Here is a 57,671-nt window from a genome sequence, read left to right as displayed (position 1 = left end):
CACCGCGATCATCAGGCAAAGCGCGAGGATACCGACGCGCATGCCGACGTCCAGCGTGCCGGCCAGGCCCAGCCATTCCAGATGTACAAGGAGGTTGCCGCCCCACACCAGGGCGAGAAAGCCGAGAAACGCCACGTTCTGCGGCTTGGGGCGCTTGGCCAGCATGAGCATGATCCTGACCCCGAGCATCGGCAGAAACGCCAGGTCCACCAGCGCGACCAGGAACGGTGGCAAAATCCCCGAAACCCACACGGCCACACGTCCGGCCAGCCAGACCAGCGCCGCCGCCACCACGAAAGCCCGCGCCGCCGCCCGGCTGCTCGTCCAGTTGGGGACCGCCGTCAGGAAGAACCCGCCCAGCGCGGCGCTGGCATAGCCGAAGATCATCTCGTGGGCATGCCAAAGATGCGGCGGCGCCGCGAACGGCATGCCGCCCATCATGCCGCCGGCGAACAGGCCGCCGAGCCAGAGTTCCCAGACCAGCATGGCGAAGGCGGCATAAAGCCCCGCGGCCAGGAAGAAGACGCGGTAGGGTTCGGAGAATACACGCATCAGCACGGTCCTCATGGGTTGGCCCCTTTTTGGCGCTGGCGGCGCTTGGGCACGGGGCAGATGGAAGGCCCGGTTCCTTCGGGCTGATCCGCCCGTGCGGGCCCGTCGCGCCGGATCATGACGGGACTGTCGCGCGGCCGCCCGGCAGGATCATTGACTTTTATCAAGCCGTCGGGAATGACCCGTCGCAGGCCCGGGACGATCCTCCGACCGGTTGCGGGGGCGCTGCCCCCGTCGCGCAAAGCGCGACTCCCCCGGAGTACTTGACGCAAGATGAAGCCGGGGTACCAGGCCCCTTCATCTTGCCGGAAATACTCCCGCCGGAGGCATCCGGAGGCGCCTGTCGGCACCTGCGGTCGCGGTCAGCGGGCTTGCGGTTGACCTGGCGCGCCCGGGCAACGGGCGGGCATCGATTCCTGCTTAGACGTCAGAAGCGTTCGCGCTAAACTCCCCATGGATCGTCCATGGCGCGACAGCGGGGCATGTGGAACTCACGCGCTCGGGGCGGGACGCACGCGGCTGCGTTCGGGAACGGGACAGCGCCGTTAGATTCAACGGGGCCGCCGCGCCGGAGGACGTCAGCCGCCTGCCAATCTGAAACGCTTGGGGAAAACACGATGTCATCAACAAGATCACTTTCTCCGCAGGCACCGGGAACCGGCGCCGCGGCCGTCATCGTCAGCCACGGCCAGCCCGGCGCGCCCGATCCCGCCGAGGCCACGCTGCAGAGGTTCGCCGCACGGGTGCGGGCTGTCCTGCCCGGCTGGCATGTCGGGGCGGCCACGCTGGCCAAGGATGGGGCACTCGATGCCGCGCTCGCCGCCGCCGGGCCTGCGCCGCTCGTCTACCCGATGTTCATGACCGAGGGGTGGTTCACCGGCGAAAACCTGCGTGGGCGGCTGCACGAGGCCCCCGGGGCGCAGCTGATGCGTCCGCTTGGCGTTTCACCCGACTTGCCCCCGCTGGCTGCAGACCTGCTGCGCGCGACGCTGGCACGGCGCGGATGGGCCGGCCCGGAGACGCGGCTGTTCATAGCCGGTCACGGCTCCGGGCGCAGCCCCAACTCGGCGAGGGACACCCGCGCCTTCGCCGAGGCGCTCGCCGGGCGCATGACGTTCGCGGAAATACGCACCGGGTTCGTCGAGGAGCGGCCCTACCTCGCGGAGGTGGCCGCCGGCCTTGGTCCGCGCGCGGTCTGCCTGCCCTTCTTTGCCGCCAAGGGCGGGCATGTGACCGACGACATTCCCGAGGCGCTTGACCAGACCGGTTTCGAGGGTGTGCTGCTCGATCCCATCGGCTGCGCGCCGGGCGTTCCGGGGCTGGTCGCCCGCGCGCTCGAAACCGAGAGGACCGCAGCATGAGCGCCGGCGCCCGGGCCTGGAGCAGCGCCAGCTGCTGGCGTGACATTTCACGGCACCGACCCCGACGCGGCGGCGCTTGACATTCATCAATATGTCGCGCCCCGTGGGGGCCAGGGATGCAGGTACGGCACGCCACGCGGCCACGGCGCATCCGGCAAGCACCGGCAAGGGGACATCATGAACTGGACGGAGTTCATACTCGCCTTCGCGACGTTCTTCCTGACCCACTCGCTGCCCATCCGTCCGCCGCTGCGCCCGTGGCTCGTGGCCCGGCTGGGCGCGGCAGGTTTCACGCTGGCGTATTCGGTGCTGTCGGTGACAGTACTGGGCTGGGTCATCGTCGCCGCGGGCCGGGCGCCCTACGTGCCGGTGTGGAGCTATGCGCCATGGCAAAACCATGTTCCGCTGGCTGCCATGGCAGGTGTCTTTGTGCTCCTCGCGCTGGCCGCGGGTCGGCCCAACCCATTCTCCTTCGGAGGTCCCGGCGCTGCCCGCTTCGATCCGGCGCGGCCCGGGATCGTCCGGATCACGCGGCATCCGCTGCTCTTGGCCCTTGCGCTATGGGCGCTGGCCCATCTCGTCCCCAACGGCGACCTTGCGCACGTGATCACCTTCGGCGTCTTCGGCGGCTTCGCACTTTTAGGGATGCCGCTGGTGACGCGCCGAAAGAAACGGGAACTGGGGCCTCGCTGGGCGGCCCTGGATGCCGCCACCCGCGCCGCGGCCCCGGTGCCGTCCTCTTGGGCCGGGGCCGGGCTGCGGCTGATCACGGCCGCCGCGCTCTATGTCGGGCTGCTTGCGGCGCACCCGCTCCTTTTCGGGGTGAGCCCGCTGCCATGACGGAAAAGGGCGCGCGATGGTCCGCTCAGAACCGTGACCCGTCGGTGTCGTGGAACCATTCGTCGGGGTAAGGGTACCACCAGTCCTGAATTTCGGGTTTCCAGTCGATCACGCCCATCTTGGTCTGGCGGAAGGAATCGAGCCCGATCCGCGACAATGACCGGCCGAGACCGGACATCTTCCACCCGCCGAAGGGCAGCGCATCGTTGTCGATCAGGGGGTTGTTGACCCAGACCATCCCGGCCTCAAGGCGGTCATACGCCTCCATCGCCTCCTGCAGGCTGGTGGTGAAAAGGCTCGCGCCGAGGCCGAAATCGCTGTCATTGGCATGTTCCAGCGCCTCGTCCAGGCTCCCGACGCGGACGATCGCGGCGACAGGGCCGAAAACCTCCTCACGCATGATTTCCATGGCCGGCGTAACCCCGGTCAGCACCGTCGGCTCGTAGAACCAGCCGGTATTGCGCCCCGGGGGCACACGTCCGCCGCAGACCAGTTGCGCGCCGTTCGCCACGGCCCCGTCCACGAGTCTGGCCACCTTGTCGCGCGTGGCCTCGTTCACCAGCGGCCCGATCTCCGACCGCTCCAGCCCGTTTCCCACGCGCAGCTTGCGCGCCATTCCCGCCAGCCCTTCGACGAAGTCATCATGCACCGCGTCGTGCACGAAGAACCGCTCGGTCGAGGTGCAGATCTGCCCGGAGAGGTGAAAGGCGGCCGTTGCCGCCCCGGCCACCGCCACGTCGAGCGGCGCTTCGGCAGTCACGATCATGGGGTCGCTGCCACCCGCCTCGATGATGCAGGGTTTCAACTGCTCGGCGCAGGCGGTCGCGACCGATTTCGCCGCGGGCACGCTGCCGGTGAAGGCCACGACGTCGCTGTGGCGCGACCGGATAAGCGCCTGTCCCGTCTCGACACCGCCGGTGATGCAGGAGACCACCCCCGGCGGCAGGTGGCTGAAATGTTTCATGAAGCGCAAGGTTGAAAGCGACGTCTTTTCCGACGGCTTGACGACGCAGGCGTTTCCAGCGGCGAGAGAGGCCGCGACGGTCCAGCACATAAGCAGGATCGGAAAATTGTAGGGAACGATGTGAACGCTGACGCCATAGGGAAACTGGCGCGCGAACTGGAAGGAGCCCGCCTGCGTCGTTCCGGGCATCATGCCGCCCGTGTCGCGCGCCATCTCGGCAAAGTAGCGGAAACAGCCGGCGACGTTGGCGATCTCGCCCGTCGCCTCTGGGTACGGCTTGCCCTGCTCCAGCACCATGAGCCGCGCGGCATCCGCGTGGTCTGCGGCGATCGAATCGGCGACGCGATGCAGGTAGCTTGCGCGTGTAAGCTCATCCAGCGCGCCCCATGCCTTCTGCGCGATCCGGGCGCGGGCCAGCATCTGCTCGGCCGCGTCGACTGTGCCGAGCGCGATCGCCCCCTCACGCTCCAGCGTCGCGGGATTCACGACATGGTGGGTGCCGCCCTCGCCGGCCGGGTGATAGGCGTTGTCATGGAAGAACTGGCGCGCGAACGGATCGAATTGGGACATGCTCGGTCCTTTCTGGCTGTCGGGTCAGCGGATCATGTAGACCTTGCGCAGGGTCTCGTGCACGCGGCAGGTGCCGCGCCAGCCCTCCTCGAAAAAGGCCGCCGTGCCGGGCGTGATCTCGATCACCTCGCCGTCGTCACGGGTATAGGTCGCCCTGCCCTGCAGGAAATGGCAGAACTCGTCACGCGTCACGTGGCAGTCCCAGTAGCCCGGGGTGCATATCCAGACGCCGCATTCGCTGCGACCGTCAGGGCCCTTGTGCAACAAGACGCCCGAGGTGCGGGAATGCCCCTCTATCATGGTGGGGATCTCGCCCCAATCAGCGGTGTCTGTGATCTCTTCTGGTTTTCTAAGGATCGGCGTGGTCACGGTCTGCGACTCCATTGAGTTCGGTGTGCCGGCCGGGCGCGTGGTTGCGCCCGGCCAGCCGGGTGTCAGCCATAGGTTTTCTTGAGAAGCTCATCGAGATGCCGGGCGGCAACCTTCGGGCCGCCATTGTTCTGCATGTGCTTGCTGGTGGCCTCGCAGCGCGCCTTCAGGTCCGGATCGGTCAGGCATTTCTCGATCTTTCCGGCGAACTCCTCCTCGGTCCAGTTCATGCGGTGCATCTTGAAGCCGTGGCCGGTCTCCTCCACCCGGGTGGCGTTGTCGTGACCGTCCCAGACATAGGGCATGATGATCGCGGGCTTGCCGAAGTACAGACACTCGGTGAAACTGTTGTTGCCGCCGTGATGCACCACGGCATCCGCCAGCGGAATGACCGAGGGCTGCGGGAACCACGACGCGACATGCACGTTCGACGGCATGGTGTCGCGGTCGTACTCGGCCTCGTAGTCGCCCACGTTGACCAGCGCGCGATAGGGCTGCTTGCCGAGGAAATCGATGATCTTCTTGATCTGGTCGGTGTCGCCCGCGCCAAGGCTGCCGAAGGACACGTAAAGCAGCGGCTTGTCGTTGTGCGCGCCGAAATCGGGCACATCGTAGGGCTTCTCTGTCCGGACGCATCCCTCGAGGTACTTGAAACGGTCGGGATCAAGCGGTGTCTGGCGGTTGAACTTGACCGGCTCGGGATAGAGCAGAAGGTTGAGATACGGGCTCTGCTCGAAGAACTCGCCAAGGGGATACGGCTCCTCGCCACAACTCTCCAGAAAGGCGTTGAAATCCTCGTGCACCGGCCCGATGACCTCGTTGAACCTGTTGGTGAACGCCTCGTGGCAGGCGCTGTCGTTCTCGCCGCAGCCCGACAGGTGCGGCGGGATCGCCGGGTCGGGAATCTCGTTTTCCGAACAGGAGATGATGCGCACCCATGGCACGCCGTACTGCTTGGTCGCGGGGTACAGCACAACGTTGTCGATGCAGATGAGGTCCGGCTTGATTTCCTTCAGGATACCCGGCAGCTCCTTCTCGGCCCACTTCGAGGTATCGACGATCGCCTCCCAGCATTCCTTCACGTAGTTGTCGATCTGCTCGTAGGGGGTGAGGTTGAAGTTGGGAATGTGGCTATTGATGAAGTCCGACCAGTATTTCGCCATCTGCTCGGCCGGCATCGGTTCGGACATGTTCACGTGATGCTCTTCGAAACCGTAATCCGCGAACACGCCGGTAAAGCCCGGATCGGTGATGAAGACACAGCGGTGGCCCAGGTCCCGGCACGCCTGCGCGATCCCAACCGAGTTAAGGGCTGGACCGAAGGCCGCCTCCGGGAAAAAGGCGATTGTTTTCTTGTCTGGCATTGGATGACCTCCTCTGTTGTGCGTTTTCGGCTAGACGGCCGCCGGGCCGCCCGTTTTTTCGGCATTGTCGCGGTCGTCGGGCAGGATGCGTGCATGCGCGGCGTCCCACCCGACGCGGACCCGATCGCCCACGGCGAAGTCGGCGGCGCCGTCGGCCGCCGCCGAAACCCTTGCCACCAGCCGGTGCTGCCCCTCGGCCAGCGCGATGTGCAGGCCAATGTCCTGACCGTGATAGGCAATGTCGGTCAGATGCCCCTCCATGCCCTCTTCCGCGCGCGCCGCGGGCGTCACCCTGAGCCGCTCGGGCCGGATCGCGAGGCAGGCGCGTGCGCCCGGCCGAACCTTGTCGGCCCCTTCGCCATGCAGCGTCCCCAAACCTGGCACGCCCACGCCTGCGTCCACGGCCTCCCCGTCGAGAAAATTCATGACGCCGATGAAGTCGGCCACGAAGCGGCTGTTGGGATGTTCGTAGAGCTGCTGTGGCGTCGCGCACTGCTTGACCTCGCCACCGCGCATGAGCGCGATCCGGTCGGCCATGACCAGCGCCTCCTCCTGGTCGTGGGTGACGACGATGAAGGTGATGCCGACCTCGTGCTGCAGGCGCTTGAGTTCCAGCTGCATCTGCTCGCGCAGTTTCTTGTCGAGCGCGGCCAGCGGCTCGTCCAGCAACAGGACGCGCGGCTCCTTCACGAGCGCGCGGGCAAGCGCGACGCGCTGGCGCTGGCCGCCCGACAGCTGATCGGGCTTGCGGTCCGCCAGTTCCATGAGCTGCGTGGTCCCCAGAATGCGATCGACCCGGTTCCCGAGGTCAGCCCCGCGCAGGCCCTCCATCTCCAGCCCGTAGGACACGTTCGCCCGCACGCTCATGTGCGGAAACAGGGCGAAGGACTGGAACATCAGGTTGATCGGCCGCCGGTTGGGACGAAGCGGGGCAATATCCTGGCCATCGAGCAGGATGCGCCCCTCGTTGAGGGTCTCGAAGCCGGCGATCATCCGCAAGAGCGTGGTCTTGCCGCAACCCGACGGCCCCAGCAAGGCAAAGAACTCATTCTCGCGCAAGTCGAGCGTCACGTTGTCGACGGCGGTGACGGCACCGAAGCGCTTGGTCACGGATTCGAGGCGAATCACGCTGGCGGCGGCCTCTTCTGCATTGGCCGGCATATTGGTGTCCTCTGCGGTCATTGGCTGATCGATCTTCTGTCCAGACGCTGCGAGATGAAGACCAGCGTGAAGCTCACAAGCATCACGATGGTCGCCATGGCGTTGATTTCCGGTGTCACGCCGAAGCGGATCATCGAGTAGATCTGCATCGGCAGGGTGGTCGACCCTTGCCCGGCCCCGGCGGTGAAATAAGCGATGATGAACTCGTCCACCGACAGCGTGAAGGCCAGCAGCCCCCCCGCCAGCACGCCGGGAAAGATCGCCGGCAGGGTGATGCGGCGGAACGTGGTGATCTCGCCGGCACCGAGGTCGATGCTGGCATCGACGATGGAAAAGTCGAAGTTGCGCAGGCGTGTGCGCACCACCGCGCAGACGAAGGCAATGTTGAACACCACGTGGCTCATGATGATGGAATGCAGTCCGAGCGTGAATTCCAGCGCGGTGAAGAACGACAACAGCGCGATCGCCAGCACGATGTCGGGGATGATCATCGGCGCGAAAAGCAACGCCTCCATAGTGTTGCTGCGCCGCTTGCGCCGTTCCACCCCGAAGGCGAGCAGCGCCCCCAGCAGGGTGGCGAGGATGGTCGAGACGACGGCCACGATCACCGTGTTGAGCGCGGCGCGCAGGACGGCGTCATTCTCGGCCAGGGCTGCATACCACTTGAACGACACACCGCCCCACGCGGTCGGCAAGCCCAGCTCGTTGAACGACAGGGCCATCAGCACGAGGATCGGCACGTACAGAAAGGCGTAGACCAGCCAGAGGTGCGCGCCCAGAAACGCCTTGGCGGGATCGTGGCGGCGGGGGGGGCGCGCGCTCATTTCGTGCCCTCCGCCGAACGGTTGACGGCCACCGCCTGCGCGAACAGCAGGCACATCATCACGCCGATCAGGATCAGCGACAGCGCCGAGCCGAAGGGCCAGTCGCGCGCCTCCAGGAACTGGTCGTAGATCAGGTTGCCGACCATCTGCACGCGGCCGCCGCCCAGCAGGTCGGGCGTTATGAAATTGCCGATGGACAGCACGAAGACGAACACCGCCCCCGCGGCGATCCCGGGCAGGGTAAGGGGCAGGATGACCCTCAGGAACGTCTTGTGGGACGGCGCGCCGAGGTCTTCCGAGGCCTCGGCGATCTCGGGGTTGAGCCGGCTGATGGACGAGTAGATCGCGAGGATCACGAACGGCACGTAATTGTAGACCAGACCGGTCACCACCGACGCCTCGGTGTAAAGCAAGGGCAGCGCCTCGCCCACGATCCCGAAATCTATCAGGGCGCGGTTGATCAGCCCCTCGCGGTTGAGCATCACGATCCACGCATAGGTGCGGATGAGGTAGTTGCTCCAGAACGGCAGCATCACGAGAAAGAGATAGACGGGCTGGCGGTCGCGCGGCGCCCGCGCGATGGCATAGGCCGCGGGGTAGGCAATGAGCAGCGCGATCAGCGTCGCCATTCCGGCGATCCGGGCGGATTTCAGCAGGACGGCAAGGTAGAGCGGATCAAAGGCCCGGTCGAAATTCTCGAGGGTGAATTCATAGACGATCCCGCCGTAAACCCCCCTCTCGAAGAACGAGTAGACAAGGACCAGCACGCACGGCACGACCATGAACGCGGTCAGCCATGCCAGCCCCGGCCCGATAAACAGGACGCTTCGCAATCTCTGATACACGTCTGACTGCCTTCTGCGCGAGGATACTGCGACGAGGGGTGACCGCGGTCAGCCGCGGCCACCGGTTGCGCGGCCGGCTTACTGGGCCGACATCACCTCGGTCTTGAGGCGGCTGTAATCCTTCTGCGCATTGCCCACGTCGCGCAGCATCTCGTACTGGAGCATCTTCGCGGGATCCATTCCGAGATTGGGAAAGGTCTCGAGCAGCGAGGCGTCGAGCGCCTCCATCGAGGCCTCGTTGGGCACCTTGTAAAGGATGTTCTCGACAACCCATTTGTGGGTGTCCGCCCCGAGGATGTAGTTGATGAAGGCGTGCGCCGCTTCCTTGTTGTCGGAGCTGTCCATCACCACCATCGTGTCGACCCACAGGTCTGTGCCCTCTTGGGGGATCGTGTACTTGATGTCGCCGTTCTCGGCGATGCCGTAGTTGCACCAGCCGTCCCACGCGTGAACGAGGCTCGCCTCGCCCGAAACCAGCTTGGAATAGAATGTCGTGTCGTCATATGCCAGCAGGCCGTCCTTGGCCGAAATCAGCAGGTCCTTGATCTCGGCCAGCTTGTCCTCGTCAGTGACATTGACGGAATAGCCCTTGGCAAGCGCCGCGGCACCGATAAGCCAGCGGTCGGTCGACAGCATGGTGACCTTGCCGGAAAGCTCCTCGGACGGGTCGAGCAAATCCATCCAGCTGTCGGGCTCTTCCTCGACGAGATCGGAACGGTAGCACAGGCCGGTCGTCCCCCACGCGTAAGGCACCGAGAACTCCAGCCCCTCGTCATAGGGCAACTGCCGCGCCTCGGCGTAGAGGTTGTCGATGTTGGGGATCATCGAATGATCGAGGTCGGCAGCGATGCCCAGCTTGTCCAGCGCCTCGGCAAAGGGCGAGGAAACGAAGATCAGGTCATAGCCCTGCCCGCCCGACGCGGTGACCTTGCCCATGATCTCCTCGTTCGTGGCGTGGTTGGCGATATCGACCGAGATCCCGGTTTCGGCCTCGAACTGTTCGGCGAAATCGGCCGGCATGTAGCCGTCCCAGTTCGAGACCACGATCGACTGCGCCGCCGCCGGTGCGATGCCAAGCGCGAGCGCCGCCGCGGGCAAGCCGGCCAGAAGCGTCTTGGAGAAAGCCTTCTGTTGCATTGTTCATGTCTCCCTGTGGTGCGTCGTCATGTTGTTCGACCATGGCATGGCAACCGCCTGCCAAGGCCCGTTTTGCCCGCATGTTTATCCTTGTCCGGGAGGCCCCGAATCCGCGGGTATGGACAAAATTGTATTTTTTAATAAATTTATACGTCAATGAAAATCGACTGGGCGCGCGGCAGAGGGGCTGATAAGGCGCCGAAATCGACCAAGGAAACGGCGAATTGAGGATGGAGCGGCGACGCAAGAGCCACACCGACCTTGCGAGGCGGATCGTCGAAACGCTGCGCGTGGACGGGGCGGAGCCCGGCACAAAGGTTGTCGAGCAGCGGTTCGCCGACAGTTTCGGCGTGTCACGTACCCCGATCCGGGCGGCGCTGCGGCTGCTGACGGAACGCGGAATACTGCATTACGTTCCGCGACAGGGTTATTCCCTCGCCCGGCCGCTCGACACCGACCCGGCGGATGCGCCCGACCTGCCGGCCTCGGAAGAGGACGAACTATTCCGGGCGATATTGCGTGACCGGTTTGCCAACAGGCTGGGTGACACGGTGAGCGTCAACGACTTGATGCGGCGCTACGATGCGGCGCGGCCGACGGTGATGCACGTGCTGGCCTGGATGACCGAGGACGGCCTGCTGGAACGCGGCCACGGCCAGCAATGGCGCTTCGGTCCCGCGCCCGATTCCCTGTCTGCCATAGAGGAAAGCGCCAGGTTCCGAGAACTCATCGAGCCCGCCGCACTGCGCGAACCGGGATTCGTGCCCGACACCGCCCTTTTCGGCGACATTCGCCGCCGGCACATGGCGCTGATCTCGGACGCGGTGGCGGAGACTGAAATGCGCGCATGGGTCAATGCGGGGGCGGATTTCCATGATGCCGTCGCGGCGTGCTGCAGGAACCGTTTCCTTGCCCGGGCCATCCGCCAGCAGACACGCCTGAGGCGTCTTTCGAGCTATCACGGCGGCGTCAACCGGCGCCGACTGCGCGAGGCATTCCGTGAGCATCTGGCCATCCTCGATGCTGCCGAGGCAGGGGATACCGAACGCGCCGCCGATCTGATGACACGGCACGTGCGCGCGGCATTGAACCAGAGACCGCGCGTATCCAACCGCGGGGTGCCGCCCATTGCACGGCCCGTCCGCCGATGACAGCGGCGCGGCGCGAATGCGATTGACCGCGACCTGCCTAGTCTGACACATGGCGCGGTGCCGATCGAGATTTCAACCGGGGCGGGCAAGCCGCGACAGTAAAACATGCCAATGAAGAAAAAGACCATTGCCTTCTTTCCCGAGGCGTCCTTCGGCGCGGCGCTCAACTGTGTCGGCATCGCGCAGGCGCTTCGCGACCGCGGACACGAGGCGGTATTTCTGTGCGATCCGGGTTTCGCCGGCGTGTTCGAGAATTACGGCTTTGCCGAGCATCCTGTTCCGATGGCGCCGGACATGTCGGACGAGGAGCTTGAACAATTCTGGTCGGCCTTCATCACCCGCCACCTGCCGCATTTCCGGCTTGGACCGCAGGAACAGATCCCGACCTATGCCTATGATTGCTGGAAGGCGATCGTCGAAAGCGCGGAGATCGCCGAGGCCCCGCTGCAAGACGTGCTGGCATCCTTGGCGCCCGATGCCATCGTCGTGGACAACGTGATCGCGTTCCCCGCGGTGCTGCAATCAGGGCGGCCGTGGGTGCGCATGGTCTCCTGCGCCGAAACGGAGATCGCCGACGCGCGCATCCCGCCGGTGATGTCCGGCCTGGGCGCCGACGAGCCCGGGGCGTTCGCCGCCTTCCGGGAAAACTACAGCGCCGCGCTGAGCCCGGTCCACGACCGCTACAACGCCTTTCGGCATCGGTGTGGCCTGTCACCGCTGCCCCCGGGCCAGTTCATGGAGCCCTCCCCGGTGCTCAATCTTCTGCTCTACGCCTCACCCCTGCGTTTCGAGCGGTCGGTCCCGCTGACACCGCCCCGTTTCGAGTACCTCGAGGGATGCGTGCGCCAGGAAGAGCCTTTCGAGATGCCCGACATTCCGGCGGCCCGGGACACGCCGGTGGTCTATGTCTCCTTCGGCAGCCTGGGCGCGGCGGACGTCGCCCTGTTCGAGCGCATGATCCGCCTGTTCGCCGAGCTTCCCTATCGCTTCCTGATAAACGTGGGCGGTTACAAGGACTCGTTCCATCACGTCCCCGATAACGTGCATCTCGATTACTGGTATCCCCAGCCCAGCGTGATCGCGCAATGCGATCTCGTGATCCACCACGGCGGCAACAACTCCGTTCACGAGGCGCTGTATTACGGCAAGCCCTCGATCGTGATGCCCTATTGCTGGGACGGGCACGACAATGCCCGGCGTTTGCACGACACCGGGCTGGGCCGGCACCTCGACCGGTACGCGTGGCGCGATCAGGAAATGATCGACGCGCTGGACACGCTGATCGGCGACGCCGCGCTGCACGACAGGCTGCGCGGCATCGCTGCGGACATGGTGGCGGCCGACGGGCGCGGCCGGGCGGCCGAGCTCATCCTCGACGTGACGGGGTAGCGCCCGAAGGCGCGTTCATGCCTCCCACGTGACGCGCCCGCCACAGACCGTCAGCGCGGCGCGTGCGGAGTCAAGGCTGCCGGGCTCCAGCGCCTCAAGGTCATGCGACATGACCGCGACATCGGCCAGCATCCCCGGCTTGAGGCGCCCCTTGCGATCCTCCCGGAACTCCACCCAGGCGTTGCCGGCGGTGTAACTTTCCAGCGTGTCCATCAGGCCCTGTGACTGGTCCTTGAACCCGTCCAGGGCGATCGGCGCGACCGCGGCCTTGACGTTGGGCATGACATCCACCGGGATCACCGGCCAGTCGGTGGAAAACACCACCTTGGCGCCGCTGTTGCGTATGTCCTGCCACGCGAAGGCACCCGGCAGCTGCTTGGCGTGCAACACCTCGTCCATGCCTTCTGGCGGGAATATTCCGCCGAACGGCGCGTGGCCCGGCTGGATCGAGGCAACGACGTCCAGCGCGGCAAAGCGCGGCAGGTCATCGGGGTGCAGCACCTCGATATGCTCCACCCGGTGACGCGCGTCGCGCTTGCCGTTTGCGTTTCGGGCGGCCTCGTAGCCGTCAAGCGTCCGGCGGATCGCCAGATCGCCAATGGCATGCGTGGCGATCTGGAACCCCATGGCATCGGCCCGCTTGCATGCCTCGGTGAAATGCTCCGGCTCGAACACCGCGTCGCCGATGTGATCCGTGCCCGGATAGGGCTCCAGCATCAGCGCGGTGCGGCTTTCGACAACGCCGTCCATGAACATCTTGACGCGGTTGCACCAGACGTTCTCGCCGTTGAAGCGGCGGCGCATCTCGTCGGCCTCCTCGAACCGGTCGAGCGGATCGAAGCTCTTGTAGTGAAACGGCACCTCGGTGCGGCACAGCAGCGTGCCGTCATCCTCCATCTCGGACAGCAGTTCGAGCTGGTAGATATTGCCGTCCATGTTGTGCAGGCCCGTGATACCGTGGCTGGCGCAGTGCTTCATCCCGTCCGCGATGGCCGCCTTGTCGGCCGCGCGCTCGGCGGCGGTCGCGCGCGGCTGCGGGTTGGCGCCCGTGACAAGACCGGCCATGTCGCGCCCGGCATGCCGCGTGAGCCGCAGCACCGGCGCATAGGCCGAGGGCTCCTGCAGCTCGCCGGTTGCCAGACCGTCATCGCCCATGACGATCTGCGCGCCCTGATCGACCTCGCCGCCATGCAGGATGCCGGCGGCCTCCAGCGCCTTGGTGTTGGCCCAGATGGTATGATGGTCGGGCGCGAACATCGCAAAGGGCCGGTCGGGCAGCACGCGGTCGAGGTCATGGCGCGTGGTCTGACGCCCCGGCCCCATGATGGCATAGGCCGCCTGCACGGCGAAGCAGACCTTGTCATCCGGGCACTGCGCGGACCATTCGCGCACCGCCCGCGTCAACTGCTCCTCGCCCTGCACGCCGTGCAGGTCCAGATACCCCAGCTCCACCGATCCACCGAAAAGGTGCACATGGCTGTCGATGAAACCGGGCAGTACCGTGGCGCCCTGTGCGTCGAAAACGCGCGTGGCCGGGCCGGACATGCCGCGGATCTCGTCCGTCGTGCCCACCGCCGCGATGACCCCGCCGCTGATCGCCAGCGCCTCGGCGCGCGGCTTTGCGTCATCGAAGGTGATCAGCTTGCCGTTCAGAATTACGATTTCCGGTGTTGCGCCCATCTCGGCCTCCCTTGCGCAAAAGAAAGCGCGCGGCGCCCACCCGGGGCCGCCGCGCGCTCGTGCCACGTGTTTACTTCTTCACTTCCGTCCAGATCGCGCTGTAGATCTTCTGCACCTCGGGCGAGCACGTCTTGGCGATATAGCCCGCATCCGCCAGCTCGTCCGGGATGTTGACCTCGGGCGCATTGGCCATCACCTCGTCCATGTACTTCTCGGATCCCTTGATGCCGTTGGCGTAACGGGCGAAGTTGGACAGCATGGCCGCGTTCTCGGGCTCCATGATGAAGTTGAGGAACGTCTTGGCCTCTTCCACGTTCTCCGCGTCGGCGAGGATCGCGGCGTTGTCCATCCAGATGGGAAAGCCCGTCTGCGGATAACCGAAGGCGATGTCCTCGTTCTGCAGCCGGGCGCGCAGGCTGGCACCGTTCCAGTTGATCCCCGCGGCAAGATCGCCCTTGGCGAACTTCTCGATGTTGCCATACGCCATCGACAGCCAGTGTTGCTTGGCCTCAACCAGCTTGTCGCGGACCTTCCTGAGCACCTCCTTGTCGTCGGTGCACTGCTCACCGCCCATGTAGTGGATGGCCTGGCCCATCACGTCGTTCATCTCGGGGACCACGTTGATCTTGCCCTTGAGCTCCTCGGGCGGATCGAAAACGAGGGCCGCCGTGTGGATATCACCGTCGTAGACGGCGGTGTTCACCGTGATGCCCACGGTTCCCCACTGCCACGGCACCGTGTAGTTGCGGCCGGGATCGAACTCCACGTCGACCCAGCGGGGGTCCATGTTCTCGAAATTCTCCATCTCGTTGGGCTTGGACTCCATCAGCAGCCCCTCATCGATGAAGATGGGCACGTATGTGCCCGAAGGAACCACGATGTCGAAGCCGTGACCGCCGGCCTTGATCTTGGCAAGCGCGGTATCGTTGCTGTCATAGTCGGTGATCGTGACCGAGATACCGGTCTCTTCCTCGAACTTGTCGATCATCTCGGGGCTGGTGTAGTTGCCCCAGTTGTAGATGTTCAGCTCGCCCTCGGCCGAAGCCGCGCTCGCGGCCAGCGCCATCGCGGCGGCGGTTCCGAAAAGATGTTTCATGGGTCGTATCCTCCTGTGGATGGGTGCGGTTGATTGGGCCGGGCTTATTTGCGCGTCCGGCTCAGGAAAAAGAATCCCGTGACGAGCATAACAGAAATCGCGAGCAGCGCCGTCGAGATCGCGTTGATTTCCGGGGTGATGACGCGCCTCAGCTGCCCCAGCATGTAGGTCGGCAGCGTGTCCTGCCCGGCGGATTTCACGAACTCGGTGATCACCACGTCGTCGAGCGAGATCACGAAGGCCAGCATCGCCCCGGCGAGGATGCCGGGCCAGAGCTGGGGCAGCGTGATCCGCCGGAACACCTTGAGCGGCGAGCCGTAAAGGTCCGCCCCCGCCTGTTCGAGGCTGAGATCCATCCCCTGCAGCCGCGCACGGATCGGCATGTAGGCGAACGGGATGCAGAAGGCCGAGTGCGCGAGGATCAGGTAGCCAAGGCCCGTGTAACCCGTCCAGACCTTGACGATGGCAAAGACAATCAGCAACGAGACGGCGGTCACGATCTCGGGCACCATGAGCGGCTGGTTGATCAGCGCGAAGGCCAGCGTCTGTCCGCGCCACGGACGCGTTCGGGTGGTCGCCAGAGCCGCCAGCACCGCGGCCGAGGTGGCGATGAACGACGCCGAGGCGGCAATGACGACGGAGCGCACCGTCGCGGCCTGCACCCGCTCGTTCTCCCACGCGGAGACGTACCACCGCCAGGAAAACCCCTCCCAGATGGCGATCGATTCACCGGCGTTGAAGGAATAGACCACCAAAAGGATGATCGGCAGGTAGAGCACCACGAAACAAAGTATCGCGATGCTGGTAAAGCCGCGCTGGCGGCGAACGTCGAAGCCACGGCTAGACATTTGTTTCCCCCTCGCGACCGACCGCCCGGACATAGAACAGCAGCGCCACCATCACCACCGCCAGCAGCGTCAGCGACAGCGCCGCGCCCAGCGGCCAGTTGCGCAACTGCCCGAACTGCAGCTCGATCAGGTTGCCCAGCATCAGCTGCTTGCCCCCGCCCAGCACACGCGGCGTGACATAGGCCCCCAGGCAGGGCACGAAGACGAGGATGGACCCGGCCACCACCCCGGGCTTGACCAGCGGGAAGATGATCTTGCGCAGCACCTGGAACCGGGTGGCGTAGAGGTCGTACCCCGCCTCGACGAGGCTGAAGTCCAGCCGCTCCATGGAGGCGTAGATCGGAAGGATCATCAGCGGCAGATAGACATAGGTCATGCCCAGAAGCAGCGAGAACTCTGTAAAGAGCATCTGTATGGGCTCGTCGATGACCCCCGTGGCAATAAGGGCGGTGTTGATCGTGCCCTGGTTGCGGATGAGCTCCATGATGGCAAAGGTCCGGATCAGCAGGTTGGTCCAGAACGGGATCATGATCAACAGCATCCACACGTCGCGCTGCCGCGGCGGACGGGTGGCGATGAAATAGGCCGTCGGAAAGCCGAAGATGAAGGCAAGGATCGCCGTCAGGACCGAAAGCTTCACCGACCGCCAAAGCACCGTCAGGTGGGCGTCCGCAAGCTCCAGCTCGCCGGTGAAGAAATCCCGCTCGGCCACGACGTTGAACCACGCCTTGCCCGAGAATTCCCAGATCACGCCGACGTAGTCGCCCGGCGTGAGGAAAGAGTAGATCAGCACCACGATCAGCGGCCCGGACGCCGCCAGCGTGAGTATGATGAGCGACGGCGTCAGCAGAAGCCAGCGGTCGCGCTTTTCCTTGCGGTTCCGGGCGGCGGCAAGGTCTGTCATGGCATCAGTCCTTCAACACCTGGCCGATGCCGGGGGCAAAGCTGACCCCGACACGGTCGCCCGTGGCGTGGGTCTGCTGGGCGTCCGGCTGATTCTGCTGGCGGATCACGAACTTGCCGCCGGCATCAAGCGTCACGTGGTAATGGGTGTCCGTCCCGAAATAGACGATGTTTTCCAGGGTGCCGGGCAGTAGCGCGCCGTCGATGTCGTCCAGCCGCGCATGCTCGGGTCTCACGGCGATGGTCACCTGTCCGCCCGCGCCCTGTGCCCCCTGCGCTGCACGGGCCCGCGTTTCCGCGCCCGAGGCCAGCCGGATCTGCGCGGCCTCCCCCTGCGTTCCCAGAAGCTCGGCGTCGAGAAAGTTGGTGTCGCCGATGAAATCCGCCACGAAGCGTTCGGCGGGATGATCGTAGATTTCCCGCGGGCCGCCGACCTGACGTATCTTGCCGGCATTCATCACCGCCATGCGGTCCGACATCGTCAGCGCCTCTTCCTGGTCGTGGGTGACGAAAACGAACGTGATCCCGGTTTCCGACTGGAGCCGCTTTAGCTCCAGCTGCATGTCCTTTCGCAGCTTGAAATCCAGCGCCGAAAGCGGCTCGTCGAGCAACAGAACCCGCGGCCGAGGCGCCAGCGCGCGCGCCAGCGCCACGCGCTGCTGCTGGCCGCCGCTGATCTGGCTTGTCTTGCGGTCGGCCATCTCCGTCATCCGCACGAGCGCCAGCATCTCGTCGACCGTGCTGCTGATTTCCGCCTTGGGCTTGCCCAGCATCTCCAGCCCGAACGCAATGTTCTCGGCCACCGTCATGTGCGGGAACAGCGCGTAGGACTGGAACACGGTGTTGACCGGGCGCGTGTAGGGCGGCTTTTTCAGCAGGTCCTCGCCATCCAGCAGGACCCGTCCGCTGGTCGGGTCCGTGAACCCGGCAATCACGCGCAATATCGTGGTCTTGCCGCAGCCCGAGGGGCCCAGCAAGGTAAAGAACTCGTTCGATTCGATGGTGATCGACACATCGTCCAGCGCGGTAAAGGCATTTGCCCCCTCGCCGAACACTTTTGACACGTTTCCGATTTCGATCATTGCCCCTGCCGCACCTTGTCCCTTTAATTTGATCAAAAATTAACGAGACAGAGGTGTCAAGCGGGGACGCGCAAGAGATTTACCTGCCGGCCGATATCACCGGGATGTCCAGCGGCCGGAGAAATCGAACGCCGTGTCGTAGCCGAACAGCGCCGCAGCCCCACCAGTATGCACGAAAACGACCCTCTCGCCACGCTTGAAATGCCCCTTGCGCACCAGATCCACAAGGCCCGCCGCGCCCTTGGCAGAGTAAACCGGGTCCAGCAGTATCGCCTCGAGCTCGGCAAACATGCGGATCGCTTCCAAACCGCCATCCGTCGGGATGCCATAGCCCGCGCCGACATAGTCGGTGTTCGCGACCACGTCCTCGCGCGCGACCGCGCCCGGGCAGCCGAGCCTTTCGCATGTCAGCGCGGCCAGGTTGAACACGTTCTCCTCCTGTTTCGGCCTGGGCGCGCGCACCCCGATCCCAAGCAGCGGGATATCCGCATGCGTGGCCTTCAACCCCGTGACCAGCCCCGCCTGCGTACCGGCGCTGCCGGTGGCGTGAACGATATGGTCGATTCGCAGGCCGCGCTCGTTCAACTGCCCCAGCATCTCGAACGCGCAATTGACATAGCCCAGCGCCCCCGTCGGGTTCGAGCCGCCGCCGGGGATCGTGTAGACCTTGCGCCCATCGGCGCGGAACCTCTCGGCGACGGCCTCCATCTCGGCGTTCATGTCGCCACCGCCTGCGCGTTTCTCGGTCGTGGCTCCGTGCAGATGATCCAGCAGCACGTTGCCGTTATGATTGTAGTTCGCCTCGTCCGAGCCGGTGCGGTCCTCCAGCAGGATATGGCAATCCATCCCCAGCTTCGCCGCGAAGGCGGCGGTCTGGCGGGCATGGTTTGACTGGGTCGCCCCCTGCGTCATGACCATGTCGGCGCCCTGCGCCTCGGCCTCGGCCATGAGAAACTCCAGCTTGCGCGTCTTGTTGCCCCCGGTGGACAGGCCAGTGCAATCGTCACGCTTGATCCAGATTTCCGGACCGCCAAGTTCGGCGCTGAGCCGGTCGAGCCGCTCAAGCGGGGTCGGCAGGTGGGCGACGAAGCGGCGGGGAAAGCGCGCGAGATGCATGACAAGCCTCCTTTGGTTGCACAAAAGGAAACATAACGGCGTGACAGGCCGATTACGAATGCGGAATTCGCAAACTAAAATGCGCATATTGCATTTTGTGGCGAGCCCCGCCTACCCTGCCGGGATGCACCATGACTGGCTGGAAGACATTCTCGCCGTGATCGAGACCGGTTCGTTCCTGCGGGCCGCCGCACGGCGGAACATCACCCAGCCCGCCTTTACGCGCCGCATCAAGGCGATCGAGTCCGCGCTGGGAACCCCCTTGTTTGACCGGCGGCGCAAGCCCGTGGCGCTGCTGCCGTCCATGCGCGCACAAGAGGCCAGCATCCGGCGGCTGGCGCAGGAAATGCGCGCCCTGCGCGGCGCAATGCGCATGGCCGGTCAGGGCGCCGGACAGGGGCTGACACTGGCCTGTCAGCATGCGATCACCGCCACGATCTCGCCGCGCATGGTGCAGCACCTGACGCGGTCGGGCTGGACCGCGATCAGGGTGCGGTCAGGCAATCGCGACGAATGCCTTTTCCAGCTCATCTCGGGGGCGGCTGACATGGTCGTGACCTACGAACATCCCGGCGCGCAGCCTGTCGCGGCACCGGCGGCGCTTGAACGTCGGCGCATTGCCGTGGACACGCTGCTGCCCGTCTGCATTCCCGCCCTGGATCGCCCACAGCAACAGGAGATCCCGGCCATCGGCTATCCCCCGGATGTCTTTCTCGGCGAATTGCTGGAACGCGTCGTCTGGCCGGACCTGCCCTCTGACAAGAGGCTGGCGCCACGGGCCGAAACCGCCCTGACGCTCGCGGCGTATCACTATGCCCTGGGCGGTATCGGCGTGGCGTGGCTGCCATTGTCACTGGTCGCGGACGATCTCTCGGCGGGCCGGCTGGTCCGGCCCGATCTTGGGCCCGACTGCGCGCTCGACGTGTGCTTGATCCGCCTCGCCGGCGAAACGCGCCCGACGGTCGAGGACGCATGGCAGGCGCTGACCGCGTCGTAGTGCCGGGCGCCTCAGCCGAGGGTCCGGATCACGGCCTGCGCCGTCTCCGCGCCCGAGATGTCCGCGCCGCCCACAGTCGCCCACAGGCTTTCGTGGCAGGCCTCGCCGGCAAAGAAGACACGCTCGGCCACCGGGGCGCGCAGAACCTCGCGCATCGGGTAGCCACCCGGCACGGCGGAGGCGTAGCATCCGCGCGTGAGCGGGTCTTTCGTCCATTCGGTGACGGCGCTGCCGGTCACGTACCGGTCCACGTCGGCACCGATCATGCCGCGCAGCTTGCCCAGAACGAAGTCCGTCGCCGCACGCGGCCCCGCGCGCTCCAACTCCCGCGCAAAGGAACCGCCCACGTCGCAATAGGCCAGCCCGGTGCCGCTGGCATTGGTCAGCGCGCCGAACGCCTCGTCACTGTCATCCACCCGGTGCAGCACGTATCCATCTTCTCCCAGCCCGAAGATGTCGGCCGAAAAGCGCAGGGTTATGTGGTTGTAGTCGCCCATCGTGACGGCGGCGAAGGAGTCCCGCTTGGCGGCGGGCAGCACCGGGTCGAAGGCGATCCCGCCACCGGCCAGCACCCCGGTGGAAACCGTCACGATGACCGCCCTTGCCCGGATCGTGCCACGGGGCGTATCCACCTCGACCCCCGGTCCGCCCCAGCGAATGCGCGTTGCCGGCGTGCCCAGCGCGACGGGCAGGCCCGCGGCGTGATCGGCCACCAGACGCCCGTATCCCTCGGCGCAAAACCAGTCCACGCTGTCGGCTGAGTTCCACCAATCGACGCAGGAGAAGGCATCCATGTCCTTGCCCATCTCCCACGGGCCGATGCCGAACCACGCGGTCCTCGTCCAGTACCCGTCGCGCGGCGCGACATCGGCCGGCGCGACGTCCTGCCCGCGGCGCCCGGCAACGGACACGGCGTCGTACACCCTGTCCCATGCACCCCACATCGCCTCGGTCGCGGCCGCGTCGGCCGGGCCGTGTTCGCCGTAGATCGCGTATGATTCGGGGTCCTTGTAAAAAGTGTAGGGGCCGGTCTTTGCCCGGTTGAAATACGGGTTGCGGCGCTGGTTCTGAACCCAGTGCGCGCCACGGTCGTTCGGTACGCCGAAGGTTTCGGTCTCGGTATGGGCGCGGCCGCCCACGTGCGATGCGGCCTCGATATGCACGTATTCGACGCCCGCCGCCCGGAGCGCGTGCGCCGCGGCGATACCCGCGGCCCCCGCCCCCACGACCACGACATCCGGGTTTGACGGCATGCGTTCTGCCGACCGGGCCGCTGACGGCATCAGCACACCGGCCCCGCAAAGCGAAACGAAACTGCGCCGGTCAAGTGGCCGGGCCGATGGTTCATCGCTGCGTGTCGTCATGGTTCCGCTCCCCGAAAGTTTCCTCTACACTGTAGAGAGGATACTTACTCTACAGTGTAGAGTCAGTCAAGGGAACGGAGGGAAACCATGACCAATCGCGGCAACCTGACCCGCGAGTCGATCGTCCGCGCCGCCATGAAGATGCTGGACCGGGAAGGTGAAAAGGCGTTCAGCATGCGCAAGCTGGCCGCCGAGATGGGCGTGGACCCGATGGCGCTCTACCACCATCATTCCAGCCGCCGGATGCTCATGCACGAGGTCCTGCAGGCCCTCATGACCGAATTCGAGATGCCGCGCCCGACCGGCGACTGGCGCAACGACATCCGCAACCTTTGCGACGGCTTGCGCCAGCTGGCCAAACGCCACCCCGGCGCCTTCCGCGTCTACGAGCTCTACGAGGACTGGGTGCCGGCCGAACACCGCGTGCACGAGGCGTTCCACGCCACGCTCGCCGGGGCGGGGTTTCCACCGCCCAAGGCCGTGCGCGGCGTGAGGGTCCTGCTGGCCTACACCGAGGCGTTCGCCGTGGACGAGATCACAGGCTGGTTGGCACCCTTCGACGCGGACGATCGTGCGGACTTTGTCGACAGCCTGTCCTCGGGCGACTACCCCACCATGGCGGCAATGGTGGACGAAATCGGCAAGGTGGACCCGGACGCAGATTTCGCCTTTGGACTCGACGTGTTGATCCGGGGCCTGGAAGCGGAGCTGAGCTGAGCAGCGGCACCGTTCACACCGCCCCGCCCCGGTGGCGACGAAACGTCATGCGCGCACGGCCATGGTCACAGGACGGGTCCGGGCACGGTGAATCATGCGGCACGAGGGCAGGAAAGCTCATGCGACACGCCTTTCACGAACGCGGCGCGCAGGAGTCCAGCGCGTCCGCCCACCCGGTTTTTTTGCGGCCCACACGTCGCGACAGGTCAACCAGGTTCCGCCATTCTTGCGCCAACGGCGCAAGACATGCCAATTTCGGGCCCACCAAGATGCTGAAAAAAGACGCAAATCCCGGCTTCGGCTGACGCCGGGGCACCGTTCGGGGATTAGTGTATTGACTCAGGCACCTTATCAACCCATCAATTGAATGAATATTCAATTAGTCGACGCGCAGCTGGCGTGACGATGTTGGATATTGCCTAGGCTCCGGGACGGGATCGCGCCACAAGAAGCGCGGCGCATGTTCCGAGCAACAACGCATGCGGCCAAAACGCCGCGAGACAGGGAGACAAAGATGGACGTACTGGATCAACTCGGTTCCATGCGCGAAGGCAAGATGAGCCGACGCGCCTTTACCAAGTCGCTTCTGGCCAGCGGGGTCGCCGTGACTGCCGTGCCCCTCGGGGGGCGCAGGGCACTGGCCGCGACCGAGGAGCAGGCCACCTATTTCACCTGGGGCGGCTACGACATCCCCGAGCTGTTCGTTCCCTACAAGGAAAAGCACGGCGAGGTGCCGAACTTCTCCACTTTCGGCGGCTCCGAAGAGGCGCTGACCAAGATCAGGGGCGGATTCGTCGTCGACGTGACCCACCCGTGCAACCAGGCGCTGCCCCGCTGGGTTGCCACCGAACTCTTCCAGCCGGTGCAGACCGGTGAGCTGTCCAACTGGCCCGACGTGATGCCGGGGCTCGTGGACCTGCCGGGCAACGACGCCGAGGGCGGCAATGTCTGGATGGCGCCCTTCGACTGGGGCCAGACCTCGATCACCTACCGCACCGATCTCTTCGAGCTGGAAGGCGAGGAGAGCTGGGACATGCTGTGGGACGAGCGCTACAAGGGCCGACTGGGCAGCCTTGCATCTGGCGGCGACGCCTGGTGGGTCGGCGCGATCAAGGCCGGCGTGCCGTTCGAGCAACTGGATACGCAGGAAGCCTTCGACAAGATCGCGGCGGTTATGCGCGAACAGCGCCCGCTGATCCGCACCTACACCGATGACACCACGACGCTGGAACAGGCACTGTCCTCCGGCGAAATGGTGGCGGCGATGACGTGGAACAGCTCGGCCACCCTGCTCAAGGCAGAGGGCGTGCCGGTCAAGTTCGCGGATCCCAAGGAAGGTGCGCTGACATGGGTTTGCGGCCTGATGATCCACAAGGATGCGCCGCACCTCGAATTGGCGCATGACGTGATCGACTCGCTGCTGAGCGTGGAGTCGGGCAAGTTCATGATCGGCGACTATGGCTATGGCCATTCGAACGTGAAGTCTTTCGAGGAGTTCACCTCGGAGGAGCTCACCGATCTCGGACTGAGCAGCAACCCCGACGAGATCCTGAACGCGGGCCATTTCCAGATCCCGCAGACGCAGGCGTGGGAAACGAAGATGAACGGCCTCTGGGAAGAGATCAAGGCAGGCTTCTAAGGCCGCCTTTCTCCATTCCCGCGCCGGGTCGCCCCCCGGCGCGGGACATCGTCAACGCGCAAGACAGGCTGGCCGGCATTCGCCGGGCACGAACCCCTTTGTCTGGCGCAAAACCGGGGGCAAACCATGACCGAGCAGACATTCAGCGCCGCACGACCAAGCGAACCGGGCGTCGCACGCGACAGCTGGTTCACGCGCCTGATGCACAGGTCGGAACGCGCGCGCGCGTTCGGACTGCTTTCACCCACACTGCTTTTCATGATCTGCGCCGTGCTGGTGCCGTTCGGCATCCTCGTCGTGATGAGTTTCTGGACGGCGGTCGGCTTCGAGTTCGACACGTCCTTCACGCTGGACAACTACCGCGAGTTCGCGGAAAGACCGATCTACGGCGCGCTGCTGGAACGGTCGATCTGGATGTCCGGCATCGCCACGGTAGCCACGGTCATCGTGTGCTATCCGATGGCCTATTACGTGGCGTTCCACGTTCATCGCAACAAGATGATGTGGATCGTCCTGATGACGCTGCCCTTCTGGACCAGCTACCTGCTGCGCGTGTTCGCGTGGAAGGTGGTGCTGGGCTACGAGGGGGTCATCAACTCGGCGCTGATGACGGTGGGATTGATCGAGCAGCCGCTCGAATTCCTCCTCTACAGCCAGTCGGCGGTGATCATAACACTGGCGCATGCCTGGGCGGCGTTCGCGATCCTGCCCATGTTCGTGTCGCTGGACAAGATAGACAAGTCCCTGCTCGAGGCGGCGACCGATCTGGGCGACGGCCCGGTGATGCGCTTTCTCAGGGTGACGCTGCCGCTCTCGCTGCCGGGTGTCATCTCGGCCAGCCTGCTGATCTTCATCCCCACGACGGGTGACTACATCACGCCGGCCCTGCTCGGCGGTCCGGATGGCACGATGATCGGCAACCTCATTCAGAAGCAGTTCGGCCCGATCAACAACTGGCCGATGGGGGCCACCCTGTCGATCATCCTGATGCTGTGCATCGCCGGTATCTGCCTGCTCTTCATCGCGCTCACCCTCTTTGTCAGGAAACGCATCTCATGAAGCCCGAAAGCTATATCCACCGCCCCAACCGGCCGCTCCAGGTTTACGCGATCATCTTCCTGATCGTCCTGTACGTGCCGGTGCTGTTCCTGCCGCTGTTCAGCTTCAACGACTCCATCTACGTGCGTTTCCCGCTAAAGGGTTTCACACTGCAATGGTACGCCGACCTGATGCAGCGCGACGCCGTGTGGAACGCGTTGATGAACAGCGTCAAGGTTGGCGCCTTCGTCTCCGTGGTCTCGACCTTCTTCGGCGTTTTCGCGGCCAAGGCCATAACCCGGTACCGCCTGCCCGGCCGCGGCCCGATCGTGGGGTTCATCATGCTGCCGCTGGTCGTGCCGCTGATCATCTTCGGCGTGGCGCTTCTGGTACTGCTCAGCCAGATGGGTGTGCCGCTCTCGCTCTACTCCGTGGCGATAGGTCACATGATCATCTGCCTGCCTTTCGCGGTGGCGACGCTCATCCCCCGCTTCGAGGGGTTCGACAAGGCGATCGAGGAGGCCTCGGCCGACCTGGGCGAAAACGCCTGGTGGACGTTCTGGCGGGTCACCCTGCCGATGGTCTTTCCCGGCGTGGTGGCCAGCCTCATGCTCACCTTCACGGTGTCCTTCGACGAATTCATCCTGGCCTTCTTCCTCAGCGGCACGCAGCCGACGCTGCCGATGTATATCTGGGGTCAGCTGCGCTTCCCGCAGGAATTCCCGTCGGTCCTCGCGCTCGCCTCGCTCATCATCGGAGCCTCGTTCGTCGTGGTGCTGCTCAGCCAGTGGATCAACCGCGACGCCCATTTCAGTTCGGTAAAAGGGGATCAGGATGCCTGATAACGCCTTCATATCCATCCGCAACATCGACAAGTTCTTCGGCAAGGTTCAGGCGATCGACGACGTCTCGATCGACATCGGCCACGGCGAGTTCTTTTCCCTGCTGGGCGCGTCGGGCTGCGGCAAGACAACCCTGCTGAGGATGCTTGCCGGGTTCGAGGCCCCGTCGGAGGGGGAAATCTACATCGACGACCAGCCCATGTCCGAGGTGCCGCCGCACCATCGTCCGGTCAACATGGTGTTCCAGAACTACGCGATCTTTCCGCATCTGAACGTGCGCGACAACATCGCCTACGGCTTGCGCCGCCACAAGCTTTCCAAGGCCCAGCGCGACGAGATGGTCGACGAGATGCTGGAGCTGATCAAGCTGCCCGGCTTCGGCGACCGAAAGGCAAACGAGTTGTCGGGCGGCCAGCGCCAGCGTATCGCGCTGGCCCGGGCGCTCATCCTCAAGCCGAAGGTGCTGCTTCTCGACGAGCCGCTCGGCGCGCTCGACAAGCAGTTGCGCGAACAGATGCAACTGGAGCTGCGCGCGCTGCAGCGGACGGTGGGCATCACCTTCGTCTTCGTCACGCACGACCAGGAAGAGGCGCTGACGCTCTCGGACCGTATCGCCGTGATGGCCAATGGGCGTGTTCTGCAACTGGACACGCCGACCGGGCTCTACGAGAAACCCAAGTCGCGCGACGTGGCGTCCTTTATCGGGACGATGAACTTCTTCGATGCCAAGGTGGCCTCGGTCAACGGCAGCAGTGTCGAGGTCGAGGCAAAGGGGCTCGGCCGTGTCCGGGCGGAGCGGGGCGAGCGCGCCGTAACCGAGGGCGACCAGATCGAGGTGGCGATCCGTCCCGAAAAGCTGGAGCTGTCCGAGGCAGAGCCGGGTTCTGGCGGTCCCGCGATCCGTGGCACGCTGGAAAACTCGGCCTATCTGGGCGAACGCAGCCATTTCTTTGTCCGGCTGGACGGCCTTGACAAGCCGGTGGCGGTTTCATCGCAGAACAAGATGAACGCGCTCGCGGCGGCCGAACAGGCCCGCCCGATATGGCTGAGCTGGGATCCCGAGGCCATGGTTCTGCTGGCGGCTGACCGCTGAAAATGACCCAGGCCGGCCGGTTCCAATAACCCGGAACAGTAGGGACGACGATGCCAGACCCGAGCGCAAGAGCCGCAAAGACCGGTCAGAACACCGGCCGCACCGCCTCCAAGGAGGTGCGGCGCCAGCAACTGATCGATGCGACGATCGAGTCGATCGCGCAAAATGGAATGTCGGGCACCACCATGACGAGCGTCACGGGGTTCGCCGGGCTTTCCATCGGCATCGTCAATTTCCATTTCAAGAACAAGGAAACCCTGTTCGAGGAAACCCTGCGCTACCTCGCCGAGGAGCACCGCAACCAATGGCGCCAAAGCGTCAAGAAGGCAGACCTTGCCCCCGAGGCCAAGCTGCTGGCGATCGTTGATGCGCATTTTCACCCCCGCATCTGCAGCCGCAAGAAACTGGCGGTCTGGTTCGGCTTCTACGGCGAGGCGGCGACACGCGCCTCCTACCGCCACATCATGAGCGAGATCGACGACGAGCGCTGGTACATCTCCCAGCAGATCATCGGCGAGATCATCGAGGCCGGCGGCCACAAGGGGCTGACCGCGCGCGAGGTCGCGGACACGCTGGAAGGTCTCTACGACGGGTTCTGGCTCAACATACTGATCTATCCCGAGGAGTTCAGCCGCGACGACGCGATGGCGCGGATTCGCGATTACCTCGCCGATACGTTCCCCAACCATTTCGACCACCCGGCGCCACGCCTTTGCGAGGACTGAAGCCATGCCGAGGGATCCCCGCTACGACATCCTGTTCGAACCCGTGCAGATCGGCCCCGTCACGGCGCCCAACCGGTTCTACCAGGTGCCGCACTGCAACGGCATGGGGCATCAGTATCCCTCCTCCATGGCCGAGATGCGCGGCGTCAAGGCCGAGGGTGGCTGGGGCGTGGTCAACACCGAGGAATGCGAGATCCATTACAGTTCGGAACTCAGCGGCGTCATTGAAAGCCGTCTGTGGGACGACCGCGACATCCCCGTGCTGGCCAAGATGTGCGACAAGGTGCACGCCCACGGCGCGCTCGCGGGCATAGAACTCACCCATCTGGGGATGCACGCGGCAAACAATTACAGCCGCGAGATCCCGATGGCGCCATCCGCGCGCCCCATCGACCTGATGGAACCGGTGCAGGCGCGCGCGATGGACAAGTCCGACATCCGTGCCCTGCGCCGGATGCACCGCGAGGCGGCCCTGCGCGCCCGCAAGGCCGGTTTCGACATCATCTATGTCTATGCCGGGCATGACATGACCACGCTCATGCATTTCCTGTCGCGCGGCCTGAACGACCGTACCGACGAGTATGGCGGCCCGCTGGAAAACCGCGTGCGGCTGCTGCGCGAGGTGCTGGAGGACACCAAGGAGGCCGTGGGGGACACCTGCGCGGTCGCCCTGCGCCTGGCGGTGGACGAGATGGCGGGCGACGACGGGCTCCGCTCGGACGGGGAAGGCCGCGAGATCGTCGAGATGCTGGCCGAGCTTCCCGACCTGTGGGACGTGAACGTGAGCGGCTGGGAAAACGACAGCGCCACCTCCCGGTTCTCCGACGAGGGCTACCAGAACGACTACATCTCGTTCGTCAAGAGCGTCACGACCAAGCCCGTGGTGGGCGTCGGCCGCTTCACATCCCCCGACACGATGGTGTCGCTGGTGAAGAAGGGCGTGCTCGACCTTATCGGTGCGGCCCGCCCCTCCATCGCGGACCCGTTCCTGCCGAAAAAGATCGACGAAGGCCGCGTCGAGGACATCCGCGAATGCATCGGCTGCAACATCTGCGTGTCGGGCGATTTCCTCATCCACCCGATGCGCTGCACCCAGAACCCGACGATGGGCGAGGAATGGCGCCGCGGCTGGCATCCCGAGCGTATCGCCCCGAAAGCGGCCGACGAAAGCGTGCTCATCATCGGCGCGGGACCGGCAGGGCTGGAGGCCGCGCGCGCCCTTGGGCAGCGGGGATACGAGGTGACGCTGGCCGAGGCGGGGTCCGAGGTTGGCGGGCGCGCGGCGGTCGAGAGCCGCCTGCCCGGCCTGTCGGCATGGAAACGCGTTGCCGATTACCGCGCCTACCAGATCAGCCAGATGGGCAACGTGGCCCTCTACCTCGACAGCCCGCTTTCGGCCGGGGACGTGCTGGATTTCGGGGCCGACCACGTGGCCATCGCCACCGGCGCCCGATGGGCATCGCATGGCATCGGGCGGCACAACAGGACCGCGATTCCGACCGCCGACGACGCGCGCGTTTTGACGCCCGACGACATCTGCGGCGATGCCGCGCCGGACGGTCCCGTGGTGATCTTTGACGATGACCATTACTACATGGGCGGACTCATGGCGGAGCGGCTGCGCGGCAACGGCTTCGAGGTAACCTATGTCACACCCGCCGCGGACGTGTCGCACTGGACCCACAACACCATGGAGCAGGGGCGCATCCAGACCCGCCTGATGGAGATGGGCGTGACCATCGTGCCGCTGCACAACCTGTCAGCCATCGGGGCCGGCCACGTCACGCTGGAGTGCGTCTATACAGGGCAGCGACGCGACATCGCGTGCGGCACCTGCATCCCCGTCACGATGCGCACGGCCACCGATACGCTCTACCACGCCGTGGCAGAGGCGGCAGCGGGTCGGGACGCGACCGGAACGCTGACGCGCATCGGCGACTGCCTCGCCCCCGGCACGATCGCCGCGGCGGTCTATTCCGGCCACAAATACGCGCGCGAGCTGGGCGAACCGCCCGTCGACGGCGTTCCATTCCTGCGGGAGCTTCCCGCGCTGGCAAAAGAGTGAGGGCCCATGTCCCGCGATCCCAGATACGACATCCTTTTCGAACCTGTGAAAATCGGCCCTGTGACGGCGAAGAACCGGTTCTACCAGGTTCCCCATTGCAACGGCATGGGGCGCAGCTTCCCCTCTTCCATGGCCGAGATGCGCCGCGTCAAGGCCGAGGGGGGATGGGCCGTGGTCTGCACCGAGGAGGTGGAAATCCATCCCTCGGGCGATCATACGCCCTGGGCCGGCGGGCGGCTGTGGGATGACCGTGACATCCCCTACCTCGCGCGGATGTGCGAGGGCATCCACGAATTCGACAGCCTCGCCGGGATCGAGCTGAACCATGCCGGGGTGATGGCCGCCAACCGATACACCCGCGACGTGCCGCTGGCGCCCTCGCATATCCCTGTGGCCTTGCCCGACCCCGTGCAGGCGCGCGAGATGACCAAGTCAGACATCCGCGAACTGCGCCTGTGGCACCGCAACGCGGCTCTGCGGGCGAAAAAGGCGGGCTTCGATATGGTCTACGTCTATGCCGGCCATCAGCTCTCGACGATTTCGCATTTCCTGTCGCCCTACCGCAACCGCCGCTCGGACGAGTATGGCGGCACGCTGGAGAATCGCGCGCGGCTGCTGCGCGAGGTGCTGGAGGATACCAAGGAGGCGGTTGGCGATAGCTGTGCCGTGGCCCTGCGCTTCGCCGTGGACGAACTGATGGGCCCCGAGGGCATGACCTGCGACGGCGAGGGTCGCGACCTGGTCGAGATGCTGGCCGAGTTGCCCGACCTGTGGGACGTCAACATCAGCGGGTGGGAGAACGACAGCGCCCCCTCGCGGCTGAAGCCTCAGGGGTTCCAGGATGACTACGTCGCCTTCGTCAAGCAGGTGACGACCAAGCCCGTGGTGGGCGTGGGGCGCTACACCTCGCCCGATGCGATGGTTTCGCTGATAAAGGGCGGGCAACTGGACATGATCGGGGCGGCCCGCCCCTCCATCGCGGACCCGTTCCTGCCGAAAAAGATCGAGGAAGGCCGCGTCGATGACATCCGCGAATGCATCGGCTGCAACATCTGCATCACCGGTGACAATCACTCGGTTCCCATCCGCTGCACGCAGAACCCGACGATGGGCGAGGAATGGCGCAAGGGCTGGCACCCCGAGCGCATCGCGACCAAGTCGGCAGACGAAAGCGTGCTGATCGTCGGCGCGGGCCCCGCGGGGCTGGAGGCCGCCCGCGCCCTTGGCCAGCGCGGCCATGCCGTGACGCTGGCCGAGGCCCGTAGCGAGGCCGGCGGGCGGCTGGCGGGCGAACGGCGCCTGCCCGGCCTGTCGGAATGGGGCCGCGTCGTGGATTACCGTCTCTACCAGATCGGCCAGATGCCGAATGTCGACCTCTACCTCGAAAGCGCGCTGACGGCCGAGACCGTGGCGGAATTCGGGGCCGATCATGTCGTGCTGGCCACGGGCGCCAAGTGGACGGCCGACGGCATCGGGCGCGAGAACCCGCGCGGCATCGCCATCGCCGATGGCTGCACGGTCATCACGCCTGACGACGTGATGGCAGGCGCCACGCCACAGGGGCCCGTAGTGGTTTTCGACGACGACCATTTCTACATGGGCGGCGTCTTGGCCGAGAAGCTGCGGGCAGACGGGCACGATGTGCACCTGGTTACGCCGTCGCCAGAGGTGTCGTCCTGGACGCACAACACGCTGGATCAACATGCCGTGCAGCGCCGCTTGCTGGAGATGGGGGTGCGCATCAGCGTGACCCGCAACCTCTCTGCCCTGCGCCCCGGCGAGGCGGATCTGAGCTGCATCTACACCGGCACCACCACGACCGTGCCCTGCGGCACGGCTGTGATGGTCACCATGCGACGGCCCGACGACGCCCTCTACAACGCGATTGAGGCAAGCGGTGATTGCACCGCCGTTCGCATCGGGGACGCGCTGGCCCCCGGCACGATCGCCGCGGCGGTCTATGCCGGGCATCGTTTCGCCCGCGAACTGGGCGACCGCCAAGAGGCAATCCCCTTCCGGCGGGAGCTGACAGAGCTGACCCCCGCACAGACGTCCCCAAGCCCGCGAAAGGAGGTGCTTTCATGAGCCGCGATCCCCGCTACGACGTGCTTTTCGAGCCGGTCAAGATCGGCCCCGTCACCGCCAAGAACCGGTTCTACCAGGTGCCGCACTGCACCGGCATGGGCTATCTGCGGCCGCGCATGCTGGCCGAGATGCGCGGGATCAAGGCCGAGGGCGGCTGGGGCGTGGTCTGTACCGAGTACACCTCGATCCATCCCACGTCGGACGACCTGCCCCACCCTTCCGCGTCGCTGTGGAACGACAGCGACATCCGCGCCCACGCCCTGATGACGGACAAGGTGCACGAACACGGGGCGCTGGCGGGGGCCGAGCTATGGTATGGCGGCCAGCGCTCGGCCAACCTGCTGACGCGCGAAGTGCCGATGGACGTGGACAGCCTGCCCAACACGGTCGGCCACCCCTACCAGACCCGCGCGATGGACAAGCAGGACATCCGCGACCTGCGCCGCTGGCACCGCAACGCCGCCCTGCGGGCACGGGATGCGGGGTTCGACATCGTCTATGTCTACGCCACGCATACCTACCTGCTGTCCAACTTCCTCGACCCGCGCATCAACACCCGCAGCGACGAATACGGCGGATCGCTGGAAAACCGCGTGCGGATCGTGCGCGAGCTGATCGAGGAAACCAAGGACGCCGTGGGCGACCGCTGTGCCGTCGCCGTGCGCTTTTCCGCCGACGAGGAGATCGGCGAGGACGGCGTGCCCATCCATGGCGAACGCCGCGACATGCTGGCCATGCTGGCCGAGCTGCCCGACCTGTGGGACATCAACATCGCCAACTACTTCGTCGAGATGGGCGTGTCGCGCTTCGTCAAGGAGGCGGCGCTGGAACCCTACATGGATTTCGTCAAGCAGGTGACCAGCAAACCCGTCGTCACGGTGGGGCGCTTCACCTCGCCCGACACGATGGTCAGCCAGGTCCGGCGCGGCGTCACCGATTTCATCGGCGCCGCGCGCCCCTCCATCGCCGACCCGTTCCTGCCTGCCAAGATCGAGGCAGGCGAGCTGGGCGCGATCCGCGAATGCATCGGCTGCAACGTCTGTTACGCCGGCGACTCGACCAGCGTGGCCATCCGCTGCACCCAGAACCCGGCCATGGGCGAGGAATGGCGCAAGGGCTGGCACCCCGAAAACATCGCGCCCAAGGGCTCCGACGCCAGCGTGCTCGTCGTCGGCGCCGGCCCGGCGGGGCTGGAGGCTGCCCGTGCCCTGGGCCAGCGGGGGTATTCCGTGATGCTGGCCGAGGCCACGCGGGAGCTGGGCGGCCGCGTCCGGCGCGAGGCGTCGCTTCCGGGGATGAGCGAATACATCCGGGTGCGCGACTACCGCGCGCAGCAATTGCAGGAGATGGCGAATGTCGAGCTTTTCCTCGACAGCCGCCTTTCGGCGGCGGACGTGCACGAGGTGGGCGCAGACCACGTGGTGATCGCCACTGGCGCCAGCTGGCGCCGGGAGCGTTTCGATGGCGCCACCTACGTTCGCGTCGCCGCCCCCGGCACCGAGCCGGAAATCCTGACCCCCGACGACATCATGGATGGCCGGCTGCCCTCCGGTCCGACGCTGGTTTACGACGAGGACGGGTACTACATGGGCGGCGTCATTGCCGAGCGCCTGCGCGAGGCGGGGCTGGAGGTGACGCTCGCCACACCGTCCGAGGTTGTGTCGGAGTGGGCCGGCAAGACATCCGAACGCTGGACGATCCGCACCCACCTGATGAAGCTGGGGATCGGGCTGGAGCTGGCCCACGGTCTCAAGCAGTTCGACGGGCAAGAGGCCACGCTGGCCTGCGAGTTCACCGGGGCGGAAAGGACGGTTCGGGTGGCCTCGGTCGTGATGGTGACCCAGCGGCGCCCCAATGACACGCTCTATCACGAGCTCCTGGCCGGCGCGGACGGCGACGCGGGCACGCTGCCGTTCACGCTCCGCCGGATCGGCGATTGCGAGGCCCCCGCCCTTGTCGCGGCGGCGGTCTATGCCGGCCACCGTTACGCGCGCGAACTGGATACGGACGTGGACAGGGACGAGCCGATGCCCCATGACCGGGTGGATGTCGCCGGCGTGACACCAGATTACCTCGACACGCTGCTGCGTTACTACGAGGAGGAGATCGAGGGCGAAGCCTATTTTGAGGCGCTTGCGGCCCGGCTCGACGAACCCGACCACAAGGCGCGTATGGAGCTTCTGGCAAAGCTGGAGACAAGGGCGGCCGCGTCGGTGCGCCCGCTGATCGACAAGTACGACCTGACCCCGCGCCCGGCAGCGGAGCTGCAGCAGAGCGGCCGCGCGCAGGCGGCGGAGGAGCCAACCGGCTGGGCCGCGCTCATCGAGGGCATGCGCCGGACCTTCCCCGCCTACATGACGGAGTTCCACCGGCTGGAGGCAATGGCGCCGCCCGGCGATCTGCCCGCCCTCAGGGTCCTGACAGACCATGAGCGGGCCGCGCTGGCCTTCCTGGAGCGCGAGGCGGCGCAGGATCCCGACAGCGCCGCGCCGATCCAGCGCTACCTCGAAACGGGGGCTGCATGAGGCCGGGCCGGCGCGGGTCTCTTTGCGCCGCCGCGGCGGTGGCGCTCGCCGGGATGGTGCAAGCCGGGGAGACCGGGACAACGACAACGCCGGAAGCCGCCGGTAAAAAGGATGCAGCGACGCGATCCGCGACGACCACGGACTGCAAGAGTTGCACAGCCCGGCACGAAAGCCTCCAGCGTCTGCAGGACGTTCGCGCCGACAAGGCCGAAGAGTGACAGGCAGGGGCAGACCATGCCGCATCCCCCCGCCACGCTGTTCACGCCCCTGACGCTGAGGGGCCATGTCCTCAGGAACCGGATATTTTCCTCCGGTCACATGACGGTGATGCTCGACAACGGCGTGCCCGGTGATGCCATGGTCGCCTATCACGAAGCGCGGGCACGGGGTGGCGCCGCGCTCATCGTGGTGGAGGCGGCACGCACGCACCCCTCGGGGCAGTCCGGGCGCCCCGCCATCCGCGCCTACGACGATGCCTGCATCCCCGGCTACCGGCGCATCGCGCAAGCCTGCCATGCCCATGGCTGCAAGGTGTTCGGCCAGCTCAGCCATCCGGGGCGGGAAATGACGCTGGCTGCCGACGGCACGCGGCCGGTGGCGCTCGCCCCTTCGGAGGTGCCCAACGAACGCTTTCACGTGGTGCCGCACGTAATGTCGGCCGCACTGATCGACGAGATCGCCGCAAGCTTCGAAAGCGCGGCGGGTCGCCTGCGGCGCGCGGGGCTTGACGGCGTCGAGGTCGTGGGCTCGCACGGCTACCTGGCGGGGCAGTTCCTGAACCCGCGGGTCAACATGCGCAACGACCGGTACGGCGGCTCCTTCGAGAACCGCCTGCGCTTCGTGCGCGACATCCTTGCGGCCGCCCGGCGCGGGGCGGGTGCGGACATGGTGCTCGGGCTGCGGCTGTCGGGCGATGAAAAGGACAATGACGGGCTGGAGCGGGACGAGGTGCTGCCCGTGGCCGAGGCCCTGGCCGACGATGGCGTGCTGGACTACCTGAACGTGACGGCGGGAACGTCGGCCGGGCTGGCGGGGTCCACCCATATCGTGCCGCCGATGGCGTTCGAGGCCGCGTATACCGCGCCGCTGGCGGCAGAAATCCGGGCGCGCGTCGCGGTGCCTGTCTTTGTCGCCGGGCGCATCAATCAGCCGCAGACCGCCGAGCATGTTCTGGCCGCGGGGCAGGCAGACATGTGCGCGATGACGCGGGCGCTGATTTCGGACCCCGACATGCCGGCCAAGGCCGAAGCCGGGCGGTTTGACGATATCCGCGCCTGCGTGGCCTGCAACCAGGCCTGCATCGGGCACATGCTGAACGGCCACCCGGTGTCCTGCATCCAGCGGCCGGAAACCGGGCGCGAACGGGACTACGGCGCGCTGCGGCCGGCCGGGCGGCGGCAACGAGTGACGGTCGTCGGCGGCGGGCCGGCAGGGCTCAAGGCCGCGGCCGTCGCCGCAGCGCGCGGGCATGACGTGACCCTGCATGAGAAAGGTCCGGCGCTCGGCGGGCAGGTGGCGCTGGCCCAGCTTCTGCCCGGGCGGGCGGAGTTCGGCGGCGTGACCACCAACCTGTCGTGCGAGGCGGAACAGGCGGGCGTGACGCTGCGGCTGAACAGCCCGATCGACGCGGACCACATCGCGCGGGACGGCCCCGACGCGGTCGTTCTGGCGACCGGGGCCCGCCCGCGGCGGCCCGCGATTCCCGGCGCGGAGGAGGCCCATATCGTCGACGCGTGGCAGGTGCTGGAGGGCACCGCGAAAGTGGGACCGAGGGCGGTCATCGCGGACGCACAGGCAGACTGGATCGGGCTGGGGCTGGCCGAGCGGCTGGCGCGCGAGGGATGTCATGTGCGGCTGGCGGTGAACGGGGTGACGGCGGGCCATACGATCCCGCAATACGCACGTGACAAGTGGCTGGGCGACCTGCACCGGCTGGGCGTCGAAATCCGGCCCTATCTTCGGCTTTACGGGGCGGATGGCGAGGATGCCTATTTCCAGCACGTGCTCAGCGGCGAGGCCGTGGTGCTGGAGGCCGTCGATACGCTGGTCACGGCGCTGGGCCACGGCGCGGAAACCGGGCTCGCCGATGCGATGCAGTCATGGGACGGGGCGCTGCACCTCGTGGGCGATTGCCTTGCCCCCCGCACGGTCGAGGAAGCGGTGCTCGACGGGCTGCGCGTGGGGGCGGCGATATGATTCGGATGCTGTCATCCTTCGACCTGCGGCCGGGCGAGGACGAGAGCCGTTTCCGCGCCGCCTACGACCTCTTCGTCGCGAAACTGCGCGCGGCGGGGCTGATCATCGGGGCTGGCCCCGTCGGCCGACGCGTCGCCGACACGCCGATGGACACCGATGACGGCCGTGAGCAGCAGTATTTCACGACGCTGGACTTTCGTGATCGCGCCCAGCTCGATGCGGCCTACGCCCATATCCAGCGCAGCCTGCGCCCGGCAACGGCAAGCCACCTGCAGATGCATCGGCGCATCACGAATTCCGTCTTCCTGTGCTGGGAGGAGGCGCCCGTACCGCGCCCAGCGACGCAACCGAGAAGGAGCATGAAAATGACCGACACGCCAGCCATCATCCGCTTCGAGCCGCATGGCCCCGCCGACACGGGCCTTGTGGAATGGGACCGTATCGATCCCGCCGATCTCGTGTCCGGCGAACCCGTTCAGCGCGGGCATATCTATCACGAGCAGCCGGATGCGGGATATCTCGCCGGTGTCTGGGACTGCACGGCCCAGACCGAGCACATGGCCCCCTATCCCGTGGACGAACTGATGATCCTGCTGGAGGGGTCGCTCGTCATGGGGCTGCCGGACGGCAAGGATGTCGAACTGACCGAGGGCGACGCCTTCATCATTCCCAAGGGGTTCGAATGCCAGTGGAAGCAGGACGGCTATCTGCGAAAGGTTTTCATGATCCTTGACGGCCCTGTTCCCGCGACGGGCAACAACCCGTCGCTGCACCGCATCACGGTGCCCGATCTCGCCCCCCGCGAAACGGGCGAGGAGGTGGCCACCCAACGGTTGGATTTCGTCAACGCGACGGGATCCATGCAGGTGGGAGTCGCCCATTGGGCAGCGACGACCCTGCCCGCCGCACCGGTCACGGAAAACCGGCTGATCCACGTGCTGGAAGGGCGACTGACCCTCTCCGCCGACGGGGCGGAGCAGGTGTTCGGCGCTGGCGAGACGGCCTACCTGCCGGCCGGGCACACGGTCGGCTGGCAAACGCAGGCGGGCACGCGCCTGTTGGTGGCGAATTGCACGCCGACGGGATAGCGGGGGCCGGGGACCCCCGCCAGCGCCGCGGGTAACGCGGCGCCCGGGCCCCGGGGGATGGTCGCGCTATGCGAAATCCGCCGCGACCTCCTTGATGGCGTCCTCGAGGATATCGAACATGCGGTCGATCTCGTCGCGGCTGATGGTCAGCGGCGGCGAGAAGACGCACATGTTGATGAGCGGGCGCACGATCAGGCCGCGCGCCTCGCATGCGGCGTCCAGCCGTTCGCCCAGCGTGCGCTGAACGCTGAGCGGCGTGTCGCGCCCGTCGGTCAGCCCCTCGAGACACCCCAGGAGCCCCATGCCGCGGGCGTCGCCGATGATCGGCGAGGATTCCAGCGCCGTCAGCCGTTCGAGGAAATGCGGCGTGACCTCCTGCACGTGGTCCAGCAGGTTTTCCTGCTCCATGATCTCGATGTTCTTAAGTGCTGCCGCACAGCAGACCGGATGTGCCGAATATGTGTACCCGTTGGGAAACAGGACATCGTGATCCGCGCCGGTCATCCGGTCCATCACGCGGTCGGAAATGATGCACGCCCCGAGCGGCAGGTAGCCCGAGGTGATTCCCTTGGCGCAGGTGATCATGTCGGGCTCGATCCCGAACACCTCTTCTGAGGCGAACCAGTGCCCGAGCCTGCCGAACCCCGTAACCACCTCGTCGGAGATGTAGAGGATATCGTGCTTTCGGCACAGCTCCAGCGTGCGGCGGTGATAGCCCTCCGGGGGGATGATCACGCCGCCCGAGCACAGGATGGGTTCGGCGATGAAGGCCCCGATCTTGTCGGCACCGATCTCCTCGATGGCGCGCTCGAGATCCGCCACCTTGGCATCGCACCATTCCGCCTCGGTCATGCCGTCGGGCCGGATATAGGGGTTCACGTCCGGCAGGAAATGCACCAGCCTTTCCTCGAAGTCGAACCAGCTCTTGTCGCGTTCCTTGCCGGTAACGCTGGCCGCAAGGTAGGTGGAGCCGTGATACCCTTTTTCGCGCGCGATGACCTTTTTCTTCTCGGGCCGGCCGAGGCGGTTGTTCAGAAAGTGCATCGTCCGCAACGCGGTATCGACGGCCGTGGAGCCGCCGGTGGTGAACATTACCGTGTTGAGAGGCCCCGGCGCGAGTTCGGCCACCTTCTCGGCAAGGCGGGCCGCGGGCGAGGTCGTGACCGACCACGGCGACACATAAGGCAGCTCCATCACCTGATGCGCGATGGCATCCGCCATTTCCTTGCGGCCATAGCCAATCTGGACGTTCCACATCCCGGCCGGTCCATCGATCAGCTTGCGGCCGGAAGCGTCGTAGAGATGTATGCCCTCGGCATGGGTCACGACGAAACGCTCACCCTGCTTCCATGATCCCATGTGATCCCAAGGGTGCAGGTGGTGCGCCCGGTCGGAGTCCTCGATCATGTCCAGCGCGGCGTTGTGACCGGTGTTCGCGAATTCGTTCATCATTTCCCCCTGTTCTGTCTTGTTCGGCAAGATGACCACGCCCTGCCGGCGCAAACGCCGCCCGCAGGACAGAAGGTCTGTGAACCTTGCCGATTTAACGCCACTCTACGCGCCCATTGAATGAATATTCAACCAAAATCCGCAGCATCGTGCCGCCGGCGCGCGACAGCGCGCGCTTGCTCGGCGCCGCGCGCGGCCTATCTCCGGTGCACCGGACACTGAGGTTTTCATGCTGCATGCCTACCAGCTTCGCCGCCTCGTCGCGGTTGTCGCGCTGTTGTTTTGCGTGGGTTCCGCCCATGCGGACGCCTCGGACCGGGAGATCGGTATCACCTACGCCCCCGGCTCACGCGAAATCACGTTGTCCATGCCGCGCCAACTGGCCGACAAGGAGGACATAGCCCCGCCCGCGTGGCTGTCGCCGTTGGAAGACGGGCGCGCCGATACGCTGACCCTGAGCGGGCGCTTGCCCCCGATAAAGGCGGGCAACCGGATGCGCGGCGCCGCCACGGCCGGCGCGTTTGCCTTCGACATGCTGGCCTGGTTGCCCGCGCAACACGCGGAGGCGCGCGTGCGGTTGTCCGTACCCCACAGCCACCGGGCCGTCGCCAACGCCAAACTCTTGTCGGAAACCGTGCGGGACGGCACCTATACGGCCACTTTCGCCCCGGTTGGGCCGTTGCGCGGCCTTGCCGTGTTCTTCGGCCCGTACAAGGTATCGCAGGCGCGCACCGGCGATACCGTCATGAGGACCTATTTTCCGGACGTGCACGAAGATGTCGCGCAGGATTACCTTGACGCGGCGGGAAGATACTTGTCGCGCTACACGGCGCGGATCGGCGAATACGCCTATGACGGATTCAACATCGTTTCGGCCCCCGTGCCGGTCGGCTACGGGCTGGCGGGCATGACCTATGTCAGCGAACGCATCCTTGGGCATCCCTACATGCTTGGCCGTTCTCTGGCGCACGAGGTCCTGCACGGATGGTGGGGCAACGCCGTCGGCGTGGATTACGCCCGCGGCAACTGGGCCGAGGGGCTGACGAGCTATCAAGCCGATCATGCGCTTGCGGAGGAGGCCGGCCCGACGGCGGCCCGAGCGATGCGCCGGGACTGGCTGACCGCCTTGACGGCGCTTGGCGACAAGGACGGAAAAACCCTGCGCGATTTCGTCTCCGCGGGGCACCGGCAGAACCAGTCGGTCGGTTACGGCAAGGCGGCGATGTTGTTCCACATGCTGAAAAACGACCTTGGGCCACGGTTGTTCGATGCCGGCCTGCAAAGGTTTTATGCCGATCAACGCGGCGGGATTGCGGGGTGGGGCGACCTGCGCGCCGCGTTCGAACAAGTCTCGGGCCGGGACCTCGGACAATTCTTCGAACAATGGCTGGACAGACCCGGCCTGCCGCGGGTCGAGCTTGTCGCCGCAGGCGCGGCACGCAGCGGCAACGGTTATACCGTGACCCTGCAACTCGCGCAGGACACGCCGCCCTACGCACTCGACCTGCCGGTTAGGATAACCACCACGGCAGGGGCCACGACAGAAACCCTGCAACTCGAGACAACGCGCCGCGACTTCGTGATCAAGCGGGATGAAAGGCCTGTCTCCGTGGCGGTGGACCCCGGTTTCGACGTTGCGCGCGTCTTGCTGGGGGGCGAACTGCCCGTGACCCTTGGCGACGTCCTGAAAGCCGACGCGCCGACCCTCGCGGCGTTCCCCGGCTACGAGGATGCCGCGCGCGAACTTGCCAAGGCTGTTCCGGACGCGACGGTGCCGACGGCAACATCCCCGGATGCGCTGGCACCGGGCGGCAGCGCGACCATCCTTGTGGGGCCACTGGACAAGGTCCTCGACACACGCGCCGCGGCCTTCGGCAACGCACCGCCGGACACCGCCACGGCAGGGCAAATCCGGGCGTGGGCGGAACGCGATCCGCAAGGCCGCCTTTGGTTGTTCGCCGCGGGCGAAGCGCCGAGGATCACCGGGGGGCTCGCCGCGCTGCGCTATTACGCCGGACAGAGCTACGTCATCTCGGACGGATCAGGCGGTTTGCGCGCCGGGCGCTGGCCGGTCACGCGCAGCCCGATGACGCGCCGGCTGGACTGACCGTTCCATGGCCATGGCTGTTGCATGGGCCCACCACCCCGCGTAATGTATTCAAGTGAGCGAATATATCGGGGAGGAGAAAGCCATGCGCAGCACGCGAAGGCAGATTCTGAAGGCCATGGGCGCCGCGGGGCTGACCGCGGGACTGGGCGTCACCGGGGGGCGTGTCATCGCCTCGGGCAGCGGGCGCGAGGTGATGACGGCAAGCGACGGCAACCTCGTCCTGCCGGGCGATTTCGTCTTTGACGGTCTGCCCGAGGAGCAACTTGCCGAGATCCTGTCCGAGCATGGCGTCTCCCGCGACGAGGTGCAGCCGCCCTGCAACGTCACCGTCATGCGCGACGGCGACCGCACGGTGCTGTTCGATGCCGGCTCCGGCCCGACCTTCATGCCCACCGCCGGCGAGCTGGTGAACACGCTATACGAAATGGAGATCGCGCCAGAGGAGGTGACCGACGTCGTGTTCACGCACGGCCATCCCGACCACCTGTGGGGCGTGCTCGATGATTTCGACGAGCTGACCTTTTACGAGGCGGCCTATCATTTCGGTCAGGCCGAATGGGATTACTGGTCCGACCCGGAGACGGTGGACACCATCGGCGAGGCGCGCGCGGCCTTTGCCGTCGGGGCCGGCCGGCGGCTGGAGGCCATCGCGGAGCGCACGAGCTTTTTCACCGATGGTGACGAGGTGGTGCCGGGTGTCATGGCACACGCCACGGGCGGCCATACGCCGGGGCACATGTCCTTCGAGGTCGCGACCGGCGGCGCACCGGTGCTGGTCGTGGGCGACGCCGTCACCAACGCGCATGTCAATTTCGAGCGGCCCGACTGGCCGAGCGGCTCCGACCAGGACCCCGAGATGGGGGCGAGAACCCGCCAGAGCCTGCTGGACAAGATGGCCGCGGACAACATGCGCATCATCGGCTTCCACCTGCCCGGCGGCGGTACTGGCCGGGTGGAGCGCAAGGGCGATGCCTATCGGTTCGTGACGGAGGACATGGAATGAAGGGCGTTTTCCTGACCGCGATGCTGTTGATTGCCACGGCCGCCACGGCCAGCGAGGACATCGCCGACAAGTATCCCGGCTCCATGCTCTACGACAAGCCGGTGGAATTCATACCCGGTGTCTGGTCGGCCATCGGCGCCACCGCGCCACCGACCTATGAAAACTCGGGCCACAACAACAACCTCAGCTTCATCGTCACCGGCGAGGGCGTGGTCGTCGTCAACGGCGGGGCGGCGTACGGATTGGCCAAGGCGCTGCACGAAGAGATCAAAGGGATCACCGACCAGCCGGTGAAGCTGGTTTTCAACGAGAACGGCCAGGGCCATGCGATGCTGGGCAATTCCTACTGGGCCGAGCAGGGCGTGCCAATCGTCGCGCACGAGGATGCCGCGCACGAGATCGAGGAATATGGCGGCTCGGTTCTGGAAGGCATGAAGCGCTACAACCGCGACAAGGCCGAGGGCACGACCGTGCAGGGTCCGACGGAAACCTTTTCCGACGAATACATCGTCGAGATGGGCGGGTTCCGTATCGAGGCGCGCTATCTCGGCCCCGCGCACAGCCCCGGCGACATCGTCGTCTGGCTGCCTGAGCAGAGCCTCGTCATCTCGGGCGACATGGCGTTTCACGAGAGATTGCTGCCGATCTTCCAGCACACCTACACCCGCGACTGGCTGGAGACATGGGAAAACGAGTTCGAGGCGCTGAACGCCACCTATGTCATTCCGGGCCACGGACACCCAACCAACATGGCGCAGGTGCGGCGCTACACCCGTGACTACCTTGTCTACCTGCGCGGCAAGATCCGCGAGCATCTCGACGAGGGCGGCGACCTTGCAGACGCCTATTACGTGGACCAGTCCCCTTACGCTCACCTCGACACGTTCGAGGAACTCGCGACCAAGAACGCCGGCCGCGTCTACGAGCAGATGGAGTGGGAATAGACGCGCCTCGCCGGGGCCTTGCCGGCCCCGGCGGATTTTCCGATTCCCGCGCCCTGCAAGCTGGGGCATAAGGGTGGCATGCAGTTCGGGGAACTTGCCTTCGACCACGCGCCTGTCGGGCTGGCGGTGCTGGAAAACCGTATCATCCGCCGGTGCAACCGCCGGTTCGCCGCCATATTCGGCGACACACCCCGCGATTACACCGACGTTCCGCTGGCCTGCTACTACCCCTCGATCGAGGAATACCGCCGCATCGGCGAGCGCGGCCTGAGGGCGATGCAAGCAACCGGCACCTATCACGACGAACGCGTGATGAAACGCCGCGACGGCACGCTGTTCTGGTGTCGTGTGCGGGGACAGTCGCTCACGCCGGAAACCCCCTTTGCGCGCGGCATCTGGTCGTTCACGGACCTGTCCGATGAACGCCCGGTCGCGACGTTGACACAGCGCGAACGCGAGGTCGCGATCCTCACCTGCCGCGGCCTCACTTCCAAGGAGATCGGGCAGGAGCTGGGCCTTTCCTATCGCACGGTCGAGGTCTACCGTGCACGCCTGCTGGACAAGTTCCAGGCCCGCAAGCTGGCCGAACTGGTGGCGAAGCTTTCGGGCATGCCGCTGTAAACCGGCGGGACATCGCGCCGCACCCCGGACCGATTTGCGCCCCGACCCTCGCATTTGCCCGCGCCGCCCCCCACCTGTGGGTCAAACGGACCGCTTTTCTAACCGGCCGCCTTACCCTATAAGCGGCGAAAATCATGCAACGCGACGAACCGTCGCTGCTGGTCGAGGACAGAAATGCCGAACAAAACACATGATGACGATGCGGCCTTCATCCGCGCGCTTGCGGAACTTCTCAATGACAACGAACTGACCGAGCTGCACGTCAAGCGCGACTATGGCGACAACGATAGCCTGAACGTGCGCGTCAGCCGCAAGCAGGAGGTGGCCGCCTACGCCTCCGTGCCGTCCCCCGCGGCCCCCGGCACCCCCCCCCCTGCAGCCCCCGCTGCCGCGGCGAGCGACACCCCCGCGGCCATGGACGCCGAAAGCGTCGAGGACCCCGCCAGCCATCCCGGCGCGGTGACGTCGCCGATGGTTGGAACCGTCTACATGCAGGCGGAGCCCGGCGCGCCCCCCTTTGTATCCATCGGGGAAAATGTCGCCGAGGGCGATACCCTGCTGATCGTCGAAGCCATGAAGACAATGAACCATATCCCTGCGCCGCGCAGTGGCACCGTCAAGCGGATACTCGTCGAAGACGGCGCCGCGGTCGAGTTCGGCGCGCCGCTCGTCATCATCGAGTGAGGCGCGACACATGTTCGACAAGATCCTTGTGGCCAACCGGGGCGAGATCGCCCTCCGCGTCATACGCGCCGCCCGCGAGATGGGCATCCGCTCCGTCGCGGTCCACTCGACGGCCGATGCCGACGCGATGCATGTGCGCATGGCCGACGAGTCCGTCTGCATCGGCCCGCCTCCCTCGACCGACAGCTACCTGTCGATTCCCTCGATCATCGCCGCCTGCGAGGTCACCGGTGCGCAGGCGATCCATCCCGGCTACGGTTTTCTTTCCGAGAACGCCAATTTCGTCCAGATCGTCGAGGACCATGACCTGACCTTCATCGGCCCCACGGCCGAGCATATCCGCGTGATGGGCGACAAGATCGCTGCCAAGGAAACGATGAAGAAACTCGGCGTGCCCTGCGTGCCGGGCTCCGAGGGCGGGGTCGCCGACGTGACCGCCGCCCGCAAGCTGGGCGACGAGATCGGGTACCCGGTGATCGTCAAGGCCACCGCCGGCGGCGGCGGCCGCGGCATGAAAGTGGCGCAGTCCGGCGAGGAGCTGGAACGCGCCTTCCTCACCGCCCGGTCCGAGGCCAAGGCGGCCTTCGGCAATGACGAGGTGTATATCGAGAAATACCTCACGACGCCGCGCCATATCGAAATCCAGGTTTTCGGAGACGGCAAGGGGCGCGCCGTCCACCTGGGAGAGCGCGACTGCTCCCTCCAGCGGCGCCACCAGAAGGTACTGGAAGAGGCGCCCGGCCCCAGCATATCCGCCGATGAGCGCGCGCGCATTGGCAGGATTTGCGCCGACGCCGCAGCCGCGATCAACTATGCCGGCGCGGGCACGATCGAATTCCTCTACGAGGACGGCGAATTCTATTTCATCGAGATGAACACCCGCCTGCAGGTCGAGCACCCGGTTACCGAGGCCGTGTTCGGCGTGGATCTCGTGCATGAGCAAATCCGCGTGGCCGAAGGCCTGCCCATGTCCTTCAGCCAGGAGGATCTGGAAATCAACGGCCATGCCATCGAGGTTCGGATCAACGCCGAAAAGCTGCCCGAGTTCTCGCCCCGCCCGGGCCGCATCACCCAGTTCCATGCGCCGGGTGGGCTTGGTGTGCGGATGGATTCCGCGCTCTACGACGGATACGCGATCCCGCCTTACTACGACTCGTTGATTGCCAAGCTGATTGTCAGCGGCAGGGACCGGCCCGCCGCGCTCTCGCGTCTGGCACGCGCCCTGGGCGAGTTGATCGTGGACGGCGTCGACACGACCGTGCCGCTCTTCCATGCCCTGTTGCAGGAGGAGGACATCCTGACCGGCAACTACAACATCCACTGGCTGGAGAAATGGCTGGAAACCAACCTTCGCGGATGAGCGTCCCGGCCCCGGGGCCTGCATGAAGGATCAGGACCCCGTCCTGACGCCGGCGGTGCTTCTCGGCGCGTACGCCTCGGGCATTTTCCCGATGGCCGAATCGCGTGAGGATACCGAGATTTTCTGGGTCGATCCGCGCCGGCGCGGCATCCTGCCCCTGGACAGCTTCCATATCTCGCGCTCACTGGCGCGGCGGCTGCGCGGCGGGAGGTACGGCGTGACGCTGAACCGGGCCTTCGACGCCGTGGTCGAGGGCTGCGCGGACCGCTCCGAAACATGGATCAGCGCCGAGATCGCGCGCCTGTACTGCTCTTTGCACCGGACGGGACACGCGCATTCCATCGAGATCTGGACGGGAGAGGAGCTTGCGGGCGGTGTTTACGGTGTCACGCTGGGATCGGCCTTTTTCGGCGAAAGCATGTTCTCCCGGCGCACCGATGCCTCAAAGATGGCGTTGGCCTTTCTCACGCGCCACCTGTCGCGCTGCGGTTTCGAACTCTTCGACACGCAGTTCATCACGCCGCATCTTGCCAGTTTGGGCGGGGTGGAGGTGTCCAGAGCCCGGTACCGCGCGCTTCTGCACGACGCGTTGGAAAAGCCGGCGTCGATAACCGCCCAACCGTTCGACACCGATCCTCACTCGCTGGTGGTGCAGCGCAGCACCCAGACATCGTAACGGGGATGCTCCAGCGCGTTGAGCGCGGGCGACGAGGCGATCATCCAGCCCGAGAAAAGCTCCTCGCCGTTATCGCCGTCGCGGACGGTGACAAACGCATAGGCATCGCCGGCCGGATCACCTGCCGGGTAACGACATTCCCGCAAACGGACGTCAAGGCGACCATACCCGGCGGTTTCGCCGCTTCCGAGTTCCATGTCGGTCACGTCGGCATTGACCTTGTCGAGCCCCCGCAACACGGCGCCGCTGGCCTGCCTGACGCCGCCGGTGTCCTGCTCCCGAGCCTCCGGCGGGTTCAGCGCCTCCGACACGGCATCATCCAGCGCATCGCCCTGCTGCGCCGCAACGATGCCCGCGGACAGGCCGAGCACCACCGCGGGCACGACCGCTAGGCGAACGGTCATTGGCCACTGTCCTCGCCCTGTTCGTCGCCGGATACGAATTTCATCAACAGGCTGACGAGGCTCACGGAACCCTGCGTGAACTCTATCTCGTCCCCCGGTTCGAAATAGAATGGCGATCCGCCCGGCAGGATCTCGACGTAATTGCCACCCAGCAAGCCCTCGGAGGAAACCGCCACCGCGCTGTCATCCGGCACATCGATACCGTCGCGGACGGTAAAGACCGTCGCGGCACGATAGGTTTCGGGATCGAGGTTGATGTCGGTCACGCGGCCGATCTTGACCCCGGCCATGCGGACATCCGTACCGACCGTCACGCCATCGGCGCTGCGGAAACTGGCGCTGAGTTCGTATTCCTCCTGGCCGCCGCTCATCCCGGTGACCTGCCCGGCATAGAACAGGAACCCCACCGCCACCGCAAGCACGGCACCGCCGACAATGACCTCCGTTGTATGGTCCGTCGTCATGGCTGGGCGTCCTGCAGTCGATTGATTATTCCGGGGTCCATGCTTCGTAATCGTGCCGCTCCACGGGGTCGGCGCGCCGAATGGATCCCGCGGGTGCGTAGGCCAGCGCTGTGCCGGTGAGGTTTTCCTCGTGCGGACGCTCCCAAGGCTTGTGCCGCAATGGCTGGTCCGTCGGCGGCTCCTTGAAGGTGTAGTGCAGCCAGCCGTGCCAGTCGGGGCTGACGCGGCTTGCCTCCGCCTCGCCGTTGAAGATCACCCAGCGTTTCTTGTCGTCATGCGTACGGTAGAACACGTTGCCCTGCTCGTCCTCGCCGACCCGGACCCCCTTGCGCCAAGTATAGAACAGGGTGTTGAGCGTGGCACCGTGCCACCACGTGACAGCGCGCAGAAGCGTGTTGATGAGACCCATGAAATCCTCCGGTCATCGCTGGTCCCGATATGGCGCAAATATCGGCAAAGGTCCAGTGCCCGCTGTCAGGTCACGGGCCGCGGATCACGTGACAGGCCAGGCTTCGCGATCAGGGCGCGCCCGGCCCTGCGACCCGCAAACTTGAAACGCCCGCCATCGGCGGCGGGCGTTTCCGACAGATAATCCGAACGGCGCCGGCTCAGCCCGCGCTCGTGCCTTCCTTGGCCTGATCGGTATAGATCATCAGCGGCCGCGCGTCAGAGGTGACGGCCTCCTCGTTCACCACGACCTCGTCGACGTTTTCCATTCCGGGCAGGTCGAACATCGTGTCCAGCAGGATGTCCTCCAGGATCGAACGCAAGCCGCGCGCGCCCGTCTTGCGTGCGATGGCGCGCTTGGCGATGGCCAGCAGCGCGTCCTCGGTAAAGGTCAGCTGCACGTCCTCCAGCTCGAAAAGCCGCTGGTATTGCTTTACCAGCGCGTTCTTGGGCTGGGTCAGGATGGTCACCAGTGCATCCTCGTCGAGGTCCTCCAGCGTGGCGATGACCGGCAGCCGCCCGACGAATTCGGGAATCAGGCCGAATTTCAGCAGATCCTCGGGCTCCAGATCGCCAAAGACCTCGCCGATGCCGCGCTCGTCCACGCCGCGCACATCCGCACCGAAGCCCATCGCGCTGCCCTTGCCGCGCTGCGCGATGATCTTGTCGAGCCCCGCGAAGGCCCCGCCAACGATGAACAGGATGTTGGTGGTGTCTACCTGCAGGAATTCCTGCTGCGGATGCTTGCGCCCGCCCTGCGGCGGGACGCTGGCAACCGTTCCCTCCATCATCTTCAGCAGAGCCTGCTGCACCCCCTCGCCGGATACGTCGCGCGTGATCGAGGGATTCTCGGACTTGCGGGTGATCTTGTCGATCTCGTCGATGTAGACGATACCGCGCTGCGCCCTTTCCACGTTGTACTCGCTGGACTGCAGCAGCTTGAGGATGATGTTCTCGACATCCTCGCCGACATATCCCGCCTCGGTCAGCGTGGTGGCATCGGCCATCGTGAACGGGACGTCGAGGATGCGCGCGAGCGTCTGCGCAAGAAGGGTCTTGCCGCAGCCTGTCGGCCCGATCAGCAGAATGTTCGACTTCTGCAACTCGATCTCGCTCTTGCCGGCGTTCTCCAGCCGCTTGTAGTGGTTGTGGACGGCCACCGACAGAACGCGCTTGGCCATGGCCTGGCCGATCACGTAATCGTCCAGCACGTCACAGATCTCGCGCGGGCTCGGCACGCCCTCGCTGGATTTCAGCCCGGCGCCCTTGGTCTCTTCGCGGATGATGTCCATGCACAGCTCGACGCATTCATCACAGATGAATACCGTGGGCCCGGCAATCAGCTTCCGAACCTCGTGTTGGCTTTTCCCGCAGAAGCTGCAGTAAAGGGTGTTCTTGCTGTCGCCGGTTGAATTCGTCGCCATTCGTTCCCTTTCAGGCTGCGCCGCGCCATGTCACCACGCCGCGCACGACCGTCTGCTGGTTCCTGTCCGCGTCAGCTTAGGACAGCACAGTGACCACCTCAATGCGAAAAATGGCCCCTCGGCCGCTTGTCGCCAAGGTTCCCGGTCAACCCTGCTCGTCCTTGTCGGAGTTCCGGTTCTCCACGATCTCGTCTATCAGGCCCCACTCCTTGGCCGCTTCGGGATCCATGAAATGGTCGCGCTCCAGCGCGTCCTCGACCTTCTTGAGCGGCTGGCCGGTATGCTTGACGTAGATGTTGTTCAAACGCCGCTTGAGTTTCAGCGTTTCCTCGGCGTGGATCATGATGTCGGTGGCCTGGCCCTGGTACCCGCCGGAGGGCTGGTGCACCATGATTCGGCTGTTGGGCAGGGCGAACCGCATACCCTTCGCCCCCGCCGTCAGCAGCAGCGAGCCCATGCTCGCCGCTTGGCCTATGACCAGCGTGCTGACATCCGGCTTGATGTACTGCATGGTGTCATAGATAGACAGCCCGCTTGTCACCACGCCTCCGGGGCTGTTGATGTACATGCTGATCTCTTTCGACGGGTTCTCCGCCTCCAGGTGCAGCAGCTGCGCCACGATGAGGCTGGACATGCCGTCATGGACCGGGCCGTTGACGAATATGATGCGCTCTTTCAGCAGGCGCGAGAAAATGTCGTAGGCGCGCTCGCCCCGGCTGGTCTGCTCGACCACCATGGGCACGAGCGTGTTCATGTAAAATTCGTGTGGATCGTTCATGGTCCGCCTGCCTGATTGATTGTGCGACCCCTACCGGATCATCTGCTAACGGAGTCTTAGTGCCGCGCCCCAGACGCTGCAAGAGCCGCACCGGATTTTACCGCGCTGCGCGGACATGCGTGCACCATGCCCTGACGCCCAACGGAAACAACGCGGGGGACCATCCGTCATCCGCGCCAGCATCGGCTTTGCCTTTGCGGCAAAAAGCCTATATTGCCTTACAAATACCGTTTGGAATTGCCGGTCATGCCCTTGCCCGTCCTCGACGAGACCCTCAGCCCCGAAGAACAGGCCCGCATGGCCGAGAACGCACAGGAGGCCGCGACTTTCCTCAAGGCGATCAGCCATGAGGGTCGGCTGATGATCCTGTGCCACCTCGTGACCGGCGAAAAATCCGTCACCGAGTTGGAACGCCTGCTCTCCGCCCGGCAGGCGGCCGTGTCCCAGCAGCTGTCGCGTTTGCGCAACGAGGGGCTGGTCGTGCCCCGCCGCGAGGGCAAGACGATCTATTACAGCCTTGCCGACGAGCGGCCACGCCGGGTGATCGAGGTGGTCTACGACCTGTTCTGCGACGGCGGCGGGGGGTGACAGGGGTCACGCTGCCCGCCCATCAGTGAACTGCAGCCGCGCAAGCCGCGCATAGAGTCCGTCCTCGGCCACGAGGCTGTCATGCGTGCCCTCCGCGGCGATACGCCCCTGGTCCATCACGATAATGCGGTCCGCCTTCTTCACGGTGGCCAGCCGGTGGGCCACGATGATCGTGGTACGGGTTCTGGACATGGCATCGACCGCCTCCTGCACGGCACGCTCGCTTTCCGCGTCCAGCGCCGACGTCGCCTCGTCCAACAGCAGCACCGGCGCATCCCTCAGGATGGCCCGGGCGATGGCGATGCGCTGCTTCTGCCCACCTGACAGCATCACGCCGCGTTCCCCGACATAGGTGTCGTAGCCTTCCGGCAAGCCGGAGATGAAATCATGCGCGGCGGCGGCGCGCGCGGCCTGCTCCACCTCGGCATCCGTGGCATCGAGCCGTCCGAAACGGATGTTCTCGCGCGCAGAGGCGGCAAAGATCACCGGATCCTGCGGGACGAGCGCCATCGCCTTGCGGAACTGCTGTCTCGACATGTCGCGCAGCGGCACGCCGTCCAGCTTGACCTGCCCGGAATCGGGATCGTAAAAGCGCAGGATCATCTGGATGATCGTGGTCTTGCCCGCGCCCGAGGGACCGACGAGGGCAACCGTTTCGCCCGGGGTGATCGACAGGCTCAGCCCGTCAAGCGCGGGAATATCGCGGCGCGAGGGATAAGCGAAATGGACATCCTCGAACGTGATCGCCCCGGTCACCGGGGCCGGAACCGGGCGCGGATCGGCGGGATCCGTCACGGCGTCATCGGCGCGCAGTAACTCGACAAGCCGCTCCGTCGCGCCGGCAGCGCGCTGCAACTCCCCCCAGATCTCGGAAAGCGCCCCCACCGCGCCGGCCACCATGACCGAGTAGATCACGAACTGCACCAGCATGCCGGCGCTCATCTCTCCGGCGCGCACGTCGCGCGCGCCGATCCACAGCACGCCGACAACGCCGGTGAACACCATGAAGATGACGATCGCGGTCATCAGCGCGCGTGTGGAAATCCGCCGCCGGGCCGACGCATAGCTCTGTTCGGTCACATCGCCGAAGCGGGCGCGGCTCGCCTCCTCATGCGTGAAGGCCTGCACGGTCTGCACGCTCGTCAGCGCCTCAGACGCGTTGCCGGAACTGTTGGCGATCCAGTCCTGGTTTTCGCGGCTCAGCTTCCGCAGCCGGCGGCCGAGCGTCAGGATCGGGACGATGATGACCGGCACGATCAGCAGGACCAGCAGCGTCAGCTTGGGCGAGGTGATCAGCATGAGCACCAGCCCGCCGGCAAACAGCAGCAGGTTACGCAGCGCGATGGAAATGGATGACCCGATCACCGACTGGATCAGCGTCGTGTCCGTCGTGATGCGGCTGAGAACCTCGCCCGTCATGACCGTTTCAAAGAATGCCGGGCTCATGCCGATGACGCGGTCGAACAGGGCCTTGCGGATGTCCGCGACCACCCGTTCGCCAAGGCGCGTCACAAGCGCGTAGCGCAGCGCGGTTCCGAGCGCCAGCAGCCCCGCGATCACGATCGCCGCCATGAAATATTGGTCGAGGATCGCACCGTCCTCGGTGTCGAAATTGTCGACCACGCGCCGCACCGCCAGCGGCAGGATGAGCGATACCGCTGCCGTCAGCACCAACGCCAGCGCCGCGGCGGCGGCGAGAAGCCGGTAGGGCCGGACGAACGGCCAGAGATTGGCCAGCGCCCCAACGCTCTTCGACTTCGCCCGTTCCTCCCTTTCGGAGTCTGCAGCGGCCCTGCGCACCATATCGTGTCCTCTTGATCCGTCGAAAGCTTTCTTGACCGCAGGGTGGCAGAGGGTCAAGAGGCCCGCCATGGGCAAGCGGCACAATACGCCCCGCTGACACAGCGCGGGTCTTCTGCATCCACCGAGTCGCGGGCGCCCTAAAGGCGCTGCCGCAGCATACGAAGCGCGCGGCGGGTTACGCGCTCACATGTTCTGATTAGGAAACGGCTGGAGCGGGCAGCGGGAATCGAACCCGCACCAAGAGCTTGGAAGGCTCGTGTGATACCATTTCACCATGCCCGCCCGGCGCGGCAACTGCCTATGCCATGGCGCGTCGGACGTCAAGACGCAAGTCATCTGCCGGCGCCTGCCCGGCAACCGGCATTGCCCGCGCCGACGTGGCAATTATTGCGCGGCCCGCTCGGTCGCCGCCATTTCCTGGATGAACCCGGAAAACTCGTCGCGCAGATCCTCCCGCGCAAGGCCAAAGGCCACGGTGGCCTTGAGGAAGCCGGCCTTGGAGCCACAGTCGAAACGCTGCCCGCGGAAGCGGAGGCCATACACCCCCTCGTCCGAGTCCACCTGCTGCGCAATGGCGTCTGTCAGCTGAACCTCGCCCCCGGCCCCCTGCTTGATGCGCGTGAGGCGCTTCATGGTGGAGGGGGTGAGAATGTAGCGCCCGATGACCGCGAGGTTCGACGGCGCCTCGCCGGGCGCCGGTTTCTCGACCATTCCGTTGACCGAGACGAGCGCGCCCATATCCTCCTTGACGTCCAGAACACCGTATGCGCCGGTCTGGTCTTCGGCCACTTCCATCGCGGCCACCATGTTGCCGCCAGTCTCCTGGTAGGCTTCCACCATCTGTTGCAGGCAGGGCTTCTCGGCCGCGATCACGTCGTCGGGCAGGATCACCGCGAAGGGTTCGTTGGCGATCAGCCGGCGCGCGCACCACACGGCGTGCCCCAGCCCCATCGGCTTTTGCTGGCGGATATAGGCGATGGCGCCGCTGTCCATGTTGGTGGACTTCAGCAGGTCAAGCAGCTCGGTCTTCTTTTTCTTGCGAAGTTCGTTCTCAAGGTGTGGCGTGGAATCGAAATAATCCTCGAGCGCGCTTTTGCCCCGCGACGTGACGAAGATGAACTCCGTGATACCAGCCGCCCGGGCCTCGTCGATCGCGTACTGGATCAGTGGACGGTCCACCAGCGTCATGATTTCCTTCGGCACGGATTTCGTCGCCGGCAGGAACCGTGTACCAAGCCCCGCAACCGGAAAAATCGCCTTGGTGACCTTACGCTTCATTTCAACCCTCTTGTCATTTTTGGCGTGGGCGCGCGCACACTCGCTTCAAATGGCTGCTTTCGCGCGCAATTCGATCACGCCAGACAGTAAATCAGTCCAAAACAAGTATATCATCTGGATCATTCCCGTGACGCAATAATGGCCAACGGTTGTCATTTCAAAGAGACTTTCGAAACCCGATTTATGCGAAAGCGACTCTCCCGACAAACTCTTTTTTCCCGGTCATGCAAGCACAACGGCTCGCCCGTTGGAGCGTGAACACATTTGTATCGACCGGGGCTTTTCGGCCCGACGGGAGTGCATGCAAACATGCATGTATGACGGTTGTCACCTTGCACATGGTCCTCGCTGCGCCGAGGGCCATATCACCCCATGATTCGTACGTGCTGCGCCGGTCGTCCGGGGCGACAAGCCGGTGATACGGCGAGGAAGCCGTTCTGACGGCCGGGCCGCGCCGGGCACCCGTTCGCGCCGTACAAGAAGTCAAACACGTCTGGTGCGGGCGGCCGGACTCGAACCGGCACGGCCTTTCGGCCCAGGCATTTTAAGTGCCATGTGTCTACCGTTCCACCACGCCCGCACGGCCGACGCGCTGCGATGCCTATCCTCTGCGGGCGGCAAGGACAACTCAGGTGCCGTGCACGGGCGGAATTTCCGTCACGCCATTGTTGCGGCGACGGTTCGCATCAGATCTCTTCCTCGGCCGCCTCCAGCACGGGCAGCAGATGGCGCTCGCCCAGCCACGGATTGAACTCCAGCGCCTTGCGCAACGTCAGCGCCGCCTCGCCCTTGCGGTCCAGCGCGGCCAGCGTCAGCGCCTTGCCCGTCAGGGCCGCGACGTGGCGCGGCGACAGCTCCAGCGTCCGGTCGAGATCGGGCAGCGCCGCCTCGTAGTCCTGCCGGAGAAAATTGACGAAGGCACGCTGGTTGTACCCTTCCGCGTAATGCGGGCAGTATTCGACCAGCGCGTCGAACGCATCCATGGCCCCGGCGAAATCATGGGCCTCGCGCCGGGTCATCCCCTCGTCGAGCAGATCCTGCGCATATGCATCCGGGGCGTCCGCCCAGATTTCCCACATCTCATCCGATATCCGCCTGCCCGCCCGCGCATCGGGTGCATCGCGGGCCGCGGCGATCAGCTCGGCGAGTTCCTGCGAACGGTCGGGCAAGGGGGGACATTCCCCGGCATTGGTCGGGGCTGCCCAGAGGGCGGCAAGAGTGACGGCAAGAACATGTCTCATGACCCAATGATAGAGCGTTCTGGCCGTACGGATCAAATCACGTCAGGAAGAGCGTTATCCTTGACCGCCTCCATGGCCACGTAGGTCGAGGTGTTTGCAACGTGCGGCAGCGTCGAGACATGCTCTGCGAGGATGCGCCGGTAATCCGTCATGCTCTGCGTCCTGATCTTGATCAGGTAATCGAAATTGCCCGCGATCATGTGGCACTGTTCGATCTCCGGCACCCTGAGGACCGCGGCGTTGAACTCCGCCAGTGCCTTTTCCCGGGTGTCGTGAAGCCGCACCTCGACGAAGCTGACGTGGTCATGGCCCAGCCGGATCGGGTCGACCAGCGCGCGGTAGCCCGTGATGATCCCGGCGGCCTCCAGCCGGCGCAGCCTGGCCTGCGTGGGCGACTTCGACAGGCCGATGGCGCGGGACAGGTCGGTGATGGACATCCGCCCGTCCCCGGCGAGAACCCGCAGAATCGCCCGGTCGAAACGGTCGAGATCCGAGTCGTCATTTTGCATCGCATTTACCCGTTTCAAAAGTCCGATAGACCAGTTTCAGTGATTTTTCGGGAAAAATGATCCGTTTGGCAATGATAGAATGACAAAAATAACTTCTGCCGGGGAGCATGACATGCCCTATGACAGCGACATTCGCCGCCTGATCGACCTTGCCACCTATGCCGACGAGGGCGAAACGCTTGAGCGGCTCGTCCGGATGGCCGACCTGGGTGAAGAGGACCGTGCGCGTATCTGCCGCCGCGGCGCGGAACTCGTCCGCGACATCCGCAGCCAGTCCAGCCCCGGCCTGATGGAGGTCTTCCTCGCGGAATACGGGCTGTCGACCGAAGAGGGTATCGCGCTGATGTGCCTCGCCGAGGCGCTTCTGCGCGTGCCCGACGCCGAGACCATCGACGCGCTGATCGAGGACAAGATCGCGCCGTCGGACTGGGGCAAGCACATGGGCCATTCCACCTCGCCGCTGGTGAACGCCTCGACATGGGCGCTCATGCTGACAGGCAAGGTGCTCAAGGACGACGACCCGGGCCCGGTCAAGGCGTTGCGCGGGGCGATGAAACGGCTGGGCGAGCCCGTGATCCGCACCGCCGTGGGCCGCGCGATGAAGGAGATGGGCCGGCAGTTCGTGCTGGGCGAGAGCATCGAATCGGCGATGAGCCGCGCGGCGGGGATGGAGAAGAAGGGTTATACCTATTCCTACGACATGCTGGGCGAGGCCGCGCGCACCGATGCCGACGCGATCCGCTATCATCTTGCCTATTCCCGCGCGATCTCGGCCATATCGGCGGCGTGCAAGGACTCCGACACCCGGAAAAACCCCGGCATCTCGGTCAAGCTGTCCGCGCTGCATCCCCGCTACGAGGTCGCGCAGCGCGACCAGGTCATGGACGTGCTGATGCCGCGGCTGCGCAGCCTCGCGATCCTCGCCAAGTCGGCGGGCATGGGGCTCAACATCGACGCCGAGGAAGCCGACCGCCTGTCGCTGTCGCTCGACGTGATCGAGGCGACGCTGAGCGAGCCGTCGCTCGCGGGGTGGGACGGTTTCGGCGTCGTCGTGCAGGCCTATGGCCAGCGGGCGCCACACGTGCTCGACTATCTCCATGACCTCGCGCAGCGGCTGGATCGCCGGATCATGGTACGGCTGGTCAAGGGCGCCTACTGGGACACCGAGATCAAGCTGGCGCAGGTCAAGGGCGTCGACGGTTTTCCCGTGTTCACCTCCAAGGCGGCGACGGATGTCTGCTATATCGCCTGCGCGCGCAAGCTGCTGAACATGACCGACCGGATCTATCCGCAGTTCGCCACGCACAACGCGCACACCGCCGCCGCGATCCTGGAGATGGGGCAGGACAAGTCAGCCTACGAGTTCCAGCGTCTGCACGGCATGGGGGATTCGCTGCACGGGCTGATCATGCAGTCGGAGGGCACCCGCTGTCGCATCTACGCGCCGGTTGGGGCCCATCGCGACCTGCTCGCCTACCTCGTGCGCCGCCTGCTCGAGAACGGGGCCAATTCCAGCTTCGTCAACCAGATCGTGGACGAGGACGTGCCGCCGGAGGTGGTGGCGCGCGACCCGTTCGAGGCCATCCACGACGAAATGCCCAAGCTGCCCGCCGGACCGGAGCTCTTCCTGCCGGAGCGGCGCAACTCGCAGGGATTCGACCTGACGCATCAACCCACGCTCGACGCCATCGAGGCCGCGCGCGGCCCGTTTGCAAGGCACGCATGGGAAGGAGGACCGGTCCTTGCCGGCACAGCGGCCCCGCAGGCGCCGCATGACGCCACCAACCCCGCGGACCCGGCCGACAGGCCCGGCACGGTGGCCTTCGCCAGCGATGCCGACATCGAAACGGCGATCGAAACCGCCCGGGTCTGGGACGCTCCCGCCGCCGAGCGCGCGCGGATTCTCGGCAGCGTGGCCGATCTCTACGAGGAGAATTTCGGCGAGCTGTTCGCCGTCATCGCGCGCGAGGCCGGCAAGTCGGTGCTGGATTCGGTGGCCGAGCTGCGCGAGGCTGTGGATTTCCTGCGCTACTACGCCGCCAACGCGCCCGAGGGCGCGCCCGTGGGCACCTTCACCTGCATCTCGCCGTGGAATTTCCCGCTGGCCATCTTCACCGGGCAGATCGCGGCCGCGCTGGCGGCGGGCAACGCCGTGCTGGCCAAGCCGGCCGAACAATCGCCGCTGATCGCGCATGTCGCCGTCCGGCTCATGCACGAGGCCGGCGTGCCGCGGGCGGCGCTCCAGCTCCTGCCCGGCGCGGG

50 protein-coding genes and 2 tRNA genes (1 of these 52 running past the window's edge) are annotated in these 57,671 nt (G+C 65.6%); 25 read left to right on the top strand and 27 right to left on the bottom strand.

Annotated features, from left to right (window positions below):
• Positions 1–567, bottom strand: the 5' portion of a protein-coding gene (locus tag ACH13J_RS03590) for an NnrS family protein (protein ID WP_397541946.1). The gene continues 636 nt to the left of window position 1, outside the view; the window shows 567 of its 1,203 coding nt (coding positions 1–567); its start codon is at positions 565–567; its stop codon lies beyond the left edge, outside the window.
• Between the two features lie 602 nt (positions 568–1,169).
• Here ACH13J_RS03590 and ACH13J_RS03585 point away from each other — a divergent pair.
• Positions 1,170–1,913: a CbiX/SirB N-terminal domain-containing protein gene (locus tag ACH13J_RS03585; RefSeq protein WP_397541945.1), complete on the top strand. Its 744-nt coding sequence runs from the start codon at positions 1,170–1,172 to the stop codon at positions 1,911–1,913.
• A 177-nt stretch (positions 1,914–2,090) separates the two neighbouring features.
• Positions 2,091–2,753, top strand: a complete 663-nt coding sequence (locus tag ACH13J_RS03580) for an NnrU family protein (protein ID WP_397541944.1) — start codon at positions 2,091–2,093, stop codon at positions 2,751–2,753.
• 25 nt (positions 2,754–2,778) lie between these two features.
• Here ACH13J_RS03580 and ACH13J_RS03575 read toward each other — a convergent pair whose 3' ends face one another.
• From ACH13J_RS03575 to ACH13J_RS03545, 7 genes are all read right to left on the bottom strand, one after another.
• A complete protein-coding gene (locus ACH13J_RS03575; RefSeq protein WP_397541943.1) occupies positions 2,779–4,287 on the bottom strand; it encodes an aldehyde dehydrogenase family protein in 1,509 nt (502 codons plus the stop codon).
• Between the two features lie 24 nt (positions 4,288–4,311).
• Positions 4,312–4,671, bottom strand: a complete 360-nt coding sequence (locus ACH13J_RS03570) for a cupin domain-containing protein (RefSeq protein WP_397541942.1) — start codon at positions 4,669–4,671, stop codon at positions 4,312–4,314.
• 50 nt (positions 4,672–4,721) lie between these two features.
• Positions 4,722–6,020 carry a nucleotide disphospho-sugar-binding domain-containing protein gene (locus ACH13J_RS03565; protein ID WP_397541941.1) on the bottom strand — a complete coding sequence of 433 codons (1,299 nt, stop codon included), beginning with the start codon at positions 6,018–6,020 and terminating at the stop codon, positions 4,722–4,724.
• A gap of 30 nt (positions 6,021–6,050) precedes the next feature.
• Positions 6,051–7,202 (bottom strand): polyamine ABC transporter ATP-binding protein, encoded by a 1,152-nt coding sequence (locus tag ACH13J_RS03560; protein WP_397541940.1) that lies wholly within the window; start codon positions 7,200–7,202, stop codon positions 6,051–6,053.
• Entirely contained in the window at positions 7,199–8,005 is an 807-nt protein-coding gene (locus tag ACH13J_RS03555; protein WP_397541939.1) for an ABC transporter permease subunit, read from the bottom strand. The genes ACH13J_RS03560 and ACH13J_RS03555 overlap by 4 nt, the downstream gene beginning before the upstream one ends.
• The gene (locus ACH13J_RS03550; RefSeq protein ID WP_397541938.1) at positions 8,002–8,850 is read right to left on the bottom strand and encodes an ABC transporter permease subunit; all 849 of its coding nucleotides are present in this window, start codon (positions 8,848–8,850) and stop codon (positions 8,002–8,004) included. Before ACH13J_RS03550 ends, ACH13J_RS03555 begins: the two co-directional genes overlap by 4 nt.
• A gap of 78 nt (positions 8,851–8,928) precedes the next feature.
• On the bottom strand, positions 8,929–9,987 hold the full coding sequence (locus tag ACH13J_RS03545; protein ID WP_397541937.1) for an extracellular solute-binding protein: 1,059 nt from the start codon (positions 9,985–9,987) through the stop codon (positions 8,929–8,931).
• A 230-nt stretch (positions 9,988–10,217) separates the two neighbouring features.
• On the opposite strand from ACH13J_RS03545, the gene ACH13J_RS03540 reads away from it, so the two are divergent.
• Both ACH13J_RS03540 and ACH13J_RS03535 read left to right on the top strand, forming a co-directional pair.
• Positions 10,218–11,138: a GntR family transcriptional regulator gene (locus ACH13J_RS03540; protein ID WP_397541936.1), complete on the top strand. Its 921-nt coding sequence runs from the start codon at positions 10,218–10,220 to the stop codon at positions 11,136–11,138.
• Positions 11,139–11,249: 111 nt separating this feature from the next.
• Entirely contained in the window at positions 11,250–12,527 is a 1,278-nt protein-coding gene (locus ACH13J_RS03535; RefSeq protein ID WP_397541935.1) for a nucleotide disphospho-sugar-binding domain-containing protein, read from the top strand.
• Positions 12,528–12,542: 15 nt separating this feature from the next.
• Here ACH13J_RS03535 and ACH13J_RS03530 read toward each other — a convergent pair whose 3' ends face one another.
• The 6 genes from ACH13J_RS03530 to ACH13J_RS03505 all read right to left on the bottom strand — a co-directional run bounded on the left by ACH13J_RS03530 (position 12,543) and on the right by ACH13J_RS03505 (position 19,252).
• Positions 12,543–14,207 carry an amidohydrolase family protein gene (locus ACH13J_RS03530; protein WP_397541934.1) on the bottom strand — a complete coding sequence of 555 codons (1,665 nt, stop codon included), beginning with the start codon at positions 14,205–14,207 and terminating at the stop codon, positions 12,543–12,545.
• A 70-nt stretch (positions 14,208–14,277) separates the two neighbouring features.
• Entirely contained in the window at positions 14,278–15,303 is a 1,026-nt protein-coding gene (locus ACH13J_RS03525) for an ABC transporter substrate-binding protein (RefSeq protein ID WP_397541933.1), read from the bottom strand.
• Positions 15,304–15,347: 44 nt separating this feature from the next.
• Positions 15,348–16,151, bottom strand: a complete 804-nt coding sequence (locus tag ACH13J_RS03520) for an ABC transporter permease subunit (RefSeq protein ID WP_397541932.1) — start codon at positions 16,149–16,151, stop codon at positions 15,348–15,350.
• On the bottom strand, positions 16,144–17,055 hold the full coding sequence (locus tag ACH13J_RS03515) for an ABC transporter permease subunit (protein WP_397541931.1): 912 nt from the start codon (positions 17,053–17,055) through the stop codon (positions 16,144–16,146). Before ACH13J_RS03515 ends, ACH13J_RS03520 begins: the two co-directional genes overlap by 8 nt.
• 4 nt (positions 17,056–17,059) lie before the next feature.
• Positions 17,060–18,136, bottom strand: a complete 1,077-nt coding sequence (locus tag ACH13J_RS03510) for a polyamine ABC transporter ATP-binding protein (protein WP_397541930.1) — start codon at positions 18,134–18,136, stop codon at positions 17,060–17,062.
• A 96-nt stretch (positions 18,137–18,232) separates the two neighbouring features.
• Entirely contained in the window at positions 18,233–19,252 is a 1,020-nt protein-coding gene (locus ACH13J_RS03505) for a D-cysteate sulfo-lyase (protein WP_397541929.1), read from the bottom strand.
• A 79-nt stretch (positions 19,253–19,331) separates the two neighbouring features.
• Here ACH13J_RS03505 and ACH13J_RS03500 point away from each other — a divergent pair, with 79 nt between their 5' ends.
• A complete protein-coding gene (locus ACH13J_RS03500) occupies positions 19,332–20,249 on the top strand; it encodes a LysR family transcriptional regulator (protein WP_397541928.1) in 918 nt (305 codons plus the stop codon).
• Between the two features lie 11 nt (positions 20,250–20,260).
• On the opposite strand, the gene ACH13J_RS03495 is transcribed toward ACH13J_RS03500, so the two are convergent.
• Positions 20,261–21,613, bottom strand: coding sequence for an FAD-dependent oxidoreductase (locus tag ACH13J_RS03495; RefSeq protein WP_397541927.1), 1,353 nt, complete (start codon positions 21,611–21,613; stop codon positions 20,261–20,263).
• An 87-nt stretch (positions 21,614–21,700) separates the two neighbouring features.
• On the opposite strand from ACH13J_RS03495, the gene ACH13J_RS03490 reads away from it, so the two are divergent.
• The 11 genes from ACH13J_RS03490 to ACH13J_RS03440 all read left to right on the top strand — a co-directional run bounded on the left by ACH13J_RS03490 (position 21,701) and on the right by ACH13J_RS03440 (position 37,626).
• A complete protein-coding gene (locus tag ACH13J_RS03490; RefSeq protein ID WP_397541926.1) occupies positions 21,701–22,330 on the top strand; it encodes a TetR/AcrR family transcriptional regulator C-terminal domain-containing protein in 630 nt (209 codons plus the stop codon).
• Between the two features lie 514 nt (positions 22,331–22,844).
• Positions 22,845–23,969: an extracellular solute-binding protein gene (locus ACH13J_RS03485; RefSeq protein ID WP_397541925.1), complete on the top strand. Its 1,125-nt coding sequence runs from the start codon at positions 22,845–22,847 to the stop codon at positions 23,967–23,969.
• Between the two features lie 126 nt (positions 23,970–24,095).
• Positions 24,096–25,028: an ABC transporter permease subunit gene (locus ACH13J_RS03480; RefSeq protein ID WP_397541924.1), complete on the top strand. Its 933-nt coding sequence runs from the start codon at positions 24,096–24,098 to the stop codon at positions 25,026–25,028.
• Positions 25,025–25,849 (top strand): ABC transporter permease subunit, encoded by an 825-nt coding sequence (locus ACH13J_RS03475; protein WP_397541923.1) that lies wholly within the window; start codon positions 25,025–25,027, stop codon positions 25,847–25,849. The genes ACH13J_RS03480 and ACH13J_RS03475 overlap by 4 nt, the downstream gene beginning before the upstream one ends.
• Complete coding sequence (locus ACH13J_RS03470) at positions 25,842–26,942, top strand: polyamine ABC transporter ATP-binding protein (protein WP_397541922.1); 1,101 nt, start codon at positions 25,842–25,844, stop codon at positions 26,940–26,942. Before ACH13J_RS03475 ends, ACH13J_RS03470 begins: the two co-directional genes overlap by 8 nt.
• 50 nt (positions 26,943–26,992) lie before the next feature.
• Positions 26,993–27,667 (top strand): transcriptional regulator BetI, encoded by a 675-nt coding sequence (gene betI / locus ACH13J_RS03465; RefSeq protein WP_397541921.1) that lies wholly within the window; start codon positions 26,993–26,995, stop codon positions 27,665–27,667.
• Between the two features lie 4 nt (positions 27,668–27,671).
• Positions 27,672–29,732, top strand: a complete 2,061-nt coding sequence (locus ACH13J_RS03460; protein ID WP_397541920.1) for an oxidoreductase — start codon at positions 27,672–27,674, stop codon at positions 29,730–29,732.
• Positions 29,733–29,738: 6 nt separating this feature from the next.
• Entirely contained in the window at positions 29,739–31,817 is a 2,079-nt protein-coding gene (locus ACH13J_RS03455) for an oxidoreductase (RefSeq protein WP_397541919.1), read from the top strand.
• A complete protein-coding gene (locus ACH13J_RS03450) occupies positions 31,814–34,342 on the top strand; it encodes an oxidoreductase (RefSeq protein WP_397541918.1) in 2,529 nt (842 codons plus the stop codon). Before ACH13J_RS03455 ends, ACH13J_RS03450 begins: the two co-directional genes overlap by 4 nt.
• A 234-nt stretch (positions 34,343–34,576) precedes the next feature.
• Positions 34,577–36,538 carry an oxidoreductase gene (locus ACH13J_RS03445; RefSeq protein ID WP_397541917.1) on the top strand — a complete coding sequence of 654 codons (1,962 nt, stop codon included), beginning with the start codon at positions 34,577–34,579 and terminating at the stop codon, positions 36,536–36,538.
• 5 nt (positions 36,539–36,543) lie between these two features.
• On the top strand, positions 36,544–37,626 hold the full coding sequence (locus ACH13J_RS03440) for a DUF6614 family protein (RefSeq protein WP_397541916.1): 1,083 nt from the start codon (positions 36,544–36,546) through the stop codon (positions 37,624–37,626).
• Between the two features lie 66 nt (positions 37,627–37,692).
• On the opposite strand, the gene ACH13J_RS03435 is transcribed toward ACH13J_RS03440, so the two are convergent.
• Positions 37,693–39,075 (bottom strand): aminotransferase, encoded by a 1,383-nt coding sequence (locus ACH13J_RS03435; protein WP_397541915.1) that lies wholly within the window; start codon positions 39,073–39,075, stop codon positions 37,693–37,695.
• Positions 39,076–39,304: 229 nt separating this feature from the next.
• Between ACH13J_RS03435 and ACH13J_RS03430 the strand changes: the two genes are divergently transcribed.
• The 7 genes from ACH13J_RS03430 (at position 39,305) to aat (ending at position 46,473) form a co-directional block, all read left to right on the top strand.
• On the top strand, positions 39,305–41,182 hold the full coding sequence (locus ACH13J_RS03430; protein ID WP_397541914.1) for a M1 family aminopeptidase: 1,878 nt from the start codon (positions 39,305–39,307) through the stop codon (positions 41,180–41,182).
• 85 nt (positions 41,183–41,267) lie between these two features.
• Positions 41,268–42,188 (top strand): MBL fold metallo-hydrolase, encoded by a 921-nt coding sequence (locus ACH13J_RS03425; protein WP_397541913.1) that lies wholly within the window; start codon positions 41,268–41,270, stop codon positions 42,186–42,188.
• A complete protein-coding gene (locus ACH13J_RS03420; protein ID WP_397541912.1) occupies positions 42,185–43,132 on the top strand; it encodes an MBL fold metallo-hydrolase in 948 nt (315 codons plus the stop codon). The genes ACH13J_RS03425 and ACH13J_RS03420 overlap by 4 nt, the downstream gene beginning before the upstream one ends.
• Before the next feature lie 78 nt (positions 43,133–43,210).
• Positions 43,211–43,753 (top strand): LuxR C-terminal-related transcriptional regulator, encoded by a 543-nt coding sequence (locus tag ACH13J_RS03415; protein ID WP_397541911.1) that lies wholly within the window; start codon positions 43,211–43,213, stop codon positions 43,751–43,753.
• Between the two features lie 174 nt (positions 43,754–43,927).
• Positions 43,928–44,437: an acetyl-CoA carboxylase biotin carboxyl carrier protein gene (gene accB / locus ACH13J_RS03410; protein WP_397541910.1), complete on the top strand. Its 510-nt coding sequence runs from the start codon at positions 43,928–43,930 to the stop codon at positions 44,435–44,437.
• Between the two features lie 10 nt (positions 44,438–44,447).
• The gene (gene accC / locus ACH13J_RS03405) at positions 44,448–45,797 is read left to right on the top strand and encodes an acetyl-CoA carboxylase biotin carboxylase subunit (RefSeq protein ID WP_397541909.1); all 1,350 of its coding nucleotides are present in this window, start codon (positions 44,448–44,450) and stop codon (positions 45,795–45,797) included.
• Between the two features lie 22 nt (positions 45,798–45,819).
• Positions 45,820–46,473, top strand: a complete 654-nt coding sequence (gene aat / locus ACH13J_RS03400; RefSeq protein WP_397541908.1) for a leucyl/phenylalanyl-tRNA--protein transferase — start codon at positions 45,820–45,822, stop codon at positions 46,471–46,473.
• Here aat and ACH13J_RS03395 read toward each other — a convergent pair.
• The 5 genes from ACH13J_RS03395 to ACH13J_RS03375 form a co-directional block, all read right to left on the bottom strand.
• Entirely contained in the window at positions 46,434–46,877 is a 444-nt protein-coding gene (locus tag ACH13J_RS03395) for a DUF2155 domain-containing protein (protein WP_397541907.1), read from the bottom strand. The two genes, aat and ACH13J_RS03395, sit on opposite strands and share 40 nt — an antisense overlap.
• Entirely contained in the window at positions 46,874–47,341 is a 468-nt protein-coding gene (gene mlaD / locus ACH13J_RS03390; protein WP_397541906.1) for an outer membrane lipid asymmetry maintenance protein MlaD, read from the bottom strand. The genes ACH13J_RS03395 and mlaD overlap by 4 nt, the downstream gene beginning before the upstream one ends.
• A 25-nt stretch (positions 47,342–47,366) precedes the next feature.
• Complete coding sequence (locus ACH13J_RS03385; protein ID WP_397541905.1) at positions 47,367–47,750, bottom strand: NADH:ubiquinone oxidoreductase subunit NDUFA12; 384 nt, start codon at positions 47,748–47,750, stop codon at positions 47,367–47,369.
• A gap of 199 nt (positions 47,751–47,949) precedes the next feature.
• Positions 47,950–49,212: an ATP-dependent Clp protease ATP-binding subunit ClpX gene (clpX, locus tag ACH13J_RS03380; protein WP_397541904.1), complete on the bottom strand. Its 1,263-nt coding sequence runs from the start codon at positions 49,210–49,212 to the stop codon at positions 47,950–47,952.
• Between the two features lie 145 nt (positions 49,213–49,357).
• Positions 49,358–49,990 carry an ATP-dependent Clp protease proteolytic subunit gene (locus ACH13J_RS03375; protein ID WP_397541903.1) on the bottom strand — a complete coding sequence of 211 codons (633 nt, stop codon included), beginning with the start codon at positions 49,988–49,990 and terminating at the stop codon, positions 49,358–49,360.
• 246 nt (positions 49,991–50,236) lie between these two features.
• Between ACH13J_RS03375 and ACH13J_RS03370 the strand changes: the two genes are divergently transcribed.
• Complete coding sequence (locus ACH13J_RS03370) at positions 50,237–50,578, top strand: metalloregulator ArsR/SmtB family transcription factor (protein ID WP_397541902.1); 342 nt, start codon at positions 50,237–50,239, stop codon at positions 50,576–50,578.
• A gap of 6 nt (positions 50,579–50,584) precedes the next feature.
• On the opposite strand, the gene ACH13J_RS03365 is transcribed toward ACH13J_RS03370, so the two are convergent.
• The 6 genes from ACH13J_RS03365 to ACH13J_RS03340 form a co-directional block, all read right to left on the bottom strand.
• Entirely contained in the window at positions 50,585–52,381 is a 1,797-nt protein-coding gene (locus ACH13J_RS03365) for an ABC transporter transmembrane domain-containing protein (protein ID WP_397541901.1), read from the bottom strand.
• Between the two features lie 208 nt (positions 52,382–52,589).
• A tRNA-Gly gene (locus ACH13J_RS03360) sits at positions 52,590–52,663 on the bottom strand.
• A 102-nt stretch (positions 52,664–52,765) separates the two neighbouring features.
• Complete coding sequence (gene galU, locus ACH13J_RS03355) at positions 52,766–53,659, bottom strand: UTP--glucose-1-phosphate uridylyltransferase GalU (RefSeq protein WP_397541900.1); 894 nt, start codon at positions 53,657–53,659, stop codon at positions 52,766–52,768.
• Between the two features lie 494 nt (positions 53,660–54,153).
• Positions 54,154–54,239: transfer RNA gene (locus ACH13J_RS03350), tRNA-Leu, on the bottom strand.
• A 106-nt stretch (positions 54,240–54,345) separates the two neighbouring features.
• Positions 54,346–54,900 carry a tetratricopeptide repeat protein gene (locus tag ACH13J_RS03345; RefSeq protein ID WP_397541899.1) on the bottom strand — a complete coding sequence of 185 codons (555 nt, stop codon included), beginning with the start codon at positions 54,898–54,900 and terminating at the stop codon, positions 54,346–54,348.
• Between the two features lie 32 nt (positions 54,901–54,932).
• On the bottom strand, positions 54,933–55,409 hold the full coding sequence (locus tag ACH13J_RS03340; protein ID WP_397541898.1) for an Lrp/AsnC ligand binding domain-containing protein: 477 nt from the start codon (positions 55,407–55,409) through the stop codon (positions 54,933–54,935).
• A 112-nt stretch (positions 55,410–55,521) separates the two neighbouring features.
• Between ACH13J_RS03340 and putA the strand changes: the two genes are divergently transcribed.
• A partial coding sequence (gene putA, locus ACH13J_RS03335) for a bifunctional proline dehydrogenase/L-glutamate gamma-semialdehyde dehydrogenase PutA (protein ID WP_397541897.1) occupies positions 55,522–57,671 on the top strand: 2,150 nt, incomplete at its 3' end.

This window comes from Roseovarius salis (assembly GCF_044472985.1).
Taxonomy (GTDB): domain Bacteria; phylum Pseudomonadota; class Alphaproteobacteria; order Rhodobacterales; family Rhodobacteraceae; genus Roseovarius; species Roseovarius salis.
This window is presented reverse-complemented; position numbering and strand designations above follow the sequence as displayed.

Coding starts and splice junctions, on each gene's coding strand:
- ACH13J_RS03395 (WP_397541907.1), bottom strand. CDS start 46,877: ATGACCGTTCGCCTAGCGGTCGTGCCCGCGGTGGTGCTCGGCCTGTCC.
- accB (WP_397541910.1), top strand. CDS start 43,928: ATGCCGAACAAAACACATGATGACGATGCGGCCTTCATCCGCGCGCTT.
- ACH13J_RS03425 (WP_397541913.1), top strand. CDS start 41,268: ATGCGCAGCACGCGAAGGCAGATTCTGAAGGCCATGGGCGCCGCGGGG.
- ACH13J_RS03375 (WP_397541903.1), bottom strand. CDS start 49,990: ATGAACGATCCACACGAATTTTACATGAACACGCTCGTGCCCATGGTG.
- clpX (WP_397541904.1), bottom strand. CDS start 49,212: ATGGCGACGAATTCAACCGGCGACAGCAAGAACACCCTTTACTGCAGC.
- galU (WP_397541900.1), bottom strand. CDS start 53,659: ATGAAGCGTAAGGTCACCAAGGCGATTTTTCCGGTTGCGGGGCTTGGT.
- ACH13J_RS03570 (WP_397541942.1), bottom strand. CDS start 4,671: ATGGAGTCGCAGACCGTGACCACGCCGATCCTTAGAAAACCAGAAGAG.
- ACH13J_RS03385 (WP_397541905.1), bottom strand. CDS start 47,750: ATGGGTCTCATCAACACGCTTCTGCGCGCTGTCACGTGGTGGCACGGT.
- ACH13J_RS03340 (WP_397541898.1), bottom strand. CDS start 55,409: ATGCAAAATGACGACTCGGATCTCGACCGTTTCGACCGGGCGATTCTG.
- ACH13J_RS03485 (WP_397541925.1), top strand. CDS start 22,845: ATGGACGTACTGGATCAACTCGGTTCCATGCGCGAAGGCAAGATGAGC.
- ACH13J_RS03430 (WP_397541914.1), top strand. CDS start 39,305: ATGCTGCATGCCTACCAGCTTCGCCGCCTCGTCGCGGTTGTCGCGCTG.
- ACH13J_RS03450 (WP_397541918.1), top strand. CDS start 31,814: ATGAGCCGCGATCCCCGCTACGACGTGCTTTTCGAGCCGGTCAAGATC.
- ACH13J_RS03495 (WP_397541927.1), bottom strand. CDS start 21,613: ATGACGACACGCAGCGATGAACCATCGGCCCGGCCACTTGACCGGCGC.
- ACH13J_RS03480 (WP_397541924.1), top strand. CDS start 24,096: ATGACCGAGCAGACATTCAGCGCCGCACGACCAAGCGAACCGGGCGTC.
- ACH13J_RS03545 (WP_397541937.1), bottom strand. CDS start 9,987: ATGCAACAGAAGGCTTTCTCCAAGACGCTTCTGGCCGGCTTGCCCGCG.
- ACH13J_RS03505 (WP_397541929.1), bottom strand. CDS start 19,252: ATGCATCTCGCGCGCTTTCCCCGCCGCTTCGTCGCCCACCTGCCGACC.
- ACH13J_RS03530 (WP_397541934.1), bottom strand. CDS start 14,207: ATGGGCGCAACACCGGAAATCGTAATTCTGAACGGCAAGCTGATCACC.
- accC (WP_397541909.1), top strand. CDS start 44,448: ATGTTCGACAAGATCCTTGTGGCCAACCGGGGCGAGATCGCCCTCCGC.
- ACH13J_RS03345 (WP_397541899.1), bottom strand. CDS start 54,900: ATGAGACATGTTCTTGCCGTCACTCTTGCCGCCCTCTGGGCAGCCCCG.
- ACH13J_RS03585 (WP_397541945.1), top strand. CDS start 1,170: ATGTCATCAACAAGATCACTTTCTCCGCAGGCACCGGGAACCGGCGCC.
- ACH13J_RS03540 (WP_397541936.1), top strand. CDS start 10,218: ATGGAGCGGCGACGCAAGAGCCACACCGACCTTGCGAGGCGGATCGTC.
- ACH13J_RS03535 (WP_397541935.1), top strand. CDS start 11,250: ATGAAGAAAAAGACCATTGCCTTCTTTCCCGAGGCGTCCTTCGGCGCG.
- ACH13J_RS03575 (WP_397541943.1), bottom strand. CDS start 4,287: ATGTCCCAATTCGATCCGTTCGCGCGCCAGTTCTTCCATGACAACGCC.
- ACH13J_RS03420 (WP_397541912.1), top strand. CDS start 42,185: ATGAAGGGCGTTTTCCTGACCGCGATGCTGTTGATTGCCACGGCCGCC.
- ACH13J_RS03445 (WP_397541917.1), top strand. CDS start 34,577: ATGCCGCATCCCCCCGCCACGCTGTTCACGCCCCTGACGCTGAGGGGC.
- ACH13J_RS03370 (WP_397541902.1), top strand. CDS start 50,237: ATGCCCTTGCCCGTCCTCGACGAGACCCTCAGCCCCGAAGAACAGGCC.
- ACH13J_RS03555 (WP_397541939.1), bottom strand. CDS start 8,005: ATGAGCGCGCGCCCCCCCCGCCGCCACGATCCCGCCAAGGCGTTTCTG.
- ACH13J_RS03460 (WP_397541920.1), top strand. CDS start 27,672: ATGCCGAGGGATCCCCGCTACGACATCCTGTTCGAACCCGTGCAGATC.
- ACH13J_RS03365 (WP_397541901.1), bottom strand. CDS start 52,381: ATGGTGCGCAGGGCCGCTGCAGACTCCGAAAGGGAGGAACGGGCGAAG.
- aat (WP_397541908.1), top strand. CDS start 45,820: ATGAAGGATCAGGACCCCGTCCTGACGCCGGCGGTGCTTCTCGGCGCG.
- ACH13J_RS03560 (WP_397541940.1), bottom strand. CDS start 7,202: ATGACCGCAGAGGACACCAATATGCCGGCCAATGCAGAAGAGGCCGCC.
- ACH13J_RS03525 (WP_397541933.1), bottom strand. CDS start 15,303: ATGAAACATCTTTTCGGAACCGCCGCCGCGATGGCGCTGGCCGCGAGC.
- ACH13J_RS03455 (WP_397541919.1), top strand. CDS start 29,739: ATGTCCCGCGATCCCAGATACGACATCCTTTTCGAACCTGTGAAAATC.
- ACH13J_RS03500 (WP_397541928.1), top strand. CDS start 19,332: ATGCGCATATTGCATTTTGTGGCGAGCCCCGCCTACCCTGCCGGGATG.
- ACH13J_RS03565 (WP_397541941.1), bottom strand. CDS start 6,020: ATGCCAGACAAGAAAACAATCGCCTTTTTCCCGGAGGCGGCCTTCGGT.
- mlaD (WP_397541906.1), bottom strand. CDS start 47,341: ATGACGACGGACCATACAACGGAGGTCATTGTCGGCGGTGCCGTGCTT.
- ACH13J_RS03475 (WP_397541923.1), top strand. CDS start 25,025: ATGAAGCCCGAAAGCTATATCCACCGCCCCAACCGGCCGCTCCAGGTT.
- ACH13J_RS03515 (WP_397541931.1), bottom strand. CDS start 17,055: ATGACAGACCTTGCCGCCGCCCGGAACCGCAAGGAAAAGCGCGACCGC.
- ACH13J_RS03435 (WP_397541915.1), bottom strand. CDS start 39,075: ATGAACGAATTCGCGAACACCGGTCACAACGCCGCGCTGGACATGATC.
- betI (WP_397541921.1), top strand. CDS start 26,993: ATGCCAGACCCGAGCGCAAGAGCCGCAAAGACCGGTCAGAACACCGGC.
- ACH13J_RS03580 (WP_397541944.1), top strand. CDS start 2,091: ATGAACTGGACGGAGTTCATACTCGCCTTCGCGACGTTCTTCCTGACC.
- ACH13J_RS03470 (WP_397541922.1), top strand. CDS start 25,842: ATGCCTGATAACGCCTTCATATCCATCCGCAACATCGACAAGTTCTTC.
- ACH13J_RS03415 (WP_397541911.1), top strand. CDS start 43,211: ATGCAGTTCGGGGAACTTGCCTTCGACCACGCGCCTGTCGGGCTGGCG.
- ACH13J_RS03490 (WP_397541926.1), top strand. CDS start 21,701: ATGACCAATCGCGGCAACCTGACCCGCGAGTCGATCGTCCGCGCCGCC.
- ACH13J_RS03440 (WP_397541916.1), top strand. CDS start 36,544: ATGCTGTCATCCTTCGACCTGCGGCCGGGCGAGGACGAGAGCCGTTTC.
- ACH13J_RS03510 (WP_397541930.1), bottom strand. CDS start 18,136: ATGATCGAAATCGGAAACGTGTCAAAAGTGTTCGGCGAGGGGGCAAAT.
- ACH13J_RS03520 (WP_397541932.1), bottom strand. CDS start 16,151: ATGTCTAGCCGTGGCTTCGACGTTCGCCGCCAGCGCGGCTTTACCAGC.